Origin of the sequence: Shewanella woodyi ATCC 51908 (assembly GCF_000019525.1) — a bacterium.
In the GTDB taxonomy this organism is placed as follows: domain Bacteria; phylum Pseudomonadota; class Gammaproteobacteria; order Enterobacterales; family Shewanellaceae; genus Shewanella; species Shewanella woodyi.
On record NC_010506.1, the window covers coordinates 4,959,752 to 5,017,422 of the forward strand.

Below are 57,671 nucleotides of genomic sequence, written 5' to 3' on the forward strand. Positions count from 1 at the left end.
ATATCCACACTGCCTAAGTTTGCAATCTATCCCCTCTTAGTCAAGCAATTCTAATCGGTATAGGATGGATACTCGACTATCACTAGACTCTGGTTTATTATGGACGTCTATACGTATAAACATCCAAAATAAAGTTCAGATAAAACCGCATACCAAACTAACTAAAATTGGTATAAAAACAGAGTAAACATCTGAAAGTATAGATTTATAATATAGGCACACGCTTGAGCCTGAGCAATTAAGTCGTTAAAACAGGTAGAATTTATGACCACTGGAACCCTAAGAACCAAAAACATAAAAGCGAAAGGCCAACAACTCGAGCAGCAGCTAAAGCAGCAACTGAGCGATGGGATCCTTATCCTAGATGGCGCCATGGGCACCATGATCCAAGACTGCAAATTCGAAGAGGATGCCTTTCGTGGTGAGCAGTTTAAGGAGTGGCATTGCGATGTTAAGGGCAACAACGACATGTTGGTGCTCACCCAGCCAGATGCGATTAAACAGATCCATAAAGATTACCTACTGGCTGGTGCCGATATTATCGAGACCAACACCTTCAACGCGACTCGTATCGCCATGGCCGATTACGACATGCAGGAGCATTCGGCCTCGATCAACCTTGAGGGTGCTCGCTTAGCCCGCGCCGCTGCCGATGAAGTCGAACAAGAGACTGGCCGAAGCTGTTATGTGGCGGGTGTTCTCGGACCAACCAACCGAACCTGTTCAATCAGTCCCGATGTCAACGACCCTGGCTACCGTAATGTTAGCTTCGATGAATTAGTCGAAGCCTATATTGAGTCTATCAATGCATTAGTCCAAGGCGGCGCCGATATCCTCATGGTGGAAACCATCTTCGATACGCTCAACGCCAAAGCGGCACTGTTTGCTATTGAAACCGTATTTGATGAGCAAGATTTCCGTTTGCCTATCATGATCTCAGGCACCATAACCGATGCCTCAGGCCGTACCCTTACCGGACAAACCACCGAAGCCTTCTACAACTCATTACGTCACGTTAAGCCACTCTCTATCGGCCTTAACTGTGCATTAGGACCAAAAGAGCTGCGTCCATATGTAGAAGAGTTATCAAAAATTTCTGAGTGTTTCGTCTCGGCGCACCCCAATGCGGGGCTGCCAAATGAGTTTGGTGGTTATGATGAAACCCCCAAACAGATGGCCGATATCATTGGCGAGTGGGCCGAGGAGGGCTTCCTCAATATTATCGGTGGCTGTTGTGGTACTACACCCGATCACATCCGCGTCATTCGTGAAGCTGTGATTAAGCACCCGGCGCGTAAACTGCCTGATATTCCAGTGGCTTGTCGTCTCTCAGGCCTTGAGCCTCTGACCATAGATGAGAACTCACTCTTCCTAAACGTAGGTGAGCGTACCAACGTCACTGGCTCTGCCAAGTTTCTGCGCCTGATTAAAACTGGCGAATATGAAGAAGCACTGAGTGTCGCCCGCGATCAAGTGGAAAACGGCGCTCAGATCATCGATATCAATATGGATGAGGGGATGCTCGACGGCGTCGAGGTGATGCACAAATTCCTCAATCTTATCGCTTCAGAGCCAGATATCTCTCGCGTACCGATTATGATCGACTCCTCCAAATGGGAGGTGATCGAAGCCGGTCTTAAATGCATTCAAGGCAAAGGGATCGTTAACTCCATCTCCCTAAAAGAGGGCGAAGAGAAGTTTATTGAGCAAGCCAAACTGGTTAAACGATATGGCGCTGCTGCCATTATCATGGCCTTCGATGAAACAGGCCAAGCGGACACCGAGGCGCGCAAAGTCGAGATCTGTACTCGCGCCTATAACGTCTTAGTCGACAAGGTTGGCTTCCCACCAGAAGATATTATCTTTGACCCCAACATCTTCGCCATCGCCACCGGTATCGAGGAGCATGATAACTACGCCGTCGATTTTATCGAGGCAACCCGCGAGATAAAGCGCACTCTACCCCACGCAATGATCTCGGGCGGTGTCTCCAATGTCTCCTTCTCATTTCGCGGTAATAACCCGGTGCGAGAAGCAATTCACGCCGTGTTCCTCTATCACGCGATTCAAGCTGGCATGGACATGGGTATCGTTAACGCTGGGCAGCTGGCCATTTATGACGATATCGACCCAGAACTCAAAGAGAAAGTTGAAGCCATAGTACAAAACCTCCCCTGCAGCGCAGTGGATAAAAACGGTGAAGCAACCAATAACACCGAACAGCTACTAGAGGTCGCGGAAAAATTCCGTGGCGATGGGGCTCAGGCTGGTAAAAAAGAGGATCTCGAGTGGCGCACTAAACCGGTTAACGAGCGTTTAGCTCACGCACTGGTCAAGGGCATTACCGACTATATCGATGAGGATACCGAAGAGGCGCGTACAGCGGCCACCAGACCACTGGATGTCATTGAAGGTCCGCTGATGGACGGCATGAACATCGTTGGCGATCTCTTTGGCTCCGGCAAGATGTTCCTACCACAGGTGGTAAAATCCGCCCGCGTGATGAAAAAAGCTGTGGCTTACCTCAACCCTTACATCGAGCTTGAAAAGGTCGCCGGTCAATCTAACGGTAAGATCTTAATGGTCACGGTAAAAGGTGACGTACACGATATTGGCAAGAACATTGTTGGCGTGGTACTGGCCTGTAACGGCTATGAGGTGATTGATCTCGGTGTGATGGTCCCTGTAGAGAAAATCATTGAGGTCGCCAAAGCGGAGAATGTCGATATTATCGGGATGTCAGGACTTATCACCCCGAGTCTAGACGAGATGGTGCATAACGTTAAAAGCTTCCATAAAGCGGGCCTCACCATCCCTTCGATTATTGGTGGTGCCACCTGCTCTAAAATTCACACCGCAGTGAAAATAGCCCCACATGCACCAACGGGCGCCATCTATATTGCCGATGCTTCGCGCGCCGTCCCTATGGTTTCTAAGCTCATTAACGATGACACTCGTCAAGCCACCATAGATGAAGCCTATAACGAATATGATGTGATGCGTGAAAAACGCCTGTCACAGGCTAAACGTAAAATGATCACCTCAATCGAAGCTGCCCGTGAAAATCGTTGTCAGCACGACTGGGAGAGCTACACCCCATTTGTGCCTAACCAACTAGGTCGTCAGGTATTCGATGATTATCCACTAGAAGATCTCGTCGATCGCATCGACTGGACACCGTTTTTCCGCAGCTGGGAGCTGCACGGTCACTTCCCTAAGATTTTAGATGATGAAGTCGTGGGTGAAGAGGCACGTAAACTGTTTAGCGACGGTAAGGCCATGCTTAAGAAGATCATCGATGAGAAGTGGCTCACCGCCAAAGGCGTTATCGGTCTGTTCCCTGCAAATACCGTGGGACATGACGACATAGAGCTTTACACTGATGAAAGCCGTAGTGAACTTGAGATGACGACCCATCATCTGCGGATGCAGATTGAACGTGTGGGCAATGACAACTTCTGCCTCGCCGACTTTGTCGCCCCTAAAGACTCTGGCGTAGCCGATTACATGGGTGGCTTTGCAGTTACCGCAGGTCACGGTATCGACGAGCATGTTGAGCGTTTCGAGGCTGACCACGATGACTACAGCGCCATTATGCTCAAGTGTCTGGCAGACCGCTTGGCTGAAGCCTTCGCCGAACGTATGCATGAGCGTGTCCGTAAAGAGTTCTGGGGTTATGCTGCCGATGAGGTACTCGATAACGAAGCGCTTATTCGTGAAAAATACAAAGGGATCCGCCCCGCACCGGGTTACCCAGCTTGTCCCGATCACACCGAGAAAGGCTTGCTATGGGATCTACTAAAACCCGATGAAACTATCGGTCTTAACATCACTGAAAGCTTTGCTATGTTCCCCACCGCCGCAGTATCAGGCTGGTATTTTGCCCATCCTAAATCACGCTACTTTGGTGTGACCAATATTGGACGCGATCAGGTAGAAGATTATGCAGCGCGTAAGGGGATGAGTGTGGAGGAGGTTGAGAGGTGGCTAGCACCAGTGTTGGATTATGATCCGGAGTAATCATAGGTTTACTCTTTTCATGTCCAAACTTCGTTTGGATTAAGGTCGCAGGGTTCCACCCTGCACTGGGCAAGAAGGACTGCTCGTCCTATCCTCCTTGCATCCACCATGACGCCCGGCGAAATCCTTCTGAAAAACGAAGGATTTCCAACGGGGAATTGTTGTAGCTTTAGGCGGGTTTTGGAATCAATAAAGCTATGGCTGTCCTAGCAGGGCGAAGCTCACCCTTCTTCGCTCATGCCTCAAACTAAAGACATGTTATTGACATGTCTTTTGCTCTTCAAGCACCTTGTTGACGACCTAAGCTCTGATCGTTATGGTCTAGAAACCGTAATACAGTTTTATAAATTAAAAGGAAGTAATTTATGAAAAGCACAACCCTTCTTAGACCCCTTAAGTTATGTGCAATTTTAAGTATGATTTTTGTTACTTCAAGTGCTGTGGCAAATGGTTATGTTACTCAGCCGTACAGTGATATGTGTGACTCAACATATGCTATCAATCCAGATTCTTTCGATCGAAAAAGCAAAGATGAGAATCAATTCATATTCTCTGACAGATATTGCATCACCGAAATGGTAGCAAGAAGGGCTGTTGATATATCGACATTACCCACTTTAAAGACTGTGAGGGGAATAGCTAAAAGATACAATAAGGTTTATAGCACGCTAGAAAATACTGATGAGAAAATCACCTTTGTTGACTTGTTTTTACATAGGGCAAGCCAGCAACACCATATTTCGTTAGACCACATTCGCTCCAGCGAAGAGTCGATACAACTCATCATATCCAGTGCGAGTGTCTCGCAAAAGTCAGTGTCCGGTTACAATCTCTCTTTATTTCAAGATGATAATATTGACAGCGAAATATCAAATGCTTACTCAAAACATCTATCAAATATAAGTGATATAACAAGCTCTTCTGATGTCATAGACATGGTGAACTATGTCTTGGAAGCTAGCTCAAAAAAGTCACTTGAGGTTCAGACTCATCAATAACCCCGCTAAGAATGGCTTATGCCAGAGAAGGAGACAATGAAGAATGGTTAGAAATAGATAATACTGAAACAGGTGAAAATGTAGAAGCTTATCATTTCTCACCAAAAGCTGGTTGATAATAAAGCCCTTCTAACACAACGATTAATCACAGGATGAAAAGGCGTTATTTTTGCTTCGCAAACAGACAGGACACCCATATCTTTTCCTCCGTGTACCAACAACATCCTTGTTTAAGAGCCAGTTCAGCTCCAGACTCTGTGGTGAGAATGCTTTTTGTTTTTTTACAAGAAAGAATGGATCCCGGAACAAGCCCGGGATGACGGCAAGTGCCCAGTGTTGCTTTTACTGTAAGCGCCAGCGTTCCTGTAGTCGCAGACTATTCCGTGAGCAGCGCGTTCCGTAGACATTTCTCTTTTCTTAAAGCTCTTAACTCGCAGCAAAGTGTCCTAGCAGTGAGCTTGCGAACGACCTCACAGGCACAAAGTACTGCCCTATCAGGGCGAAGCCCGCTCTTCTCAATTTCAACCACCAAGATAAAGCTATTCACCACAGAGGACACGGAGTGCCACGGAGAAAATCAAAAGCGATAATCTTTTACTCTTTTTTTCTCACAGCGCAGCATTCTGTTATCCGTAAGCGAAGCGTTGCGTCAACCCTGAGCAGCGCGTTCCGTACTCTTCAGCTTTTCCTAGCAGTGAGCCTGCGAACGACCTCGCAGGCACGCAGTGCCGTCCTAGCAGGGCAAAGCCCGTCCTCTGTTTCTCCCCACTATCTTTCATCACAACCAGACGCCTTCATTAACATTATATAGATTAATAGTCTTCTTAATATTATTTAATATAAACAAAATATCTCTATAATCTTATCAACCACACACTTTTAAACTCACAACAAAACAGAACAAATAGAGCTTTTAATCTACTATTAAATATCAAAAACCAGATTTAAAAACCTCCAATGTATATAAGATTGATACGTTACATATATAAAACTTATACGTCATAAGCATCTTTTCATATTTACCTGCTCAAAATTATGTGATCAAGGTCACATTTCAGCACATGGAAATAAAACTTACACAAAAAAAACAAATAAACCAATTAAAAACATAAAGATAATAACATACACCACAAATCAAGAAGATACAGTGCAGACACAAACGAAACGTAGAAACCCAACAAAATGATACGCATGATACAAAACTGTTAACCAAGCAGCGTTTAACCTATAAATTTAAACATATAAAAACCTCTATAAAAACAAATAAAAACCCAAATAATTGACACTATTTAAATAAAAAACCTAACATCACAAAAAACAACAAAGTTAATTATTTAAATAGCAATTAAATATAAAAAAGAGGATTCAATATGATAAGAAATCGTTCGAGATCTACAATGATTACCGGCATCAAAGTAATAAGTTTACTAATTGTAAGTGTTATTAGCTTCCAGTCATACGCATTGACAATTGATGCTAAAGATCTACTGTACGGGCAGATCCCTGCATCAGATGAAGTTGTCACTGTCTATGCAAGTGATGCTAACTGGAAGAGAGAGATATTCCTTCCTATCAAGCCAAAAAATAATACAAAAATTAATGTTTCATCAGATGCGGCTTACCATTTTGATGTAAATGGGGAGATCGTTGGATTTAATGAAATAACGGTCAGCAAAGGCGATCGATACCAATTTGTATATAAAAACAATCTAAGAAGTTGGTTACTTACAACTAACAATTTTACCCCGAATAGTATCGGCCAAACCATTCCAAACAGTAAAAAGTATGTCACTTACACACTTTCAAATGCGAATTGGTATAACACCATATTCTTACCAAGCGAAAAAGGAGATGCTGACAAAATACTCATACGTTCAGTCGCAACCTACGACACTCATTTAAATGCTGACAACCTGCTTCACGGACAAAGTGATCTGCTTATAAAAACTGGTGATAGCTTTATTCTTAATTGGAGCAATAAAGAAAGTAAGTGGGCTGTACAAACTATTGGTTACAAAGCTAAAGCAACCTCAACAATACGCGATATTACTTTTGCAGAGCTATCGATAAACACCTCCACTAAAGGTAATCAACTATACAATAATGGTTATATGCAAAAACCTATTGAGATCAAATATAGAGCCTACCTTTATGGCGATGATATAGATCAAACCCCCATAGAGTTATCAGCCGAAGAGGAAAAATATTACTTAAAAATAGCTCAATTTGGAGAATCAACGCCACAGCCTATATCGTTACTTTATCCACAGATAGATATCTCATCCTCTGTTAATGAGCGATATGAATCCAGCCTTGGTCAAAGTAGTTACCGTGTAGAGCCACGCAGCAACAATTACTTCAAAGCCACCGTTTACATGACTTATAAAGGGCTTTCGGGGACAGATACAAACAATAGCTTAGATCTATGTGTATTCGCGAACCCAGAAAGAACCGATGACTATGGTCCTATTTCAGGCTATCCAAATGATAACTGTAACTCCGCGGCACCAGGAAATAACTATAGGAGAGTCAACGTTATCAAAGGGGAATACAATCGATATGTCGACAGTGGCTATGACACAAACAGTATCAAAATGTCATTTGATGAAGACAAAGTTCTTTGTGTGAATGAGGTCGATTGTCATAACAAATATAGAGTAAGAAATGGCTGGACCCGAGGTGTCAGTTACGCAAAAGAAAATCATTATGTGTTTAGCTCACAAAGGAATAATCATTATTTCAGACCTATCGATGGCGTTAAATCGATAGGAGTGGCTAGAGGATGTGTTTTTGACAGCAAAGGCGATCAAGTTGATGGTATTTGTAACAATGTAAAAAGTAGTAACTGGGATTTAGAAGACTGGTACACGACAGACTTTTTATTTGGCAATACCTCTATGCGTGACTTCTCATATTCAACAAAAGATAAGAACAGTAATAATAGTGGTTTTAGTTCACAAGATACTTGGCGCTTCTATTTAACCGATGTTAATAGAGAGAACTCATTTTCTATTGTGGCAACCAAATCTGTCATCGATTTTTACTCAGGTGATAGTGGTAACTTTGTATTTTGGACAGACGCAGGTCACTGGTCAGGTTCGACTTCAGGAAACAAAGTCGATATCAATCATCAAATAGAAGATAACTACGGCAATCATTTCATATTCAGCGCTAAAGTCATTGGCGAAACGAATATGGGGGCTAATGCGGGTGTCTCTGATCAATACGTATTAACTAAACTCGATAGATCTAGCATAAAAATAATGCCTGTCTACGATTAATCTCCCCACTTAAAAATATAAGGCCGAAAAACGGCCTTTAACTCAATTAGCTTATTGGGAATCCCCATGAAAAATTCAAATAAGAAAGATGCGTTAAATTGCATAAGTAGACGAAACTTTTTAAGTGGTAGCATTTCAATTGCGCTCTTAACAGGAATCTCATTAACCTCGATAAAAAGCATGGCAAAAGCCGTTAACCTCGATTCAAGTTTATTGCTTACCATCATCAAACATGAGCTGTCTGGATTCAATGGTGAACTGCTAGACCCTATTACTGGCAACTATCAGCTTGGCCAAGGTTATCGTTTCTATAACCCTATTTTAATGCGCTTTCAATCACCAGACTCTATGAGCCCCTTTGGTGAAGCAGGCCTTAATGTCTATGCCTATTGCCACGGTGATCCGGTCAATTTCAATGATCCAACGGGTCATTTAGACGGATGGAAAATTGGTTTTGGAATTTTTGCTGTCGTCACAGGCATTATTGGTGCGGTTTTAGCCCCCTTTACCGGTGGAACATCATTTGCTGTAGCTATGGGTGTCGTTAGCGGCGTATTAGGAGCTATTGGAGGCAGCTTAACCATAGCTTCGGCTGCTGTTGAAGATTCAAACCCTACAGCCGCTGCAAATTTAGATATTGCCTCTATTGTATTTTCTGTCGCATCCATTGCTGCTGGGGTTTCCGGCGCACTAAAAGGCACAGTAAGTGGATTTAAATCCCGCTTTAGTACAAGTAACTTTAAAACCACATCGAAATTAAAAATTGGTAAAAGCGCCAAAGCTCGTAATGATAAATTTTTTACCAAAATTAAAGACAATGCTTTTAAAGAAGTCGATGCACGTAGCGGTGCGTTAAGCGTTGAGTCTGCAGATACCGTTATGGCAACTAAGCTAGAGTCTCATGTTGTGGGTCAACGCGATCTCTCCTCAAAGTTTATCTCTATGAAACCAAAGGTACAGTACAAACCCACACGTTTTTTGAATAACACCATGGCTTGGAAAGTTGAAAATGTAGCCAAGACAGGGATGAACTCAGGACATTTTGCTAGGAGCTTTGCTGGGGCACTTGTTAGACAGGGCTTATCTATGTCTTCAGGCAGTTTTTTAGCGGCATCAAAGTTAGTCACAGCAAGAGATAAACTAGACAATATCAACGAAAACAACAATACCGATACACCACAAGCGCCCGGAACGTTTGGACAGATCCAAGCCACCTTCTCTCTCGACACTGACATCGTCAACCGCCAAATACGTAACGGTATTTTCGCCTAAACCTAATAGATATGGAGTGACAAAATGGCTGAACAGGTTTTCACATATGCGAATAACTACAATGGCTTTGCTACAGGTGATGTTAACGAGCGCACTGGGTCTTTTGATTTTTCAATACATCTCGTCAAAATTAATGCGAACAAATTAAAAGGGCCTGAATTAGAGATAAATACAAGCATTGATACCTTTAATCAACAGGATCATGGCTTTGGTCCTGGGCTAAAATTAAGCTTATCAAAAATAGATTTGATTAATCATATTTTCACTAATTCAAGTGGCGTTTCTATTAAATTAGATATTAGAAATACTTTACCTGCTGAGCCCTGTTTAAATGACTTTAAGATTGAATACAACTCAAGAGTAAAAGAGTACAAAGTTAGCTATATAGATGGGCAAAAGGACGTTTTAAAAACTGATGGTCAGGGTAAATTCGCAAATCTAGTGAGAAAAGAAAATGCATTAGGGAATGGGGTTAATTTTAGATGGTCATCAACCAACCAATTAATTGAAATAAAAGACGATTCTGGTTTTATATTTTTAAGCGTAAAAAAAATAGGGGCAGGTGGAGCAAAAGAGGTTGGCCTGCTAGGCGGTAAATACTTTGTGTTCATCAACTCTAATGAAAAACTCACCACGCTTTCTCTACCTTATGAAAACCAAGGCGCTTACCAAAATGCATTAACCTATAAAGTAGTAAAAAAATACGATGGGAAAAGTAACGTTTACTGCATTGATGAGGTGCTTTTACCCGATGAAACAGCCCATAAGCTAGTATATGGTCAATATCTATCACTCCCTGCACGCGCCGGTTTTACATCACTGCCCGTTGTCACTGAGCATTCGCTAATACGCTCAGGACAGACAATCAGGAAGACCACCTTCGACTTCCTGCTAGAGGGTAATCAAGGCAATAATGCTTATGGCCTAGGCGCTTCTGTGCCCTATCAAGCCTATAGCGACACCATGTATAGAATAAAAACTCCCTACTTCTATCGTAGTCAAAAAACCAGTGTCGATCATGAAGGACATTCACTGGTTACAACTCAAAAGTTTGATAAGTTCCATAATATTCGTGAAGCAAAAATCGAGTATAAGAACTGTATAACAACAGAGGAGATAACTTACTTCTCTACAGACAATGGTGATATTTCAAACCAAGATCCAAGATTAAAGTTGATACAGAACCATAAGAAAAAATTTTCAAATAATGGTAACAGTCGCACTGAATCAATTTATTATCAGTTTGATAATTATGGTAATTTACTCAATGAGTATGACCCTGAAGAGGGTGTCTCAATTACTTATGAATATTACAACACCCTTAATGGTGCGATAGATAATGCGATTGAAAAATGCCCTAAGTATGACTTTATTTACTTCCTAAAGTCGCAATCAATAACAGATACTAAAACAGATGAAGCACGTATCGTTTCTCGTCGAAAATATCGTTTACTCCATGATTCGGTTTGTATTGAAGAAGATAAAAATGAATATTCACAAACAAAAGTTAACTACAGCTACTGTCCAACAGGAGGCGATCTTGGCCGAATAAGTGCCATCATATTAGAGAGCAATAACCATCAAAATAGAGAAGAGAGTCATTATGAAATCATTGATAACAGGCTAAAGGTAACGACTACGACATCCTGCTCTAGTGAAGCAAATGACTCCATTAAAAGCTTTACCCTCTTTAATATGATATCTGGTGAGATAGTAGAGAAAAACGAACAAGGAAGATCCGTTCGTTTGGATTATTATTTTGATGGAAGACTCAAGGCTGAAATCACAGCTCCAAACTCAGAATATGAATGCAAAAAAGAGTATATTTACTTCGACTCTCAAAGCAAAATTGAAGAGTTCGATTCTTATGGTAATAAGAAAACGACTCAGTATGACGCACTCGGCCAAGTAAGAGAGGTCTATCTAACCATACCTGGAGTGATAGAGAACTACCTGAATATAAGCAATGAGTTTAATTCGCTGGGACAGCAAGTAACTGAAACTCAATATGATAAAACCTTGCCTTCAAACCTTCAGCTACCCATCGCAGAGCAAACATGGGCACTGACCAAAAAATTTGAATATGATGGCTGGGGAGAGTGTTTCCAAGTCACCTTACCAGATGGTCAAATTCAAATCGATCAATTTGATCCCATAAGCTTGAAACAAGTAACAGGCACTGCAGGCCAACCCTATTCAGTTAACCTACGTGATCCCTTAAAGCGTCAGGTGATCACCGAACAGTTTGATCAAAACAATCAGAAAATGAACGTTGGAAGTACGACGGTTTATGATGGTTTTGGTCGCATCTGCAATAGCGTGAACCACCTTGGTGTCAACCAAGATTTTGGCCATGATGTACTCAATAGGGTGACTTCAACTAGAGTGCATTACCTACATAATGCTGACTTTATCGATTTCACCACATCAAAAATATACTCGCCGTACCATACCAGTATCGACTTTATCGAGTCTGTCTCCCTAGATAACATAAAATTAGGTCAGCGTAACTTTGATGGCTTTGGTCGCTTAATGGATGAAACCATAGGACAAACTCAAACAAGTTATCATTATTCGGCAGGGGCGATACATTTTCATAAAGTAAAATTGTCAAACGGACAAGAAGTCGATACACATTTCAATAGTGAGATTGGCGATTATACTCAATTGGGTTTGAAGCATTACATACCAGATAACTTACGCGGTTCCATCCGTAACGCAGTAAGGGAGGATACTGGCAACCATGTTGATTACGAATATCGATTCGATGGCTTAACCTCAATAGAGAGAAGCCACTCCGATACTCAGCACTATGAGTACACGCTATTTGGCTTTCCAGTTGCTTCTAAATTCAGCGATACAGACTATGAGCTTATCGAATACGATGATTTTCAGAGAGTAAAATCGACCTTCGATGGAAGTAATACAGTTAATTATATGAACTATGACCAATTTTCTCGTGTAACAAAAATCATAGTCACAGGTGCTAACCCTATTGAAATAAACCACGATTACTCAAAATTTCCCTATGAGGTCGTGACAACTAGCACGCAGGAGACAGATCAACTGATTGAAACACGTCAATTTACTGATGACGGTAAAGTTAGAGTAAAGCTCACCAGCCTAAACGGCGATACCTTAACTGAACATTTTGAATATGATCCTATTGGACGTTTATCCTCTTACCAAGCAGATGGCGCCAGAAGTCCTAAAGATCAATATGAAAATACTATAGTAAGTCAGGTGTTTCGTTATGATAATTTGAATAACATTCGCCATGTAACAACCGTTTTTGATGACAGTTCGGTAGATAACTCTGAGCTTATCTATGACATGAATAACCCCACTCAATTAATGCGTATTTCACATACCCATGCCTCATATGAAGATGTAGATTTGAGTCACGCTTATAATGAGTTTGGCAAGCTCACTCAAGATGAGAAAGGCTTACAGTATTCATATGATGAATACGGTGAAATGAGGGCTATTTATGATGAGCATGGCCTATTAATATCATCTTATGAATACGACGCTGTAGGGCGACTGATAAGCCAATCGATTAATAATGAACCTGACTTAGAGTTAATCTATTCAGGTAATAAATTAATAGGTCAAAAACAGGGAGAGTTAAGAGTACAGCACCTACTCGCCGACAATAGACTTATCGGGAAAAAGTTCAGCAGCGCTGAAATTCAACTGGTTTCATCATACCTAACGGACTCAAGTAACACGCCCATTAGCGTCTCAAGAAAAGGCGATATCAACAATACAGAAAACTACCTTTATACCGCTTATGGATATAGGCACCTTCTAGCTCCGCCTTCATAATTGTAGCTTTGTTAGGTTAAATCCCTTGTCTAATGACAAGCAAAAAAGGGCACACTTTGTGCCTTTTATCTTGCCTACAATCTTTTATATCAAAAATAAAAGTGTAATTTCTCTTTTTCCAAAAGCTTCTCGCGTAAATTGCAAATATCAGCAGATCATGTCATCGGGGATATTAAAGTCTGGTTCTGTTGGGTTCTCGTTATGGACAATCTTTGACAGAAGTTCGGTAAATGACTCCGCAAGTAACACCATGTAATCATCGTCCTCGAAAGCCCCCCAAGCTTTTAAATTACTAATAAAATATATTTTTCCGTAATTTGTTTCACTCAAATCCATGATAACTAAATCATTGGATATAGAATCTGCAATGATCAATGTTTCAGGTAGAATACGAGGACTTTGATTTTTGCTATCAGACCACATCTCGGTTCCAATGAGTGCATCATCAGCGGCGGAAAACATACTAAGAAATGACATAGAAACGCCATTTAGGTTTAAATTGACGCGATCATCTTCAATAATCCGCATCCCATAATTTTTCATGAACCATTTATAGTCGCTGGGTAAGCTGGTACCCAAAAAAGCTTCAATATCAAAAAGCTGTTTATCACTGGCGCAATAGATCTCCCTACTCTCTCCCCCCTCCAGATCAAGTGGACTCCATACTATTTGTGCACTGAGCTGATCTATCTTTTCCATGACTTACCTCTATTTCATTCAGGTTGAGCGCTTCTCAGTCTCTTCCTAGCTTGTGAAACTATCAAACCAGCGCCAAAAGCTATCAATGACTGATTAACAAACTAAGGACTAAGTTTGCTAAATAATCTCGTCATCATCGTCAAAATTAAAATCGATCTCCCCAGGGGAGTGGTTGTTCACAATTTTTGAAAATAAGTCGGTAAAAGAGTTTGCAATAAGAACTAACCCTTCAGGATTTTCAGAAAACTTTTGTCGCCACTTAGGGTTGTGATGTTTAAACCAAATGTTGCCATAATGACCAGCAGAGACATCTAAAAGCACTTCATCATGGGAAATCGAACTCGAAATAACCACTAGATTGAAGGAGGTTTGCATCTTGTCCTCCTTCTCTGAGGCCATTTGGGTAAATGTTAATACGTCTATTGCGTCTCTAAACCAGTCTAGAAATGAAAGTGAAACACCGTTAAGTTTGATATTGATTCGTCTGTCATCTATCAAACGTCTGCCCACATTTTTCATAAACCAGAGGTAATCATCGGGAAGTTTTGCTTGTAGAAATCGCTCTATTGCAATGAGCTCTTCATTTGAAGAGAGATAGCTCTCCTTAGTCGCGCCATAATCCGTATCTATGGGCTTCCATTTGATTTTCGCACAGAGTTCTGAGATATCTTTAGACATAGTAACCTTTTAGCTATTACTGTTTGTACTAGTTGGCATTATTGAGTTTTGAGCTGTCAGGGTATTGCCACCATTCTCCCTCTTTCCTGAGTTTGATAACCGCTCCCATCTCTTGCTCTAATCCATCATAAATAACTGGCATTATCAACTCACCATTTGACTTATAGACTCCATATCGATAACGCCAATGATTCTGAGTATCTATACTGATTTGCTGCACGACAATGACATCCAGTAAACGATTTAACCAAAGGGATTGAAACTCTGGTGGAACAACAACCCTCCCATCAAGCTCAACAAGGCCATAATAGCTCAATTGCTTTACCCCATTTGTACCAGATATCGTTACTCGTTGCTGAAGCCATTGAGTATTTTCAAACGGTCTTAAATCATGAAGAGCTGGCGCCATAAGCCAAACATTGTTGTTGGCATCGAAAACCCCCATCTCACTCTGTTCACCTTCTTCTTGTGTCACTAAAAACTTTCCTGCAGACAAGGAGGTAAAATCGCTCCCCTCTATAAGAGGGTTACCATTGAAACTGATTAACACTTTACCGCTTTTTTTGGTGGCGAGAAAAAAGTTATCTATAAACTCAATCTCTTCAAATTTAGGCTCGATAATAACTTTGCTATCAGCGTCCAATACCCCTACGGCTCCCCAAAAGAAGTTGTCAGGATTATTCGTTTTATCAAATACTTTTAGCCAGCCTTTAGGTGTAATTAATGGCTCTATTTTACTGTAACGAAACAGCTGAGGTTTTATGATTGTTGTTAATTGTGGCAGATGTAATTCTGGGATCATGTCACCGATATCCAATAACTGACATTGGTGAATAAACGATAACTGCTCGGCTAATTTCATATATCTAAAATGGACATCTTCAGATGCCGACAATATTAATTCAACCCCTTTAGCCTCCACTAAGCAATAACTAAAATATTGAGTTGGGTTACTCATGTTTTGCAGGGTGAGACGATTAACTTTGCTCTTATCTTGATTCTCTCCAATAAAGGCTACACTCCAACCATCCTCTTGAGCAGTATCAGCAAAGTATTCAAGAGTACCTAACTCTGTTTCAGCATAGATTTTCAACGGAATTTTAGATTGTTTAGTATCCACTGGCTTCCAATTCTGAGTATCGGCACTGAGTAATGCTCTACCATTCAAATAGCTAGGAATAGTGTCAGAGAGTGCCTTGGCTAGCCAAGGTTCGGTGGTTATTGGCATATTGGCTAACGTTGTCTTGATATCAAGTGGAGTCACAAACCGACTTTGATACCCTTGGTATACATGCTTTGGAATAAAAGAGGAGAGCACCTCATAAGAAATATTCGCTTGGTTAAGATCTTCAACATCAAATAGGGTCGCTTTACCCAGTACATGCTCCTTTCCCGTATAATAATGGGTCAGAATATGCAAAGCCCCACCAGACTGGTATAGCATGCCATGGGCATCTTCTCGTATCACGAGTGCACCTGAATCTACAATGCCTTGCCGCCAGCGTGAGTAATTGAAATCTTCTCTAGGTGCCTGACTAATCACGATATCAAGACTGAATGGGTTAATTGTCCAAACTTTATCTTTATCGAGATCGATAAATAATTGATCAACTCTCCAAACATAATAGCCTGAACTCCAAGATGACAATTCACCGGTTACAGGTAAGTCTAACGAGAGATTTTCATACAAAGGGACTGTAATAGTTTGCACTAATTGGGCTTCCTTAGCCTGTGAAGACAGTGATACCAATAGTAGATTGAGCAATAAAACTTGCAGCAACATAGATAATCTAAAATCAACAACATCAATATTCATACAGTCCCTTGAACAACGAAACTAATAGCCAACAATCCGATACCCACTTTGCCAGATTAACCTTTACTGCGAAGACATTCTGTACTGGCAAATGTAAATAGTTGCCCTGGCAATTTAGGAGAGATGACAAAATATTTAATCTCACCCACCCCTTGCCAAAACTCAGCACCTTGAGGGTTATCATTCATCGTAGGTGGGCACAGATTATTCATTTTCTTGCTATACGCCGACTCAAGTTCATCCACTTGAGCAAAATAGTTCTCAATATTTGAACGATTACTTTGAATCATTTGATACATATTTTCGAAGGTATTTATCTCATTATTGGTTATTTTGACTGTTGCGTAATAGCTGCCGTCAATATTCTCAACATCTTTAAGTTGATAGCCCTCCTTGCTGGCCGCTTTAGTGAGATAATTTTCTATCTTAGACTGAGTGGCATCGCCACAAGCACTTAATGCCAACACACAGCCACTTATCAAAAAATACTTCTTAATCATTAGTTCACCCTTAAATGGCTCCCTGCCAATACCTGGCTACCTCAATGGCAGCACAAGTCTACTAGGAAGGTATAATACTAAACATCATTTACTGACATTCAATTGAGATACAATATTAGACTGCAATAAAAGTAAGCGCTTTCATTCTTAAACAGCTTTAACTGTTATAAAGATGTTACCCAAAAAACGCAATAGCGTAATATAACCACATTTACCTTAAAATCGGTTTATTTACCTACCCAAAGCCAATTCGACCATATAAAAGATAGGGGGTCTCCTCCTAGCTTTCTGAAACTTGTTTCACTCAAGTCCTGCGCTCTAGCTGTGAGCCAGCTAACATTCTCACAGGTGCGAAATGCCCCCCAAGCAGAGCAAGGTGATTCCTATCAACTTCAAAAGCTTTCCGCTGAGCGTTAAATACTGATATTGTGTTTACTTTTTATGGCACATGGAATGTAGGCCAAACCGATGGAATCGATAACTCAAGTCACTAATACCCCAGAAAATCACAGTACAACACCTGTACGTAACGCAAATATTGATGCAATTCGTGGACTCGCAGTACTGGGGATCTTGTTTATGAACATCTATTACTTTGGCAACGCCGTTTCTGGTTACGCCAGCCATGAGATCTCCCCATTTCATGACACCTTAGTGGAACTATTTAGTAATTTTTTTCTTGAAGGGCGCTTTATCAGCCTATTTGCAATGTTATTTGGTGTTGGCTTAGCGGTTCAGTTCAATCGGTATTCTAAACAGAATATTGACGCCTATAAGCAGATAAAATCACGATTGAAGTGGCTATTAGTTTTTGGCGCCGTGCATGGGATTGTTATCTGGTCTGGTGACGTGCTGTTTGCTTACGGGCTCAGTGGTTTTTTAGCCCTTTGTTATCTGAAACTTGATAACGATAAACTAATAAAAAAATCACTGCTGTTTATTGCCATCTCTGTGTTTACTTTTACTCTTTTTAGTATCTTCTCTCCCGAAGAACGATTTATTCGAGGGTCTGAGCTATTTGAAGAGGAGTACTTAATATGGTTCAGCACTTACTCTGAACAACTATTGATGCAACTTTTTGTTTTTATTACTTTGTTATTTTTTATTCCGTTAACACTAATGTGGTTTTCAACAGGCTTGATGCTGCTTGGCGTGGCACTTTATCGTAAGGGCATTTTCCAGCAAGGATTTAGCAAGCGGCATCTTATCTGGTTTGCTTTGGCGAGTATCTTTTTCTCTACTCTAGATAGCCTACTCTCCTTTTCTGAAAATCCAATATTACATACCTTATCGGGCGTCATCGTACTGCTCAGTGCAATTCCGATGGCGCTAATTTACATGCATCTGCTGATAAAAATATGCCAAAATCGCTCAACAGTGTTAGCACCACTACAAAAGGTTGGTCGACTTGCCTTCAGCCTATACATATTGCAATCAATTTGCGGAGTATTGCTGTTTCGTCACTTTGAGCCAACTCTGGTAAACACACTAGATAGACCTGACTATATGCTAATAGCTATTGGCTACTCAATTCTGCAGCTTATTCTGGCCACCATATACTTTAACTATTTCAATCAAGGGCCATTAGAGAAACTGTGGAGAGGACTAGCAAAAGCTAAACCAAATGCTGCTCAAGAAAACGATCAACTGCTAAATCAAAGGAGATGATAAGATTAATAAAAAGATATCAAAATCCTATTCACATTACCTATCAAACATAGCTGATACAAAAGTACCCGCTAAGCTTGCGGTGAAGGTTAACGCTATCTTGAAGGAGGGGTAAGCGACTTAAACCTTCAGATCTGTAAAGATGGTTTTTATTTCAATTATGTGAACTGTGCAACTAGGTTTCAGCGCACACTTGTACACATAATAAGTTCTCGCTATATGATCAACTTTTGACAACCGGAGCTTGTAATGAAAACTCGTGACTATCCACTCTCGCAGCTTAAAGAGTCTCTATGTACGCAGTGCAGTCAAAAGATCGACTCCAGTTTAGTTACCTGCCCCGAATGCCATGCAACCCAGGGATTAGAAGCCCTGGCAGGCGTCGATCCAAACATACATATCAAGAACCAAAAGCTCGCAATTTGGTTTAGCTTTTTGCTGGGAGGACTGGGAATACACAGGTTCTATTTGGGTCAATATATGAAGGGCAGCTTATACCTAGTCTTTAGTTGGACTTTAGTCCCTGTACTCGTCGGCTGGGTTGACGCAATCCGAACTCTGAATATGAGCCCCTTTAACTTTGCTCAGCGCTACTCAAGAAAAGTAGAGCGTCATTATATTTGATGTTAGTGCCCAAATTTTAAATTAGGCACAGGAGTGTGTGAATATATCTTGTGCCTCTTTCTGAATTAATAATAAAATCACTTATAATAAGTATAAACATTAACCTCATTAATAAATCACACTATCATTGATAGTATTAAATTCAAATTTCAGTTAATGCCACTTTAATTTCTTTGGTATCTAGACCAAATACCCTCTTATTTCCAATAACAATAATTGGGTAGCCACTTGCACCCAATTGACTATACAATTTAAATACACTCTCATCTTTTTCGGGGTTTACTTCCTTATAACTAATACCTTCATTATTGAAAAACTCTCGAGCTCTTTCACATACAGGACACCAATCTGTTCCATACATTATGACTTTCTTATCAGTTCCTTCAAAATGATGATTATAATTCCCTATAAGCACAACTTCAGGTTCAGATAGTTTATTATAAGCAAGCACAACCCCATAACCTGCTGATGTTCCCATTAAAAATAAAAATGTGTACACAAGTAAGGTTTTAATCAAAGATTTCACTTGAAATTCCATATATATAATTTAGTTATTAATTATAAATCTAAGCTACATTAAGCAGGTTCTGCAAACAATACAGGTATTTAAAACATTAACACAAATAATACTTTAGACTTACCAGTGATAGGTTACCATTAAGACATTAGCGCTATTGACTATATTATTTACAGATATGATATTAATAGCATGCTCAAATATCTCTTGAGCCAAAATTTAGTTTAACCATAGAGGTTAAACTTATAAATAAACAACTAATTATAAATCAGGCTAATTATGAAAACTAAAATATTAATGTTATCTTTTGCACTGTCACTTGGGATCTCAACTGGAGCATCAGCTATTTCACCATGCTTAGCTCAATTCATGGCATGTGTTGAGCGAGATGCTGGTGTAAACGAAAGAGCTTGTGAAGCAGAATACAAGAGTTGCGAAGGTATTTAATCTTATTGGAGGTCTACCTTATAGACCTCCTAATTAAATAATAGAATAGATAACGATATCTTTCCCTATTAACGCAGTCATTTTACCCAATATTTTACCTCACAAAATACATTACTGCTTATGGTATTCCTCAAAATCTGATGCGATATCTTTCATCTCCTGCATCTGTAATTCACGTTGCTTTTTAGAAAGCTGCATAAGCTTATTTTCCAACTCAATAATCTGTTTCTCATCTACAGCTGTTAAATCCTCTTTATCTTCAAGCTGTAATATCTTCTCATTTATCAGATCCATCTCATCAAGGAGCTTTTCTGAGGGCATTTGTACCTCTCCTTCTCTCTCCCAAGTATCCAATTGCGCTGCAGATAAACCTGTTGCACTGGGAACCTCTCTGCTCATACATGCGTCAAGCTCTGAACCATCGCCTTGCATGTTATGGTTTTTCAAGCAGCGGGTTAAAGCAGCTCTAAAACCTTTCTCTAAGCGGGTTTCAGATACACCTGTCGCAGAAGATAAACTCTTAAACTCTCCCATACGCTTCATTTGAGTTACTGAAAATTCGACCATCTTATCCACTTCATTGGCAATTGAAGAGAAGCTAAGCGATGCTAACAGCAACAAAGGTAATACGTTCACTTTCATAAATTAATCCTTTAATTCCTAGGTATGTTACAAACCAACTTACATTAACCATACCTAAAGTAAGAGTAAAAGTCTGTACCTCCAACAGAGGGAAAAACTGACGAAAGAGGTGAAATACTAAGAGTACAAAACTGGCTTGAAACGGGAAGCTTTGATCTAGAATCTGTGCAAAAAATAGAGTAGATATTTAACGAATAGTTTCCCTCACCCATACTTTTTAATCATCAAATTAAAGGTAGGTAATTGCTCCCTTTAAAATGCCTATCTATTTTTATCTTGTTTCTTGTCATCCTCTATCCGCTCGAGCTCTTCAACTTTTGCGATGGCTGCATCAATCTGATTGAGTCCACCACCGCTTGCACGCGACATTACACCTTCATTAGAGGACGCTGTAATTACTGCTGCAGCCTACTAACAGTAAAAAAACCATCTTTCTATATAAAAGGGAGTTATTGCGTTAAGCATCACTTTCGCTCGCCAATAGACTTTCAATTCATAAAAGTCTATTGCGTCTTTAAATAGGGTGAAATCATAAATTTATGTCTAAACTCAAATGACTAAATGCATCTCTATACAGAATGTGTTCGTTGCAAGATTTATAACAAACAGAAATTGAATTTATGGTTTTTTATCTCGTAAATAGTTGCAAACGCAGAGGATTATCAATAGATTATTTCAAGCCTGTAATCCCTTCTCACTCAACCCTAAACCTAGTGGATAAGATCTACTTGCAAAAAAAGGATTAAAAGATGAGTTACAAGACACGAGTATTATGCGCGACAGCGATGCTTCTACCATTTTTGACAACAGCCACTTCGGCTAAAAGTGCTGATCACAGCGTTTCAGATCAAGTGATCGAAAAACAGAGAGCCGCACTGGCCGCCAATACAAAAGGTAAAGGTTACGGCCCTCAGTCACCACGTGACATTGATACCATCCAAGGTAATAACAAACGAGTATTTGCTCAGGCTCCTGTCTTCTCACAAATGAATCTATGCAACATTCATTTCCACAAAAATGCAGAGCATAAAGGTGGTGAATTCACTAAGTATGCAGGTAATGGCGATGGCCACGGCTACCACAGTGGTTACCAATACTCAGGTAAATTATCCAAAGCTGAGCTAGCCCCACTTAAACATAAAGTCGGTGCAAGTAAACATGGTAGCCTGTATCCAGGAGATACCATTGAAGTCCACTATGTGCACTCAACAGCCCAAGTCTCACCGGGAGCAACCTTAGGCGCCTGCCTTAGCGATGCCAATAAAAACCCTCAACTCAGAGTGGAAACTCAGGTCTATGTGTTAGTCAACGATGCCAAGGCTAGTAACTTTATAACACTCACTGAGTTAGGCATGAAGAACGGATTAAATCAGGCTCTCAATATTCCAAGCAATACCGGAACGCCTGTGCAATATACAGGATCAACAACAGGGCCAGGCTATAACGAAAAAGCCTCGCCGCTTCAGGTGAGCTGGAGTGTTCGTCCTCAGGTGATGAAGGTCAATATTAATAGTGTAGGTAAGTGGCTGGAATCGAATGCTTTCGATGAAGATCATGCCCATGGCGTGAGAAATCTAGTGACGAATCCAGATCTTCTCTCCGCTGCTCACTAGTAGTGGCATAGGAGATAGCTAGAAGATGCTTAATAGTATCAAGGTGGCTTTCACAATGGCCACCTTGATAAATCAACAGTCAGGTATTACACCTCTTTTCCACTAGAGGGATGTAGATACTGACGCCCCAACAGCACAAGTAAAATCCCACCTAACACGGCAAGTGATGAGATAACCAACCGTATCGTAATCGCTTCACTGGAAAATATCACACCACCAATTGCGGCAATAATAGGCACAAGCAGCTGCAACGCAGCCGCTTGCATAACCGACAGCCCCCTCAAAGCAAAATACCATAATGCATAGCCAACACCGGATGCGATGGCACCGGACAAGACAGCAAAGATGATCCCAGCTTGAGTCAAGCTGGCAGATTGGATTGTAAGTAGAAGTAAAATGGCAATAAAAGGTAAGGTTCTAATGAAGTTATAGGTGGTGTCTAAGATGGGGTCTTTACAACCTCTCCCCTTTACCGTGTACAAACCCCAAGCTACGCCAGAGAGTGTCATCAAAATAAACCCTGTCATTGATGGTGTACTCAAAGTCGGCAGAACGAGATACACAAATCCACTAAAGGCGATAACCACTCCTGTCCATTCAAAATAGTGCAAGCGATTACCAGAGAGTAGGCTTATCAAGATCATGGTAAGCTGCACCGCACCAAACAGGATCAAGGCGCCCATTCCGGTATCTAGGGAGATATATGCATATGAAAAAGTCACGCCGTAGAGGAACAACATAAAACCCGCTAGCCAAGAGCCTCGACCAGTACTCCTTTTTTGCTCTTTATAGGGTGATTGCTGTTTTATGAGCCTAGTCAGCAACAAAATAAACACCAATACTAAACTGCCAGATAGAAACCGAATGATGGTAAAACTCGCGGCATCTATAGCTCCGTCACCTAAAGCTAAACGACATAAAACAGAGTTCCCAGCAAATGCCAGTAGCGCGAAGGTAGTGGCCAAGATAACCTTTAACTGAGTTGGACTCTTCATTACAAGCTCCACCACAAACCCCTTCGGATAACTGGACTTAAGCCTTTAACGACAACGGAGATCACTCTTTAAGCTCTGTCGTCACTTTTAGTTTACTGTGCAGTGTTTTGTGAACCGGACACTTTTCGGAGATAGTTAACAAGCTTTGTCTCTGCTCCTCGGTGAGCGCACCAACTAACTCTATCTCTCGGCTTAAGGTATCGAGTTGAGTATTACCAGTCTCACAATCTTCACAGTCTTTGATATAAGTTCGGGAGTGAGAAAGATCTATCTTAATATCTTCCAGAGGCCACTTTTTTCGATCTGCATACATACGCATGGTCATCGATGTGCAGGCTCCAAGAGCAGCAAGTAGATGCTCATAGGGATCTGGACCTAAGTTTTTACCCCCCACTTTTAATGGCTCATCGGCGAGCCAAACATGGCTATCACTGATAATGGTCTGAGTAAATTTATGATCTTTCTCCTCCACTCTTAAGTGCCCTTCTGTCACTTTATGAGCACGCTTAGCTGCTATGGAAAAATCCAGATAGCGGCCACTCCAACTGGCAACCACACTCGCGACATAATCAGCATCAGCTTTACTAGTCAACAGGTGGTCGGCAGTGTCTAAACTCACAAAGCTTTTTGGGTGTTTAGCTTGGGTATAGATCTTCTCAGCCTGAGCGATTGAGACCGCATCATCAACGGGAGAGTGCATCACTAAAAGGGCTTTTTTATCCAAAGAGAAAGCCTGTTTAGCATGATGATCCAGATCCTCCAGAAAGTGCTTTTTAATGGTAAATTGTCGTGGACCTAAATTCACAGCGGCTAAGCCTTGTGAATTGATCTCATCAATCGCACTGGAAAAATTATGCACCACATGCTCTGCGTTTGCGGGAGCCGCTATTGTCACTACCGCCTTACACTCAGGAATATCATTAGCAATAGCAAGCACTGCTGAGCCACCTAAACTATGGCCGATAAGCAGCTGAGGCGCATCGTATTGTTCTCTTAAAAAGTCAGCAGCAGCCTTGAGGTCGTCAAGATTGGATGAAAAGTTAGTATTGGCAAAGTCGCCATCACTGTTACCCAGTCCAGTAAAATCAAACCTCAACACAGCAATCCCTTTTTGCACCAAAGCGCGGGAAATTCTTGAGGCTGCAGCAATATCCTTACCACAGGTAAAGCAGTGAGCAAATAAGGCGTAAGCACCAACCTCTCCCTCCGGACGTTCTAGCAAACCAGCTAAGGTGATACCGTTACTTGGAAACTCAATTTTCTCTTTCATTTAAACAACCTCAGGTAAGGGTTTTATAGGGAGATTTATGGCAAATAATTAAACTGTGCAACAGGGCTCAAGATATAGACCCGAGCAAAGAGGAAAAGCTTTCCAACTCCAATATAATACAGGCTACCTCAAACTGCTGAGATAATCAGACGTGCATCACATTTCCTGATTAACTAGGAGATAAGTCTGTCGACAAAAAAAGCGATTCGAATTATTTTATCAAAAGACAATACTCACAAAAAATTCAGGTAAATAGCCGGGTAATAAAGCCCACAAAACAGCACTTCAACACCAACAATTCGCGCACAACTGAAAAATGTAACTTAACAAACAACCCCTATCGGATCCTCAGGTAGCGGGGCTTTTCTGTGTGCGCTCTCAACAGCTTTGCAGTTGTTACGGAACGTAAAATGAAAAAACACTTTGAACTTATCGATAAGCCAACCTTTTTTGGGGCTTTAATACTGCTTTTTTCGGTTGTGATCCCCTTGCTTATATTTCCAGCAGAGGGTGCACATTGGATTGCTGTAGCTAAAACTTTTATGACAGATAAGCTAGGTTTTGCTTATCTTGGCCTAGGGTTAGCGGCATTCTTCTTTATGATATATATCATCTTCTCCGATATAGGCCAGATAAAACTTGGGGATCCTGATGAAGCCCCTGAATTCGCTCTCGCCTCTTGGGCAGCGATGCTATTTTGTGGTGGTATCGGTGCAAGTATCCTCTATTGGGGAACGATTGAATGGGCCTACTACTACCAAAATCCCCCTTTCCAGTTGGAAGCTGGTAGCGAGGAAGCTGTCCGCTGGGCAGCAACCTACGGCCTATTCCATTGGGGACCGATTGCTTGGTGTATCTATATGATCCCAGCAATCCCGATTGCCTATTTCTTCTATGTTCGTAAGCAGCCTGTTCTTAAAGTTTCTGCTGCACTTATGCCTGTTATCGGTGAAGCAAACAGCTTTGGCAAACTCGGTAAAGTTATCGACATTCTATTTATCTTTGGTCTATTGGGGGGAGCTGCAACCACACTAGGTTTAGCTGCACCTTTGATCAATGAAGGGATAAGTTATCTGTTCGGCATCCCCACATCCACAGGCAGCCAGATTGGCGTACTCTTACTTTGTACGGCCATATTTGCTTACTCATCCTATAAAGGGATGGACGAAGGGATTAAAGTTCTAAGTAACATAAACTTCTGGGGCGCGTTAGGCCTACTGGCTTTTGTTCTTGTCTGCGGTCCTACCATCTTTATGTTAGAGACAGGTTTAGACTCTATTGGTCGCATGCTATCTAACTTTTTTGTTATGGCGACTTGGGCAGAACCTTTTGGTGGTTTAGGAACCTTTGCTGATACTCACTTCCCTCAAGATTGGACCATATTCTATTGGGCTTGGTGGTTGGTATTTGCACCGAGTATGGGCCTGTTTGTTGCGCGTATCTCTCGCGGAAGAACCATTAAACAGATGGTATCTGGAGCCGTATTCTTTGGCTCGCTAGGTTGTGCAATGTACTTTATGATCTTAGGTAACTACGGATTATCACTGCAGTTATCGGGTCAGCTCGATGTGGTCGGCATACTGAACTCAGAAGGGGCAACCCGCGCTATCTTCTCTATCTTAGAGCAGCTACCGTTTAGCACCTTGATCATCGCTCTATTTACCTTGCTATGTATCATCTTCACTGCAACCACTTTCGACTCTATCTCCTATATTCTGGCGTCGGTGGTACAGACAAATGTCACTGAAGACCCAATGCGTTGGAACCGACTTTTCTGGGCCTTTACCCTTTCGTTTATGCCTTCAGTTCTGATGTTTATGGGTGGCTTAGCCACACTACAAACCGCTGCGATTGTAGGAGGGTTACCCCTACTTGTTATCGCGATCATGTTGATGATCTCAGGCGTTAAAGCAGCCATGTTAGATCTGAGCCATCAGGATGATTATGTGGATCCAGTGATCAATATCTCTGATCTACCAGAGGTCGATCCTTGGAGTAAAGAGGGCCAAGCCCTTGCTCGTTTTGAGCTGTTACGAGATAACGCTATTGAGGCTGCTAACTTAGAGCGCGAAGCCATAGATGCTATCTGGTTGCTAAAGAAACAACTACGCAGGGAAGCTCTATCTCGTGGTGAGTCGAGCTTAGAGCTTGGCAATGCTCCGGATGAGATCATTACAGAGTTACGCCAACTCACTGAGGATGCGATGAAAGCCAAAGAGCGCAAGCTAGAAGCTTCAGAACAAGCTCAAGCAGCTAGAAGCTCTTTTAACGAGCTTATGCGTGACAAGGAGGAGGGTGAACTCTCGTTGGCCCAAGAGGAAGCTAAAGCCGCGATTCAAGCAAGATTGAATACACCAGGCTAATCCGTTAATAGGTTAAACCTAACCAGTAACACCTAGCTTATGCCCGTAGTAATCTCTTCTGCGGGCATATTATCCCCTCCGCAAAACCGCTATTTGGTAAAGTCCTCACAAACTCACTTTATATAAAAGCCTATATTAAATACTAAAGGTCAATATAAACAAATAAATGTAAGTATTCAGGTCTACTTCGACAAGCTCTCAATTGTGCGCTCCTGTGTCCTTATTCGAATTTGAGAAAATTGCTCGATAAACTCCAAGCTAGTTTGCTCTGACAGTAGAGAAGGGTTAAATACACCATCAGGAAAAAAACCATCAACAATATTCATATGTCTATCGATATCCAACACAGCTCCCATACTCCAAGCTCTAAACTGCTGATTATCAACTTCTCTCTTGTTAATAACCGTTATTGAGTGGTGCCTTGAGTCTTTAGATATTTTTTGAAAAAGAGCATCAATAACAGCAGACTCTCCCTCAATACACTGTAAAAAGTAGTAGGAATTAGCGCAAAGAAAACCAGTGACAGATAGCGCTCTATTGTTTATTTGTGCCTTTTCAACCAGAGCCTTAATCTCCATCACACTCAAGCCTTCACTTACTGAACTCGAATAAATAAGTTGGACAATCGGCATATATTGTTTTCCTTCTCTCATTTCTACTCCTAGCTATCAGTATGATTGAGCACTTAACTAATGGCCTAAAAATTTATGTTTTAAAAAAGGTAAATATAAGCACAGACACTAGAGAGAGATGCTCTCGCACCTCAATTTGATCCTAACAGTAAATAGATCAGTATATATAACAACAATAAAGCAAAATAAGTTATCCTAACTTCGCATTTAAAACCGTTACCTAAAAATGCCGAATTTAGCACAAGGAATGAAGCTGTAATGATCGCACCCGAACAGTTAGTTCAACTCTCAGGTATCACTAAGACCTTTGTCGATGGTGACCAACGCCATACAGTGTTGAACAGGCTAGATCTCACGCTTTCTCAGGGAGAAACCATAGCGCTAACTGGCGCCAGCGGCAGTGGTAAAAGCACCCTGCTTAATCTCATCGCAGGGTTCGAGAGAGATGATGCTCACTCTGCAGTCACAAATTCTACCTCTTTGACTGCCTACTCAAGCGATACAAGCAGCGGTACACTCACCCTACTCGGTCAAGATACCACCCGTTGGAAAGACAGGGATTGGAGCCAATTTCGCCAAACCTCTTTGGGTGTTGTTTTTCAGCAGTTTAATCTACTCACGCCACTCAATGTCAAAGATAACATCGCCTTTCCCCTCAGGCTCAATGGTCAAGATTGGAACCCTTGGTGCACGCATCTGGCTAACACTTTAGGCCTAAATGAACTATTAAACCGTCATGTAGAGAGCTTATCTGGTGGACAACAGCAACGAGTAGCAATCGCGCGAGCTCTAGCCCACAAACCACCACTCATTTTGGCCGATGAGCCCACCGGAAACCTAGATCAAACAGCTAGTATGGAGGTAATGCGACTCCTATGTGAACTGGCTGGTGAGCATAAAACCTCAATTTTAATGGTGACCCACAGCCTAGAGTGCGCCAATTTTATGCTTCGAAGGTGGCACTTGGACAGAGGCAAGATCCATGAGTAAAACAGCAAAAAATACAGCAGCGAGTTTATTATGCGAGCTCATTAATCGATGAATAACTTCTGGCTGAGCCTCACTGTTTTTATCAGTCACTACCGTCAAGCCCCACTCCAAGCTGGCGCGATCACTATCGGCATCATATTGGCTGTAATGCTACTCACAGGTGTGCGGGCCACCAATGAAAACGCAATTAAAAGCTATAGCTCTGTCACAGAGCTATTAAGCCAACAAGCTAAATGGAACATCACCCCAAGCCTAGGTAAGAAACACTTAGATGAGTCACTCTATTTCGACATTCGCGCAGCTGGATTTAACCAGAGTCTGCCAGTCATTGAAGGGGTTGCCACCAGTACAGATAACAGACGATGGCGAATACAGGGAAGTGATTTAATCGCTGCATTAAGTTCAACCTTGAGCAACAGTGATAACAGCAGCCAAACCAACTCAGAGAACAGTCACAGCCAACCCGCTCTTTTCTCCACAGCTATCCCACTTGGGAAACTGCTATCGGGTACTCCTATCGTTATCATGAGCCAATCGATGGCTAAACAGTTCGATAAAGAGCCTAAATTCTCGCTCTCTGGCATAGAGCTTGAGATAGTCGCTCTCGATGATAGTAGTCAATTAGGTTCGAGTATCTTAATGGATATCTCTTTAGCGCAGAAGATACTCAAGCAGACGGGGCAGCTAAGCTATATCGCGCTATTTAGTGATGTCTCAAACCAGAGAGTTCAGCTTGAAACCCTGCTCGGCAAACGCGGCAACCTGATTGAAAGTGATAACGGTGATAGTCTCACCGCCCTAACTGAGAGTTTTCATTTGAACCTAACAGCCATGAGTTTACTGGCTTTTGTTGTGGGATTATTTATCGCTTATAACGGAGTTAGGTACAGCTTACTCAAGAGGCAACGATTGCTCACTCAGCTGCAACAGCTAGGGGTAAATAAAGCTGCCTTGATGTCTGCATTGCTCACAGAACTGGCTATCTTAGTACTATTGGGGTCTATAGCAGGCTTTATCTTAGGTCTTCAGCTAAGTCACTGGTTACAACCTATGGTTTCAGTCACCCTTGAGCAGCTCTATGGCGCTAAAATTCTACCTGGAAACTGGCAGTGGTCCTGGCTGTTTCAAGCATTTGCTTTAACCCTTTTCGCTGCACTTGCAGCATGTAGCTCACTCCTACTCCAATTAACCCGCCAAGCTTTATCGGGAAGCTCTAACCATTTTACCCAGATAAGCAATACGGCTAAGGTACAAAAATATCAGCTATTCACGGCGCTTTTTCTAGGCACAATCGCTTGTATACTCCTGCCTTTAAGTCAAGATTATCGCTATACCATGGCGCTGCTCGGGCTCGTTATCATCGCCATTCCACTAGCATTGCCTACCTCTTTAACCATCATGGTTAACCTACTGCTTACGTGTATCAATAAACTCCAGCAAAAGATTGGGTTTAAAGGGTTACTGCATTATCAGATAGCGGAAACTAAAGAGTTAATCGCGCCGCTCTCTCTGGCCATGATGGCAATGCTGCTTGCACTCACCGCCAATATTTCAATGAATACCTTAGTAGGAAGTTTCGAAACGACCCTCAAGCAGTGGTTAGAATCACGTTTACATGCTGAACTCTATATCAGACCCGCCGCCGATCAGATGCTAGAGGTGGAAAGCTTCTTAGCTAAACAAGCTGGTGTCGATGCCGTTTATAAACAGTGGTACCTAAGGAGCCAACATGAGAAGCTACCTATTAACTTAGTCACCCGTGATGAAGTCTCTTTAAGGGAAACCACAGTACTAAAATCATCCCTCAAAAGTCTCTGGCCTGAACTGCAAAGAGGTACACAGGTGATGATAAGTGAGCCTCTGGCCATCAAGCTCCAGATTAACTTAGGTGACGAATTAACCTTAGCTGCGATCCCAAGTAAGCGTTTTACTGTTGGCGGCATATTCTATGACTATGGCAATCCTTATGGTGAGATTATTACCTCACCTAAGGTATGGAAAGAGCAGGATTTTCCAGCTACCCCCTTAAGTTTGGCGGTGGGTTATCAAGGTAAAACAGATAGATTAAAACAGGCTTTACAGGAACAGTTTTCCATCCCTGATGCGATGATCTACAGTCAAGAGAAGATAAAGCAGCAAGCGATTATCATGTTTAAAAAAACCTTCTCTATTACTCAGGTACTCAATACATTAACTCTTCTTGTCGCGGCTATCGGTCTCTTTAGCGCCTGCTTTATGCTAACTCAAGCCAGAATGGCGCCTATGGCTCGTCTATACACATTGGGAGTTAGCAGGGTACAACTCACCCAGATGGTGTTCATTCAGATGGGGATCATTGTCTTGTTTACCTGCTTTGTCGCACTGCCGACCGGTGCGATATTAGGCTATCTGTTGATCTATAAGGTCACTTTGCAAGCATTTGGTTGGAGCATCGCCATGGAGTGGGACTGGTTAGCCTACGGCAAAGTGGTAGCCCTTGCACTTGTCGCAAGCTTATTTGCTGTTGCGCTGCCTCTGTATCAGCAGACTAAAAAGCCACTTATCTCCAGCTTACAAAGTGAGGTTTTATAATGGCGATTGTTCAGATACAGATAACTCGAAAAAATATCACCGCAATCATCTTAGCTCTAACCATAAGCTTTATGCTATTTGCCTGCTCTAAAGCGCAAAACACAGAGCAAGCCGTTTCAATGGGTAAGCTAATGGGTCACTCTCAAGAGGGAGCAGGTCAAACCTATACTCCAGTCGAGAAAAGCCGAGCTATCTCTTTTCCTCAAGACCATTTAGCTCACAATGACTTTCGTCAAGAGTGGTGGTATTTAACCGCTAATTTAGAGACTGAGCAGGGGAAAAAACTTGGCCTACAGTGGACCCAATTTCGAATCGCGCTAACGCCTGAAGAGCTCTTCTCTGCCTCAGATGAGAAGACAGAAAATGAACAGTCTGAGAAAAACAGCTGGGTAAGCAAACAGCTCTATATGACTCATGCTGCTGTCACCACACAAGAGCAACATTTCGCCGAAGAGAGGTGGTCCAGACAGCACCCAATGCTTGCGGATGTATCAACAGCGCCACTTACCATAAAAATCGATAACTGGCGCTGGATAGGCACAGGCGACGAGCTGTTTCCTGCCTCACTCGCAGTAGATGGCGACCAGTTTAGTTATCAATTATCTTTAAACGCTAATGCTCCCTACCAGTTACAAGGTGAACAAGGTTATAGCATTAAAAGTGCAGATGGCTCAGTGGCTTCACACTACTATAGCCAGCCTTTTATTCAGGTCTCAGGTCAAGTCACCCTTCAGGGTGAATCCCATCAAGTGACAGGAGAGGCCTGGCTAGACAGAGAGTGGAGTTCACAGTTTTTAAATAAAGATCAAGCAGGCTGGGACTGGTTTGCACTCAGGCTAGATGATGGATCTACCTTGATGCTGTTTCAACTTAGGGGAGAGCCAGACAGTGAAACTAGTTTCTACAGTGGTCGACGTATGTTTGCCGATGGCAGTGGCCGCAACATTGGGTCTGATGAGATAGCAATAGAGGTGCTAGACTGGCATCAGATAGACACTAGCCGCTATCCAATATCATGGAAAATTAATATCCCTTCGGAGAGTATTCAACTCACAACCCAGGCCTTGAATCCAGATGCAAAAATACCTCTAAGCATCAGTTATTGGGAGGGGCCAGTGGTGATATCTGGCAGTCATCAAGGTGAAGGCTATATGGAACTAACGGGATACTAACTTTAGGTTCTAGCAGACTCAGGCTTAAACATATCTGACTTAAATTAACACCAGTCAATCCCACTACCTCTAAATGATAATAACTATCATATTTCATGGGGATAACAACTCTCCTATCTAACGAACAAAAATCGTTCACTAAATAAGCTTTTTATGAACTAATCTATCAATTAATCAAAGTGTTCTAGCCGATATAAACAATAAAGGTCAAAATGTGAACTCCATCACGCACAAAATATTGATCTTGATCGACTAATACCTCAGATACCCCTTACTAGGTATACCCACAAAATATGTAAGGTCTAGACTCGATAGTAACTTAGATAGGTAGCGCTCCTAAAACTAATCCCAACTGCTGCCTGTCACTTCTACGTCGAGGTAAAACAGAGATGAGTCAGGAATATCATGTTACCAGTCTGGTCGTACACGCAGCACCCGCTGAAGTTTCACAAGTAGAAGCCAAGATACGCTCACTCGATGGTGCGGATATTCATGCCGTGACCTACGAAGGTAAGTTTGTGATCACCTTAGAGGGCAAGACACAAAAATCTATCTTAGATAACGTCGAAGCGATAAATGCCTTTGAAGGGGTTCTCAACAGCAGCCTGGTCTATCACCAAGTGGAGCCTATAGCAGAGTAAACCCTGAAGTAACAAGCTGAAAAGCAATAATAAGATCTAATACTAACATCAATAAATTTAAGCAAGAAAACAGAAGAGTGAGGAACACCATGAGCATTAGCCGTCGCGAGTTTCTAAAAGCCAACGCTGCCGTTGCCGCTGCAACCACAGTTGGTGTGACTCTGCCAGTGAGGATAGTTGAAGCCGCTGAGCAGAAAGATAACATCAAGTGGGATAAAGCCCCCTGCCGTTTTTGTGGCGTAGGCTGTAGCGTTTTGGTAGGCACTAATAATGGCAAAGTCGTTGCCACAAAAGGTGACCCACAGAGCCCAGTTAATAAAGGCCTTAATTGCATTAAAGGCTACTTCCTATCGAAAATCATGTATGGAAAGGATCGTCTAACAACGCCACTTCTACGTATGACCGATGGAAAGTACGATAAGGAGGGTGAGTTTACCCCAATCAGCTGGGATAGCGCCTTTGATATCATGGCTGAGAAGTGGAAACACACTCTAAAAGCTAAAGGGCCAACCGCAGTCGGTATGTTTGGCTCTGGTCAGTGGACTGTGTGGGAGGGCTATGCGGCCTCTAAACTGCACAAGGCGGGTTTCCTCACCAACAATATCGACCCTAATGCTCGTCACTGTATGGCATCTGCGGTAGGTGGCTTTATGCGCACCTTTGGCATTGATGAGCCGATGGGCTGTTATGATGACTTAGAAGCCGCTGACCACTTCGTGTTGTGGGGCGCCAACATGGCAGAGATGCACCCAATTCTATGGGCTCGCCTGTCAGATCGCCGCTTAAGCAGTCCAACGAGTCGCGTTCACGTACTCTCTACTTTTGAAAACCGTAGTTTCGATCTCGCCGATAACGCCATGGTTTTCCGCCCTCAATCAGACCTAGTGATCCTTAACTACATCGCAAACTACATTATCCAAAACGATGCAGTTAACCAAGAGTTTGTTAACAAGCACACTAAATTTGCACTAGGCACCACTGATATCGGTTATGGCCTTCGTCCTGAGCACCCATTAGAGCAGAAAGCGAAGAATCCAGGTAATGGAAAGTCGGCGCCAATAAGCTTCGATGAATATGCAAAATTTGTCAGCACTTATACCCTTGAGTACGCGGCCAAGATGAGTGGCGTAGAACCTGAAAAACTCGAAGAGATGGCCAAAGCTTATGCCGATCCATCCATCAAGGTAATGAGTTTGTGGACCATGGGCATCAACCAACATACACGTGGTGTTTGGGCAAATAATATGCTCTACAATATCCACTTATTAACGGGTAAGATCGCCACACCGGGTAACAGTCCATTCTCGCTAACAGGCCAGCCATCAGCTTGCGGAACCGCACGTGAAGTGGGTACCTTCGCTCATCGTCTGCCAGCAGATATGGTCGTGAAAAACCCTAAACACAGAGCACTATCAGAAAAGTTGTGGCAACTTCCTGAAGGCACCATACCACCAAAACCTGGCTACCATGCCGTGCTTCAGAGCCGTATGCTCAAAGATGGCAAACTTAACTGCTACTGGACCATGTGTACCAACAATATGCAGGCAGGTCCTAACATTAACGATGAAATTTACCCTGGATTCCGTAACCCAGAGAACTTTATTGTCGTGTCAGACCCCTACCCAACTGTCACTGCAATGGCTGCAGATCTTATTCTACCTACGGCAATGTGGGTGGAGAAAGAGGGCGCATACGGTAATGCCGAGCGTCGTACTCAGATGTGGCATCAACAGGTGAAAGCTCCGCAAGGGGCTAAGTCAGATCTGTGGCAGCTGGTTGAGTTCTCAAAGCGCTTCAAGGTTGCAGAAGTTTGGCCTGCTGAGTTAATCGCTAAGAAGCCTGAGTATGCCGATAAGACACTCTTTGACGTGCTATTTGCTAACGGCGAGGTCAATAAGTTCCCAACATCGGACTGTAAGGGTGAGTTAAACGAAGAGTCTGATCACTTTGGCTTCTACCTGCAAAAAGGTCTGTATGAGGAGTACGCTCAGTTTACTCGTGGTCATAAGCATGACCTTGCAGATTTCGATACCTACCATGAAACTCGCGGCCTACGTTGGCCAGTGGTGGATGGCAAAGAGACACTGCGCCGCTTCTCGAAAGGCGATCCCTACCTCAAGGCAGGTGAAGAGTTTAACTTCTACGGTAAACCGGATGGCAAAGCGGTGATTTTCGCACTGCCATTTGAACCAGCAGCAGAGGAGCCAAACGAAGAGTTTGACCTATGGATGTCAACAGGCCGAGTACTCGAACACTGGCATACAGGCTCTATGACAGCCCGAGTACCTGAGTTATATCGCGCTTACCCTGACGCCCAAATCTTTCTCCACCCAGAAGATGCCAAGGCCCGAGGCCTAAAGCGTGGAGATGAAGTCATCGTAGCCTCGCCTCGCGGTGAAGTGAAAACACGGGTCGAGACTAAAGGTCGAAACAAGCCACCGAGAGGCGTGGTATTTGTGCCATTCTTCGATGCTCGCCAGTTGGTGAATAAGCTTTTACTAGACGCGACGGATCCGCTCTCGAAAGAGACAGATTTTAAGAAGTGCCCCGTCAAAGTAATGAAAGCCTAATGTGCCTAAATAGCGGAGAACAAACGATGAAGAAATTATTCACTGCAGCGGCGCTTATCATGGCGCTGGGTGCTTGCTCTGGTCAGCAAACCAATACACAAGCTGATCCGGTCAATATTAACTCTCTAGGAAAGTCTGAGATCACAGAGGTGCGCGCCGCCGATGCGATGCCTCTCTATCCCAAACGCGGTAAGTCAATTGAGCGAGATTTTGTCCACCAGCCCCCTATGATCCCCCATAAGGCGGATTATAAGATCACCATGAAGAAAAATGGCTGTATGTCATGTCATAGCTGGGATAAAGCTGAGAAGCGTAAGGCAACGCCTATCGATATCTCACATGTTAAAGATGAGAAAGGCAGTCTGAACAATCAATATTACTCATGCTCTCAATGCCATGCTCCTATGGCTGAGAACAAGCAACCACTGGTCGAGAACACTTTTTCGAATAACTAGATGCTAGAGTAAACTGTTAATATAAAACCACCTTTTCAGGTGGTTTTATATTTTCCCGACTCTAGGCTAACAATCTTAACTACTAACATCTCCTAAAAAATAACTACTCTTTTTAAGATTAAAACCACTCTTTTTTGCTCATTTTTAAATCAAGCCTTCTGATATGTTAAATAAAACACAAGGAAGCATCAAATGAGCAACAATCAAAAAACTGAACAAAACAAAGAGCAGCTGACCGATGATGTTATACGCCTTGGTGTCGATGTTGGCGGAACCAACACCGACGCGGTATTAATTTGTGGCCATCACGTACTCGCCAGTACTAAACAAACAACCACAGACAATATTTATCAAGGAATTGAAAGTGCTGTAACAGAAGTGCTGCAACAAGCGGGTCTGAGTAGTGACAAAATTGATTTCTGTATGATAGGCACCACCCAGTTTACCAATGCGTTTGTCCAACGCCGTGAACTCAATGGAGTTGCGATTATACGGCTCGGATCACCCACAGCCAAAGCATTGCCCCCTCTAACGGGGTGGCCTCAATCCATGCTCGACAGTTTCGAACAGCAAGTTTTCATGTTTCCTGGTGGCCATCACTTCAATGGTGCGGTGAACAGCGAATTTAGCGAGGCATCCCTAGACACTGTTATTGACAGTATTTTAACCAATTCACTCACATCAGTGGCTATTAGCTCTATTTTCTCACCTGTTAATCAAGAGTTTGAGCTAAGAGCAAAACAATACTTGCAGACACATTGCCCAAATATTTCAGTAAGCATGTCACATGAAATTGGCCGAGTCGGTATTATTGAACGTGAGAACTCCACCATTATGAATGCCAGTTTAGCGAAATTAGCAGAACGTGTTGTCGACGCTTTTGAAACCTCGCTGACTAAACTCAATATCAAGGCTCCGCTCTATATTACCCAAAACGACGGAACCTTGATGACTGCTAATGCAGTGCGTCAATTCCCAGTGATGACATTCGCATCAGGCCCCACAAACTCTATGCGAGGCGCTGCATTTCTCAGTGGACAGCAAGAGGCCATTGTTGCTGATATTGGAGGTACTACAACAGATATAGGCATGTTGATACAAGGGTTTCCACGAGAGTCGAGTATGCATGTCGATATTGGTGGAGTGCGAACCAACTTTCGCATGCCTGATATTATCGCTATCGGGCTGGGAGGTGGCAGTATCTGTGACCCAGTAAAAGGCACTGTTGGCCCACAATCTGTAGGCTACCTACTAAAAGAGAAAGCTATTAGTTTTGGTGGAGATATATTAACCGCCACTGACTGCGCATTAACACGAGATCCAACCTTTATTCATGAGGCTAAACCTGAGCTCGTAAGATTAAAAGCGGCTCAACTTACGCCTATTAACCAAGCCATAAATCGGCTTATCTCCCAAGGTATCGACGAGATAAAAACCAGCCGAGTTAAAGTGCCACTGATCTTAGTCGGTGGCGGCCATATTTTAGTCCATGAAACCCCTTCCGGTATCTCAAAAATCATCCGACCACAGTATGCCGAAGTCGCGAACGCTATCGGTGCCAGCATCGGCATGGTCAGTGGTGATATCGATCAAATCTTCGATTATGACGAGCTCAATCGTAATGAGAGCCTACAACAGGCCAAAGATTTGGCCACTGAAGCAGCCATAGTCGCTGGGGCAATTCCTGACACTGTATCAATACTTGATATACAGGAGATGCCGCTAAGCTACATCAAAGGTCAAGCTACTCGAATTCGTATTCGTGCCACTGGCCAACTATTTTTAACTAGCCAGAGGGCATGCTCATGAACCTAACGCTCAATAATTTGGAAGATTATGCCCGTGGCGCTGCTTTACTCGGTGCAGGTGGTGGTGGCGATCCCTATATTGGCCGCTTACTTGCTGAAGAAGCAATTAAAACCTATGGCGCACCGCGTATTATTTCAGCCCAAGAACTCGATGATGACGCCGTCATTATCTCAGTAGCAATGATTGGTGCACCGACAGTTTTGATTGAAAAGGCCTGCTCTGGCGATGATATCGACCTGCTGATTAAGGCGATGGAAAAACGTCTAGGTAAACCCATAGATGCCTTAATGCCGATAGAGATTGGTGGTGTTAACTCTTGTTTGCCTTTGGTTGCAGCAGCACGAACTGGCCTCCCCTTAGTGAACTGCGATGGCATGGGCCGAGCCTTTCCAGGTTTAGAGATGGTGACGTTCAATGTATATGGCTGTGCAATTTCGCCTGTTGTCATGACAGATGAACACAACAATCAAGTTGTCATCGATACCAACAGCGCCGCCAAAGCTGAAAAGTTTGCTCGTAGCGTTGTCGGTGAGATGGGATTAAGCGCCATGCTCTCCTGTTATCCCCTTAACGGTAAGCAACTTAAAAAATGGGGAGTGCACGGCACCATGACCCTCGCTCTGGAGTTAGGTCAAGCCATACGTTTGGGTCGTCGCGACGATAATGCTGTGCACTCTTTACTGTCAGCCCTTAATCAAACGAGTTATTACGCCCCTGCAAGAGCCCTACTCACGGGAAAAGTTATCGATATTGAACGGGTCACAAGGGACGGATTCTCTTTCGGCCACTGTGTAGTGCAGTCGTTTGATGGAGAGCATGAGATCAATTTGAGCTTTCAAAATGAATTTCTAAGCGCTAAGAGCCAAGACAAGTTTCTCGCCACTGTACCCGACATTATAGCAGTCGTTGATAGTGAAAATGCAGAACCTATCACGGCTGAAACCATCAGGTTTGGCCAACGAGTTTGTGTTATCGCCACCAGTGTCCCTGAGCTAATGCGTACACCGCAAGCTCTAGCAGTTTTTGGCCCTCGCTGCTTTGGTTTAGACACTGACTATTTGCCGGTACCGACGAAATAATAGATTTAAAATGGAGAGATAAAATGAAAACAATATACTACCCCATACTTTTTAGCATAAGCATGATGCCTATTGGTATGCTTTGGGCGAACGCTGAAGAAACAGAAGAAAACATAGACATTCAAGGTATTGAGGTCATTCAAGTTACAGCCCGTAAACGCACTGAGTCACTGCAAGAGATCCCCGATGCAGTCACCGCCTTCAGTGAGTCAGATATCGAATCTGCCCGCATTGAACAAGTTAACGATTTCATCAATCTAACACCCAATGTGATCTTCCGAAAAACCTTCAGAGCAGGAGCCTCATTTATCACCATGAGAGGAATTACCGGTACCCAACAAGGTTTACCACCTGTTACCTACGTGGTTGATGGAGTTCAGGTCGGATCTGCTGATTTCATCAACCAAGATATGGGAGAGATTGAACGTATTGAAGTACTGCGTGGTCCACAAGGCGCCCTTTATGGTGCAGGAGCTATGGCTGGTGCCATCAATGTGATCACAAAAGCCCCCACAGAGGAACTTTCTGGAAAAATAAAAGCTCAGTATGCAGAGGGTAATGACAAGAGCGTCAGTGGCTATATAAGCGGTGGCGTTAGTGAGAACATCTTTGGCTTAGTCTCTGTTGGTGCCCGAAAATCTGATGGATTGATTGACTCATCGACTGGTGAGGATCTCGACTTTAATGATACCAAACGGATTAAAACCCGCTGGCAGTATCTTGGTGATGAATTTAGCGCCGATCTTAGATTAGGCTACGCCAGCTATGAACAGGGAGCAGTGATGCAAGATCTATTGGCAAAAGGAGAAGAGTTTGTTGATGCTCAAAAAACCGATCTAGATGACTTTTCAGGTTCAGGACCAGAACGAAGCTTTATAGGGAAAGAGAACCAAATATTTAAAGACGCCTCAATCAAGCTTGATTATGACTTCGATAATATGACATTCACTTGGATTAGCTCCTACCAAGACGCAGAGCAAGATCTAATTGGCGATCTTGATTGGAGCTCAGCTAACATATTCTTGCAAGATTTAGTCGATAACTTCGATGTCACTAGCCATGAAGTAAAACTGACTTCAAACAATGATTCCGATCTACGCTGGCTTGCAGGGGCTTACTATCAAAAACGTAATGGTCTCAATCAACTACGTATCCGACTTGAGCCAACTGTAGGTGTTATCGGAGATTCAATATTCGATCAAGTCGATGTCAAAGAGGACACCATCAAAGCTGTATTTGCACAACTTAACTATGATATTACTGATAAATTAGAGCTGACGTTAGCCGGGCGTTATGATCAGGTTGATTACCAAAGCACTCGTTTTAAAACACCTGAACAACAGGAGATAGTCCCACTTCCAGATGCTAATGGCCAGCTACAAGATACCTTAACGGAGTCTGACAGTTCTTTCCAACCAAAGGTTTCTCTCTCCTATGATATTAACAGTGATAGCATGATCTACGCGACCTATGCAAAAGGCTTTAGACCTGGGTTTTATAACTCAGGTAATCTTACAAAAGCCGAAACAACCCAAAATTTTGAAGTGGGCGGAAAATCAACCTGGTGGAACAATCGTGTTCAAATAAATGGTGCAATTTTCTACATTGATTACTCCGAACAGCAGTTATCCTTCATCATTGCGACTCCCCCATTTAGGCAAACCTCAAATATAGACCAAACAGAGATCCGCGGTTTGGAACTAGAAACGGTTGTCATGTTAAGCGAAGATCTTAGATTTAATGCTGCATGGGGTTATACCGACTCAAAAGTAAAAGACACAGGGCAAAGGGCACCAGCTACCCCGAAGTATACTTTGAACCTTGGGCTCAACTATCAAAAAGAGCTAGGCAGAGATTGGCTTTTAAATACCCGTTTAGATTATCGAGCACAAGGAGATTTTTTTCTTGGAACAACGCAACAACCTTTGGAGGTTGGTGCTAAACAGTTCGTCAACCTGAGTGCTGCATTGGAATGGCAAGATTGGCGATTTACACTCTACGGAGAAAACATCACCGATGAGTACAGCACAACCAACGCCTCTTATGTTAATGGGTTACTGGGTACCGTAACAGGCATTATTCGAGCTTATACTCCTGGCCGTCAAATTGGTGCATCTGTCGAATATAAATTCTAAAAGACCTTTGCTTTATCAAAAACAAGGATGTTTTTCCCTTTCTGGAAGCTAATATTGATTGCCATTATGCTTCCAGCTTTTTATTCTTCAGGCAGGTTTTCTGCCAACACAGCCACAGCCAACTTGCGGCTCTTAACTCCAAGTTTTCGATAAACATTTTTCAAATGAAACTTTACTGTTTGTTCTGAAATATCCAGCTCAATTGCTATCTCTTTATTTCTACGTTGCTGAGAAACAAGGGCCATAATTGCCGATTCTTTAATAGATAGTAATCGACTTCCCTCCTCCTTTTTAGGCTCTAGAATCAAACGCGTTCTATTATGCCTATTCAATATTTCGGTCACTCTATCTTTAGAGATCCAACTCCGTAGCTGCCAAATCAATTGCAGAAATCCGCTATCTTCGACAATGGCTATCTCTTGGGACAATTTAGTTTCATCATCTCGATTAATCGCTAACATCAAACGACATTGACACGCTAATAAGGTATGTTTTTGTGACTCTGAAAAGAGCAGCGCTTGTTCTAATCGTTTATTCGACAGGCTGCCTAACAACATCTCTAACTCAAGGTGTAGTTGCTGCAAGCGCCAAGGTAAAGAACTAGGCTGTTTTGGCAATGGAGAGATGTATGCAGCAAATTTATCTTCTATCTGTGACTGACTGACTAATGCTAAACGCGCTAGATAATTCAGCAGTATATCTAAATGAGCTAAGCGATGTTTTTGACTATGCTCTCCTGCCAACCTTAACCACTGTACCAATGATTCCGGCTTATTATGATGTAATGCGGTTTTAGCGGCTAGAGCATAAACAGCAGCATAAAGGTCAAACCAAGCTTCACTATGATTTACTTCACGTACTAATTTATCCATCACAGTTAATGAAGGGATCAGCCCCTTATAAAAAGCCAATTCACGCTTTACAGCAAACATAGCAACTCGAATGCTCTTATCTTGACTAAATAAACGCTGAACTCGACTTGAAACCCTTGTTAAATATCTTGAGCTAGACTCCGCATCCATCTTCAACATGGAGATATGAGATTGGTGAATATCCAGAAATGCTTCACCATAATCTGCATCTAACTCCTTTTGATAATAAGCTCGAGTAGCCAATAAATACTGCTCAGCCTCTTCAACTCCTCCCTGCTGGATTGCAATTAAAAGCAGAATATTATTGATAAGAGCACCAGCAAAAGCACTAAGTCCATCATGGTTAGGTAGATGTTCACCTTTAAGTATTACTGGACTATCACCCTGCAAACGAATGAAAAACTCTCGCTGGTTTTGACTTAAATTTAACCCTTCATAAAGACATACAAACGCGTCAGCCACTGACCAATCAAATGAATCTTGATGATAGTGACGATTGATCAGCTTTCTGGCTTTATCAACCTCACCTCGCTTTAAACTTACAATACAAGCAAGCCACGCGACCTCATCAAAGGCAAACCACTCTTGAGTGGAAAATTGCTGCAATATGAGCTCTAAATTCCCTAAACCGTGACGGATCCACTGCAGTAGTCCTCCTTGTTGCCTCAGCAAAGACACAGCGAGCTTCACCTCACCACAGGCCATCATAAGGCCAATAGCATTAACAATATCACCTTGTGAAGTATATCGTTTTGCCAGTGCCTGATAGGCGAGTAGAGACGCAGTGGTATCCTCTCTAAGACAGAGTTTTTGCAACGGTTCTCGTACAACAGGCAATAAAGTCCATTCGGTTTCTGACTTTACATGTAAACCTGAGAATGAGCGTTCAAGTAGTTCACTTATTAACAACTGTTCAGGCTCTATGAAAAGTCGCTTAGGTAACTGAGAGTTAATACAGAGTAAACGAACATTGGAGCTATCTTGCTCGCTTAACCCCTCTAAGATCTCCTGCAAGAGCAGTTGCCCCAAAATAGGATGCAGCACTAAGTGCTGGTGAAGTTCAGCTATGGAGCAAGAGGAGGGAGATAGTGATATAGCAAGATTCACTAAAAAAGGATGCCCCAGTGTCATACTAAAAATTTGAGAGGGGGGGATCAGGCTATCTGAAGAGGTGATAGAGACAATATCACTATAGGACAAAGCCAGTTTTTCAGATCCTAATAACGTACACGTTTGTAATAGGTGAGCAGGTAAACGATTGAAAGAATTTATACCACGACCAGCAAGAACCAAACGACACGATTTTGAGATAAGCAAAACAAAAACTTCTTGCCAGTGTGCTGATTCGACTAGATCCCAGTCGTCAAGGTATACAGTGGTATCGGGGGTCACTTCCTCTAGGATTGATTCAACTTGCCTTTGCCACTGCTCATCTGCGCCATTAATGTAATAGCTTAGCGACGAGCTATTATCTTGATGTTGCAATATCAAGGTCGTTTTTCCAAACCCCACAGGCGCTACCAATAGAGCTGTATTCTCTGAAGATTTCAGCAATGCATCCTCAAGTAACTTTGCTCTTAAAATAACACTGTTCTGGCTCATCATTACCCGGTTCAAAGAAGGTGTCTAAATATATAATTAAACACTAATGGTCAGTCTAAAGTCAGTCAACTCCAGATAAAAATAGCTATAAACCCAGACTGTAAAAATTATTCATTACGTCGAATGTGGCATTCATATTTGACAAAGAATAATAATTTATCAACTAACTGGATTAATTCGACATTTAATATAAAACCACCTTTCAGGTGGCTTTATATTAAGACACCTTGATGATTATCACTTGCAACCTAAGCTCTCAAACTCTTCTGTCGACATATACTCTGTAGTTGGCAGATAATCTCCCATTACGGCGTATTCATCGCCTGGCGTTGAAGTATTTTGAATAGCTTGGTGAAAATCCTCTTTCGGCAGCATATTTCTGACAATAAGCAGCGCCTCATTCAAGCGGTTCTCTCCTCCCTCAATCACACGCCCAAATCCATCACCTTGCTCAGTCCAAGGCAGGTAGTTATGCCCGCATTCATTAGTCGCATTAATCGGTTTATCGGCTAATAGACTCGTCACAACAGTGAAGTAACCATCCTCATCCACCGTTAACTCCTCATCAAACAGACAAGCGGTAACAGCCTGAGAGTAATACTCATTTTGGCATATAGACCAGTATCTTAACTGAGAGTCACTCTCATCATAAGTTGGCACTGATATTAACGTTTTAGGAATAGAGGGGAGCTTTCCTCTCGTCACTGCCACCGCACCAAAATCATTATTCAGAAATGTACTGACATATTGATTATCGGCATTGGCATAGAAGGTCACCTGCCGCTCAGGCATACCGTCACAGCGACCTAAGAAGGCGCATTGAAAACCAAATGTGCCATTATAAGCCGCTCTCCAAACAGCAGGGTTCTGGGCAGGTTCTACCGCTGGGTTAGCCCTTACCTGCTGATAAGTTTGTGCAGGAACTAGAGGAATAGATAAGTTATCAGCATCAACCTGCAGAGCACTACACGCTTGCTCACCCACGAGCACCTCTCCTGATTCAAGGGTCAATTCAACAGCAGGAAGCGGGACATCTCCAAGCCCATCACGGCCCTCATCGGTGACATAGATGCGATAAAGAAGTACCGATTTATCACCTGCTCCAACATAATCATAGAGAGTATTTGGGGCCTCCTCTCCATCAGGCTCACCTTGGGCTATCTCAATGGTGAAATCTCTTGGGCTAAGTTGACGCTCAGCTCCCTGCAGATAAGGATTAAATGATCCAAGATCTGGCACTATGTTCTGATCGGTTAAAGATGATGCCGGAGAGGTATCTAGGCGATAACTGTTTAGCGACATGTACCTAGCATGGGGATATTGGCCATTGAGTGTCAACTTAGCACCACTAGGCAGTTTGTAGCCCGCATGCCAGTAGTTAGCACCAGTATCTGGGTAAGCAAAGTTACGATCGGGATGATCAATATTGTAAGGCCCAACCCAAAAGCATGGACTCGGTGTCACCTCCTTTTGAACCACCTCTTGAGTGTCATCATCACAACCACTAAGCAGCACTGCAGACAAAGAAGCGCAGATAACAGCAAGTGTGAAGCGCTTTCCTCCTAACCAATTTAAGCTATTCATATCCATACACCCTTCCCCATCTATTTATCATTTTTATTAAGCTTGCCGCCTGCAGGTACGATTAAATCAGCACTTTGTTAAAACTATCTGAGCGGGTTTGAGATCAAGCCTGTTTATTTGTAACCTAGCTTATCTAGGAGTGAATTAATGGTTACATCGGGACAGATTTATGACTTTAGAAGACAAGTTAACAGTACCGACTGAGGCAACCACCCTATCTTCTTGGGCTCTTGCCATCTGCCGAACCATAGACAGTTACGGCGTCGAAAGTGGCGAATTACTGCAGCAAGTTGGTATTAACCCCACACTACTTCAAGACCCCAATGCTCGCATACCAACAAAGCTCGTCACACAACTTTGGCAACTGGCAGTGGTGACGACCGGAGATGAATCCATAGGACTAAAGGTGGCTAATTTTGTTCAGCCAACCAGTTTTAATGCTTTAAGCTTTTCGCTGCTAGTCAGTGAGTCACTACTTGATGCTTGGGAGCGGGTAAAACGCTACTATGAGATCATCAGCAATGTGCTAGAGATGAAAATCGAGAGAGGCGAAAAAGAGTCCGCACTCTGCTTTATTCGTTTACCCGAAAAACACTATGCCGATGAGGCGATAGATGCCTTTATGGCAACAAACCTCTCTATATCGCGACAGATAAGTCATGGGCAACTGCAACCAAGTAAGCTCGAACTTGAGCGAGCCACTCCCATAAACCTTAGCCCCTTTCACTCGCTGTTTCTCTGTCCAATCGAATTCAATTCTGATGGTAATCGTATCTACTTTACCAATGAAGCACTTAACATCCCATTTCCCTCAGCTAATAGGGCGCTAGCACTGAAAAATGATCTTGCCGTTGAGGAGTACCTAGCTCAGCTCTCGGCTCAATCCTTCAGCAGCAAGGTTGCTAAAGAGATAGTTATCGCCATGAGCCTAGGTAACCCAGAGCGAGAAAGCATAGCTAAAACATTCCATATGAGCAGTCGAAACCTCCAGAGAAAGCTAAAACATGAGCAGACCAGCTTCAGTGAACTGTTAGATTCCATCCGTAAGGATCTTGCATTGAAATACATACTCAATTCTGAAGTTGCAATTATTGAGATATCTTTTCGATTAGGCTTCAAAGACCCAAGTAATTTTACCCGTGCATTTAAACGCTGGTACCAGAAATCTCCCCTCCAATACCGTAAACAGAAATAACTTTTAGTCTCTACGCCATAAGGTGTTTATTTAATAACCACCTCGTTCAACAATCGATATTATGACTATTGCTATCTCATCGAATTAAGGTAATTTGATTAAAACGCCAATTAAGGAGCCTTATATGAAACAAGGTAAGCACGATCCGCAACTGTTAAAACTCGCGATGGAGATTGGTGTAGGCTATGCAAAGAAGAGAGGATTCGCCGACTTCGACAAGGGGATCTCACCTAAAGATAAGGTAGAGTGCATCTACCGTTTACTAGTGACAGATAAGCTTATTCAACCTCTGGCAAAAGATAAAGAAGATGGGCCAAATATGAAACATAAACTGATTTTATGGATCACTCGTCAACTGCCCGCGGATCATGAGCTACTAAACTAATAACTAAATATAAAATGGGAGTGAATTGCCATAGTTCTTCGATATAGCACCACTCCTTCAACGCTTAATGCTTAGAGCTTTTATCGAGTTTTGTTAGCTTAAATTTTGAGCCGACAACTCTGGCTGATAGATACTGTACTGGTTCCTTCCTGCTTGTTTTGACTGATACATGGCTAGATCTGCTACCGTCAATAAACGCTCTAAATCACGACCATGTTGAGGGTAGACTGAGATACCAACACTGGCTCCCATCTCTATTGTCACATCATCAGATAAAGAGAAGTTTTGGCTCATTGTCATAACCAGTTTTTCCCCCAAAGACGCTATTGCAGCTTCGCCCCTATCCTCAAGTCGGCTTGTGTCAAAATAGCAGCCAACAACAAACTCATCGCCTCCCCAGCGAATGCAGATATCATCATTTCTAAATACAGACATTAACCGCTTACCAACCTCAACTAGCACCGAATCTCCCGCTTCATGGCCATGGATATCATTAACGGCTTTAAACTTATCCAGATCGATATTCAGAATCACAGCCATCTCACTGTTCTCACTTGCTCTATTGAACAAAGACCTCAATAACCGCTCACCAGCACGTCTATTTTTCAAATGAGTTAGTGCATCATGATCGGCCTCAAAGCGTGTACTCACCTCTCTCTCCGTTCGCTCTGTCACATCATACATTAAGACTTCGATGATCAGCCCACTCTCCTTATCGCAGTCCATCACTTTTGAAAATAAGCAGTGTACCCAACAGTCACGACTATCGGCCTGAGTTTTCAACTTTAAATCCAGAGCAACTGTGTCCAAATTATTGTCATGTCTGATTTTTAAAAGAAACGCCTCCAACTGCTCTTGATTATGAAACCAATCAGTTAGCTTTAAGCCTATCGCATCTGAAATTGAGTGGGTTTTTAAAAGAATACTCTGAAAGGCTGGATTGGCAGTAACGAGCAAGTTGTTGCCATCGATTAAACAGATCCCCGCACTTGCCTGTTCAAAGATCAGCCTAAACTTCTTCTCCAACACCTCTGTTTTCTCCCTCATATCTCGCTCTGACTCAATTGAGCTATTCAATGAAGAGATAAGTCGGTTTATCCCTTTAGCAAGACTGCCAATCTCATCACCGTGATGGAATCTAGGAACCTTAATCTCTATATCTTTTCCTGGCTCTACCTCTTCAAATTTATCGGTGATCTCATTAAGTGGGGAGGTTAAAGTTTGATGTACAATAAGAGAAACAAGCAGGGCTGTTGTGACCGTTAACAAAGCTAGCATCTGAGCTTGATTCACCGCTGAGCCTTTAGCGTTATAGTTAATATACACCTCATCGGCTAACAGCCTTAACTCACCTATCTGCTCTGCCTCGTTAAAGGGGTGAAATAGCTTAATCTGCTCAACATGGTCTAAATTTAAGAGTGACCCAGAACCTGAGTCCAGAGAAAAACCTGCAACACTCACCAGCTCAACAGCAGCAACAAGATCATTCATCGCCAAACCAGTGAGAATCTCTTTAGCCAACTCCTGATCTTGGACATAAACAGCAATTGTCGCTGTCTTCTCGACCGTTTTGACTAGCTGATGAATGTCTGCTCTGGCTCGCTCTTGAATTCTAGCCACTTCACCAAAATAAAAGGCGAAGGAGCTTAAAGCTGCGATAATTGCAGCTCCTACAGCAATAGCTGCTGCCACTTTAAAATAGAGCTTGCGGCTAAAACGTCTCAAAGCGGTAAACCACCTTCAAACCTTCTGTTAAGTCTTGACTGGAGATATAACCAATCGCCAAGTCTGTTTGCTGGATCTGTGTAATTAATGCCTCTGGTGAATCCGCTTCCTCAGGAGGAACACTTCTGCCAGAGAAGAGTAGTCGTGCCCAATAAGCATTCACCTGTGCCTCAGTTCTATTCACCAGCAATTTATAAAATTGTCCTTTGGTTTTTGACTTAGATGCTAGATCAAATACTCTAGCTTTATCACCATTTGGAAAGGTGACATAACGGCCCATAAAGAGATCCACCACTTCACCCTTTGTGAGGGATTCAACCCGACTCCCCTCACTGACCACAACCAGTAGCTCTTCAGCTACCACAGTAGGCAATAAGCAGATCAGAGTGAGTAACACCATTAAGAGTTTCATAGGCTAAAAATAAAGCTGAAGTTGAGTGAAAAGAGATTGATGTTTTCATCCTGAAGTTGCGGCATTGAATTGGGTTTAGTCCATAAGACATTACCCGCCATATCAACCTTTGTATGATCCCATTGAAACTTCAGGCTAGTGTTAGGGTACAGATCCCATCTGACACCTAAACTGTAAGTTCTTTGTTCACCTCTTACCGCATTCACAGCAAACTGTGAACCTTGATATAATCCATTGATCTGACCAACGACTTCAGGGGGAAGCAGCTGCGTAGGAACCTGAGGCGATTTAAACGATATAGGGTCATCAACGTTATTTAAGTAGGAAGCTACAGAGTAAAAAGTAAGATTATCAAAACGATACCCAACACTTAAATAACCAGTATAGTAAGGTGGAACAATTCCCCAATCAGATTCAGTTAAACTAAACTCAGACTGAACAACCCATCTATCGCTGTCATATTGCAAACCTAATGCATAATATTGAATTCCTTTTTTAGGCCCATCTAATACATTAGAGATGCTAGCAGCATCAGGCCAAAGCTGAGGTGGCAGCGCTCTGAGCCCCTCCACAAGATTTTGAGTGACAAAATCAACCTCATCAACTTCAGCATCGGTTATCGCTAACCTAAATAACCATGGAGCCTGAGTAAATATCGAACTAAAAACGACAACATTCTTAAGATCAATTTCAAATTGATTGGCGTTTGCGCTCAGTACCGAGTGAGACCGACCATAAGCTAACTTATTCTCCCACACGCCATCGCCCAAATTAGCAACATAGCTGACGTCAACACCATCAATTTTAGCTATTGAGGTAGAGAGCTCATAAAATTCAGTAATAGGCCTAGCCCATAGATAGGCATAACCTACATTTCTATATTCTGAGAGCATATAAAGATCAGAGCTAGTCCGCCCAACCCTTAATGCCCAGTTACGACTCGGTCGATAACGCAGAAACAGCAACTCCAGACTATCTATCGCTTCACTGCTTATTCTATCTTTAATAACCACTTGAGCCACGGCATCAAAACGCTTAGGAAGCCTTGCGTTGAGTTGTAAACCTATCAGGGAGTCGGCATTAAATGAGTAGGTATTACTGGCAGGTTTTACAGTTAATTCACTATGGAATTTAAGCGCATCACTACTGTTATGCACCACTCCTAATGTCCCGAAACCGCTAAAAGTCAGGTCGAACTCAGACTCTTCAGCTTGGAGTGAATGAATAGATGTTAGAGATAACGCCAGAGATAAAGAGAGTATCCATCCCCTAGCTAACCATACCTTTGCAATATAAGATTTGATATTCATCCCCTACTTTCATTCACTCAAGATCTGCAACACTCAAATTCAAACTTTCACCACCTCTATTAAACGTAGAACATCTACCTCTAAATCAGCAATGTATGAAGCTAAATAGTTTAATGCTGATTGGTATAAAAGCTCATTGGGATTATTCACAGGGTAAACTGGGGAAGCTGAAAACAAAAAAGCAGCGATGAGAAGGTATCTCAACCGCTGCTTCCATTTAGTCAGCTTTTACTATTTAAGCTGTCTCTTTTTTCCAGCCCAATCTTTTCTCAATTGAGTCGATCATCGCTGAAGCAACGTCGATCCCCGTTGCAGTCTCGATGCCTTCAAGTCCAGGTGAAGAGTTAATCTCTAGCAACAAAGGACCTTTACTTGAGCGGATGATATCAACACCGGCAACTTCTAACCCCATGGTTTTAGCTGCTTTAATCGCAAGCTTTCTCTCCTCAGGAGAGATCTGAACCAATGAAGCTGTGCCACCTTGATGGATATTAGCTCTAAACTCACCCGGCGCCGCAGTACGCTCAATCGACGCAACAATTTTGCCATCGATAACAAAACAGCGTAAATCTTTACCTTGTGCTTCCTTAATAAACTCCTGAACCAACAGGTTAGCCTTCAGAGATTTAAATGCATTGATCACACTCTCTGCCGCTTTTCGGGTTTCAGCAAGCACAACACCTTTACCTTGAGTTCCCTCAAGCAGCTTAACAATCAGCGGAGCCCCACCAACCATATCAATCAGATCGGTTGTGTCCGCTGGTGAGTTTGCAAAACCGCTAGTTGGGATATCTAAGTTATTCTTCTGCAATAACTGCAGAGAAAACAGCTTATCTCTAGAGCGAGTGATCGCTTCAGAGGTGTTCAATGCCATCACACCTAAACTCTCAAAGTGACGAGTTAGTGCGCAGCCGTAAAACGTCATACTTGGACGAATACGTGGAATAACAGCATCAAGATCATTTAAGATCCGACCATCACGGTAGTGCACCTCAGGTTGAGATGCATCTAACTTCATATAGCACTGCTTTACATTAAGGAAGTACATTTCGTGGCCACGTTGCTGGCCAGCTTCAATAATGCGCTGGTTACTGTATAAGTTTGGATTACTTGCCAGTAATCCTATTTTAAGACCACTTCGAGGAACCTCTACATGGCCATATAGCTCTTTAGCTTCATCGTCGCTCATCTCACCTAAACAGCAAGTGCTCGAAGGATCGACTAAGATCTTACTGCCCATAGCTTCACGACCCAGCAACATGCGATAGCCCATGTTGGCACGGTTAGTCAAAGTCAGCTCAATCTCCCAACTCTGCTCACCAAGTTGTAGCTGTTCGCGTACAACATAGCGCTTTTCTGTTTCGCCATTTGAACTCTTGATCACACGACGATCGATAAGTTTTGACTCACACAGTAGGGCAACTTTACGGCCACCCTGTAGAGGGTGAACTTCGTAACTCACCCAAGTGCCATCTTCGCGCTTAGAGGTTGAGATATTGATTGCGTGGATAGATGATGTTTTAGCTCCGGAATCGACACGGGCCTTAATCGCTTTAATACCTAAACCAGGTAAAGCGCACCACTCTTCACTACCGACAATGATTTTATTACTCATATTTTTTGCTACATGAATAGATTAATTAAAACGAGAAAGTACACCTGTTTTCTATTTTTACAAAGATATTATTTCTAATATATTTAAACCCACTATTTTCATATAGTTAGCCAATTAAACATACCTAAAAATCTAGCTTACTCATTACTTTTTCTATTGCTGACACTTTTTTTTGCTCTAAAAACGACCAATTTCATCAACTACAGACAAAAAAATACCTATCAAAGTGATAGGTATTTTTATTAGTTAATACTTAAGTTGCAGCTAATTTAACCAAAGTTAAGCCCGCTAAACTATGCCAACTTAAGCTTAAGCATCAACAGGCGATACAACAAACAACAGATCACCTTGTGAGACTTGCTGACCATTGCTGTTTAGCACTCGTTCGATGCGATATTTCTTATCTTCAGGATAAAGCACAGCATCTTTACGGTTATAACCAGCTAGGTTCAATTGAGAGAACATCTTCATCGCTTCGGTCAGCGCTAAAGTCTGATCCGCAGTGACAATGTCACCCTCTTTAACAAAATCAGCTTCACCAGGCGCAGGAGAGGTGTAGAAGATACCTGCACCTTGTGCCATCACTTTAAGCTCATTACTCTCACCAACACGCAGTGATGCAGTATCAACACCCACAGTTTCTGCCGCCGCTTCCATCTCTGCAATCAGTTCAGGAATATCCAGCTCAGCCATCAAACGAGGTAGGTAGTTAGTGTCATACACACCTTCGTTGAATGTACCGTCTTTTAAGATACGGGTCAGTAGTGGGATATTGGTTGCAATGCCCTTAATAACCACACTGTTGGCTAAGTAGTCATGCAGCTTAGTGATCACATCTTCACGGCTTTCACCACGACAGATTATCTGCGCGATTAAGCTATCGTAGTATGGTGATACCTCTTTACCTTCGCCAGCAATAGAGATGATCTCGATATCATCACGCTCTGGCATCTGGTACTCAGTGATCAAACCAGGATGTGGTAGCAGCTGTAAAATACCATTGCTATCCAGTGCCGCTTTCTCAGCCGTCACACGCACTTCAATCGCATAGCCTTTATCTTGTGGCTCTAAGTCTTCAATTGAACGACCGGCAGCGATATCAAAACCAGCACTTACGATGTCGATGCAAGAGGTCGCTTCAGTTACTGGATGTTCAACCTGTAGTCGAGTGTTCATCTCCATAAAGTAGACTTCATTCGCGTCTAAGTTATAGATGAATTCAACAGTACCAGCACCCATGTAATCAGTCGCGTTACCTAGTGCACGAGTATATTCAAGTACCTTCTCTTTCAGCTCTTCAGGCAACATAGTCGAGCCTGACTCTTCAACAACCTTCTGGTTATTACGCTGAACTGAACAGTCACGAATACCCAATACCTTAGTGTTACCAAACTGGTCACGAAGCAACTGAACTTCGATGTGACGCAGTGAAGTGACATATTTTTCAAGGTAGAGATCACCATTACCAAATGCTGCTGCAGCTTCGGTAGAGGTCTGTTGGAACAGGCTTATCATGTCACCTGGGCGTTCAACAACCTGAATACCTTTACCGCCACCACCTTGTACCGCTTTAAGCAGTACAGGATAACCAATCTCATTGGCCACATTTACCGCTTGCTCAGCATTAGTCAGGATACCGTGACTACCAGGAACAACTGGAACACCATTCGCTTGAGAGGTCTTAATTGCGTTCGATTTGTTACCCATGGTCGTCATCGAGTGAACACTTGGTCCAACGAAGTTAACACCATTGTTAACACACAAGGCAGCAAACTGCGGGCTCTCAGAGAGGAATCCAATACCTGGGTGAAGTGCATCTACATTCTCATATTCAGCAACTTTAAGTACTGAGTATGCGTTTAGGTAACTCTCATCTGAAGTGTTACCACCGATACAAACAAGCTTATCGTGATCTTTAAGCATATCGGCAGGTACCGAGGTCATATCAGGATCCGATGCAACCAGTACGACATTGATGTCGTTGTCGTGTGCCTTACGGATAAGTTTAACCGCAGTACAACCACGAGCATGAACCAGAACCTTATTGATAGGCTTCATTAGCTGACGAGGATCGTCTTGGACAATCTCTTCATCGGCCACCAACATCTCAGGCACTAAGGTTGATAGCGCTTTGGTGATCACCTCTTCAATCTTAGCCGTTGGTTTAGGCATAAGCGGATCAATTCCCGCTAGCTGCTCATCAATGGTGTCACTAAACGGGTTAGTAACCAGCGCATTCATCGCACCTGGCACTTTTGACAAATAGTTAGACAGAGTCGCTGTCGATGGCAGGTACGCAGGAACAACCATTTGACCAGCAAACGGCATGTTAGTACCAGACAGGTAGTAAGTTTGCACAAGTGGGTGAGTCACAAAACTCGCCTGAGCACCACCAGTACAGTCACCATAACCAAACATCAGAACTGGAAGCTCATTGTCACGAATAAAGCGTGTGATACGATCGTTAACCACAGCCATAGAGAACAGTGCCGCAGCGCCCTCTTTCGTCTGCATACCGCCAGAGCTAATAAAACAGATAACAGGTAGCTTACGCTTAGCACACTCAATTAGCAGTGCAGAGAACTTCTCGGCACTGGCCATATCAAATGCACCCGCCTGGAATGCAGTGTTTGATACCGCAACACCGACTTTCATCTGCTGACCATCTTGCTCAAAATCAGCCATACCTGTGATAAGACCACAAGGACGGATACCTTTATCGAGTGCATCTTCGATAGAGAGTCTAAAACCTGGGAAGTTAAGCAAGTTGGCAGACATCTTGTCGCCATTAAACTCTTCGAAGTCGGTGAAGAACTTGTTGGTGATATTTTCCCAACTCATCTTACCGCTGCGCTTCTCATCACGTAGCACTTTCTGGATCAACAGATCCTGATAGCCCATGGTGAGACGGTTCCAGAAATCTTTACGACGACCGATACGCACAGGGTTGATTGCACCTGTGTACTCATTGTCTTCGCTTTCACTGTCGAAATACTCAGGCAGTAAGCGCTCAAAGAAGTAGGTCAAGATAACGAACAGACTGTCATTTAACTGAGGGAAACCAACACTCTTCCACTGCTCAGTTTTAGTTAGCAGCTCAGCACGGTTTGACTGAGACATAAAGAACTTCAGCCACTTGTAGAACTTACCTTTATCGTTAGCCGTATCTTGAGTCGAAATCGCACGGTCAATAGAGTCATGAAGCAAGTTATCGACAGATGCACGAGACAAGCTCTTAGACATCATTGCTTCCTTAGCGATTGACGCTAGGTTACCCACAACATTGTCATAAAGTGCGTTAAAGATAAGGATGTTGTAACACTGCCAGATAAAGTCTTCACGAAGCTCATCGTGAATAACCACATCAAGTACAGTCAGCTGGTTCAGCTCAGGCCAATCGGCTTGAGTGACTTCTGGTGGCAAGGTTTCAAGGTACTGAATAAGCCCTTTAAAGTTGTTCTCAGCGTTGCCTTTCCAGCGGTGGTATAAAGACCAACCGATGTTAAATAACAGCGCCTTACGTGCTTTTTTGTAGTTCTCTTTTGGTTCACCCAAAATCAAACGAGTTAGCATATTACGCTCTGTAGAAACCTCATCACGCTTAGCGGTGAAGTTGCCCCACAGCTTATTTAGCTCTTCATCGTAAACCAGTTTATCTGGGCTTGATAACCAAGACTGAAAGACACGATCTTGCTCCTGCTGAATACGAGCCAGCAGATCACCTTCAGGTACGCTGACCTTAGACAGACGACCATACTGTTCTTGAGAGATAGAGTGAATACGGCTACGTAGCGTCAGGTAACGCAAGTAACGATATGCACTACCAAACAGGTTAAGGTGCATAGTCGGGTTATTCGCTACAGCCAGCTCAGCATGATCCTCTAGCGCCGCTAGGTTTTTAGAGGGACTTAGGAAGCGGCTTAGACTGCGGTCATAGTGTTCACGCAGGTCGTCAGACTCACGCACAAACTGAATAGCAGCCTGCTCAACAGCTTCAACACTGCTAATGATTGCACGACGTAGATTATGTTGACGCTCATCTTTATCAGATGGAGAGAAATCGATGATGCCGTCGATACAACCAGATGTGTATAGCTCTTCAGGTGATACACCAACAGATTTTGCACACTCCTGCCAAGAGAGGTTGTACTTACGAGCAATGCTCTGCAAACCCTGTGGCTGAATGGTGTTGAAGATACCATCACGCAATGAAAGTAGAATGTTAGCTGCTGCTAATGGGATAGCGCCACCTGAGTAACCAGCACCAATCACGATACCGACTGTCGGTACGTCAACGTTAGCACTTTCAGCAATCGCTTTAGAGATGCTGTGCGCTTGGTTCTGGCTATTGGCAATCTCACCAGCATCCGCACCGGGGGTGTCGATAAGGTAGATAATTGGCATCGCCAATTCAGCATACTGACGGATAGCCTTACAAGCTGCGAGGTGGTGCTCTGGCAACCAAGCGCCATTACCCGTTGTACGCTCTTGGGCGATAAAGCCTAAGCGGCGGGTACGCGTTCCGAAATTAAGTTCAATTTCAGCACTGTAAAATGGACCCATATGGGTTTCGGCAATCAACTTGCCTTTTAGGTCAGCAATGACGCGCTTAGCGCCAAGGCGGCTCTTATCCAATGTAGGTTGGATCACGCGAGCGACATAACCATCTACATCTAGCTGCTCCAGTTCTTTAAGATTTGACTGGATAGCTTCGTCATCTAAGAGACCTTTAATCTCTTCAGATAAACTCTGTTTACTGTGCTCAGGAAACAGTGAAAAGTCTTGTGACAGGTGCTCAGCTTTCAGAAAAAGCGGATCGGCTGATTGAGCTTGAGTCATGTTTGTGGGCTTATTGTTGCTGGTCATCAATTGATCCTCTGCTTAGCCTCTAAAATTTTTAGCTAATAAATATAACTTTGTTAAGGTGTCAAATACCATTAAACTAGCTTAGACGCTTTGTTCCATATTTGAGACAGTGACTAAAATATGCCAGATCTTAACGGTATGATGCTGTTTGCAGCGGTTGTTAGAGCCAAAGGCTTCTCTCAAGCCGCCCGTGAAATTGGCATGCCAAAATCAACCATAAGTCGTAAGGTTGCTCAATTAGAGGAGCAACTTGGAGTCAGATTACTGCAGCGAGACACTCGAAATTTGAGTCTCACTCAGGTGGGTGCACTCTTTTTTCAGCACTGTACTAGCATCAGTGATGAGATTGAAGCAGCTAAGGCCACCATTGAAAATACCCATAATGATGTATCTGGGTCATTAAGAGTCGCGATCCCTGTCTCATTCAGTCAGGAGCTGATTGCCAACTTGTGCAGTAGTTTTATGCGTCTTTACCCAAATATCGAATTAGATGTGCAGTTTACTGACAGAGAGGTGGGGCTGGTAGGTGAAGGTTACGACATTGCGATTAAGTATGGGCCGCTGCAATCATCCGATCTGGTGGCGCGCTTACTTCTGGAGCGACAGCCTATTTTGGTCGCCAGTCCAGGTTACCTTAAAGCCAACGGCACACCTGCAACACCACAGGAGTTGATGGAGCATAGCGGGATCTTATTGGGTACTTCTCGCTCGGCACCTATCTGGCCTCTAGGTAAAGGCGCTAGAAAAACCATGGTCAGCTTTAAGCGTAAAGTCAGGGTCAATAGTGCAGTCATGGTCAAGCAGTTAGTTCTGGATGATT

The 57,671-nt window shown here is 42.8% G+C and carries 39 protein-coding genes and 1 pseudogene (2 of these 40 running past the window's edge); 22 read left to right on the plus strand and 18 right to left on the minus strand.

The genetic code is table 11. From position 1 onward, the window contains the following. A protein-coding gene (locus SWOO_RS20965; RefSeq protein WP_229377257.1) for a histidine phosphatase family protein crosses the window boundary here: on the minus strand, positions 1-8 show its 5' portion. It extends 730 nt beyond the left edge of the window; the window shows 8 of its 738 coding nt (coding positions 1-8); its start codon is at positions 6-8; its stop codon lies off the left edge, out of view. A gap of 256 nt (positions 9-264) precedes the next feature. On the opposite strand from SWOO_RS20965, the gene metH reads away from it, so the two are divergent. From metH to SWOO_RS20990, 5 genes are all read left to right on the plus strand, one after another. Continuing rightward, a complete protein-coding gene (gene metH / locus SWOO_RS20970) occupies positions 265-4,020 on the plus strand; it encodes a methionine synthase (RefSeq protein ID WP_012326673.1) in 3,756 nt (1,251 codons plus the stop codon). A gap of 365 nt (positions 4,021-4,385) precedes the next feature. Further along, a complete protein-coding gene (locus SWOO_RS20975; RefSeq protein WP_012326674.1) occupies positions 4,386-5,018 on the plus strand; it encodes a hypothetical protein in 633 nt (210 codons plus the stop codon). A 1,370-nt stretch (positions 5,019-6,388) separates the two neighbouring features. Continuing rightward, complete coding sequence (locus SWOO_RS20980) at positions 6,389-8,299, plus strand: hypothetical protein (RefSeq protein WP_012326675.1); 1,911 nt, start codon at positions 6,389-6,391, stop codon at positions 8,297-8,299. Between the two features lie 66 nt (positions 8,300-8,365). Beyond that, on the plus strand, positions 8,366-9,571 hold the full coding sequence (locus SWOO_RS25635; RefSeq protein ID WP_012326676.1) for an RHS repeat-associated core domain-containing protein: 1,206 nt from the start codon (positions 8,366-8,368) through the stop codon (positions 9,569-9,571). A 24-nt stretch (positions 9,572-9,595) separates the two neighbouring features. Continuing rightward, entirely contained in the window at positions 9,596-13,399 is a 3,804-nt protein-coding gene (locus SWOO_RS20990; RefSeq protein ID WP_012326677.1) for an RHS repeat domain-containing protein, read from the plus strand. A gap of 147 nt (positions 13,400-13,546) precedes the next feature. Here SWOO_RS20990 and SWOO_RS20995 read toward each other — a convergent pair whose 3' ends face one another. The 4 genes from SWOO_RS20995 to SWOO_RS21010 form a co-directional block, all read right to left on the minus strand. After that, positions 13,547-14,098, minus strand: coding sequence for an SMI1/KNR4 family protein (locus tag SWOO_RS20995; RefSeq protein WP_012326678.1), 552 nt, complete (start codon positions 14,096-14,098; stop codon positions 13,547-13,549). Between the two features lie 117 nt (positions 14,099-14,215). Then, positions 14,216-14,776 (minus strand): SMI1/KNR4 family protein, encoded by a 561-nt coding sequence (locus tag SWOO_RS21000; RefSeq protein ID WP_012326679.1) that lies wholly within the window; start codon positions 14,774-14,776, stop codon positions 14,216-14,218. A 28-nt stretch (positions 14,777-14,804) separates the two neighbouring features. Further along, positions 14,805-16,592: a WG repeat-containing protein gene (locus SWOO_RS21005; RefSeq protein ID WP_012326680.1), complete on the minus strand. Its 1,788-nt coding sequence runs from the start codon at positions 16,590-16,592 to the stop codon at positions 14,805-14,807. Positions 16,593-16,648: 56 nt separating this feature from the next. Next, the gene (locus SWOO_RS21010) at positions 16,649-17,092 is read right to left on the minus strand and encodes a hypothetical protein (protein ID WP_012326681.1); all 444 of its coding nucleotides are present in this window, start codon (positions 17,090-17,092) and stop codon (positions 16,649-16,651) included. A 468-nt stretch (positions 17,093-17,560) separates the two neighbouring features. On the opposite strand from SWOO_RS21010, the gene SWOO_RS21015 reads away from it, so the two are divergent. Further along, complete coding sequence (locus tag SWOO_RS21015) at positions 17,561-18,760, plus strand: DUF418 domain-containing protein (protein ID WP_012326682.1); 1,200 nt, start codon at positions 17,561-17,563, stop codon at positions 18,758-18,760. Between the two features lie 249 nt (positions 18,761-19,009). Beyond that, entirely contained in the window at positions 19,010-19,384 is a 375-nt protein-coding gene (locus tag SWOO_RS21020; protein ID WP_012326683.1) for a TM2 domain-containing protein, read from the plus strand. 142 nt (positions 19,385-19,526) lie between these two features. Here SWOO_RS21020 and SWOO_RS21025 read toward each other — a convergent pair whose 3' ends face one another. Next, entirely contained in the window at positions 19,527-19,910 is a 384-nt protein-coding gene (locus SWOO_RS21025; protein WP_012326684.1) for a glutaredoxin family protein, read from the minus strand. Between the two features lie 270 nt (positions 19,911-20,180). Here SWOO_RS21025 and SWOO_RS26125 point away from each other — a divergent pair, with 270 nt between their 5' ends. Further along, a complete protein-coding gene (locus SWOO_RS26125) occupies positions 20,181-20,348 on the plus strand; it encodes a hypothetical protein (RefSeq protein ID WP_195742826.1) in 168 nt (55 codons plus the stop codon). A 111-nt stretch (positions 20,349-20,459) separates the two neighbouring features. Here SWOO_RS26125 and SWOO_RS21030 read toward each other — a convergent pair whose 3' ends face one another. Beyond that, complete coding sequence (locus tag SWOO_RS21030; RefSeq protein ID WP_012326685.1) at positions 20,460-20,990, minus strand: hypothetical protein; 531 nt, start codon at positions 20,988-20,990, stop codon at positions 20,460-20,462. 749 nt (positions 20,991-21,739) lie between these two features. Between SWOO_RS21030 and SWOO_RS21035 the strand changes: the two genes are divergently transcribed. Then, positions 21,740-22,603, plus strand: coding sequence for a delta-class carbonic anhydrase (locus tag SWOO_RS21035; RefSeq protein ID WP_012326686.1), 864 nt, complete (start codon positions 21,740-21,742; stop codon positions 22,601-22,603). Between the two features lie 86 nt (positions 22,604-22,689). On the opposite strand, the gene SWOO_RS21040 is transcribed toward SWOO_RS21035, so the two are convergent. Both SWOO_RS21040 and SWOO_RS21045 read right to left on the minus strand, forming a co-directional pair. Then, positions 22,690-23,598 (minus strand): DMT family transporter, encoded by a 909-nt coding sequence (locus SWOO_RS21040; RefSeq protein WP_012326687.1) that lies wholly within the window; start codon positions 23,596-23,598, stop codon positions 22,690-22,692. Positions 23,599-23,659: 61 nt separating this feature from the next. Then, the gene (locus tag SWOO_RS21045; protein ID WP_012326688.1) at positions 23,660-24,868 is read right to left on the minus strand and encodes a bifunctional alpha/beta hydrolase/OsmC family protein; all 1,209 of its coding nucleotides are present in this window, start codon (positions 24,866-24,868) and stop codon (positions 23,660-23,662) included. 410 nt (positions 24,869-25,278) lie between these two features. On the opposite strand from SWOO_RS21045, the gene SWOO_RS21050 reads away from it, so the two are divergent. Beyond that, entirely contained in the window at positions 25,279-27,231 is a 1,953-nt protein-coding gene (locus tag SWOO_RS21050; RefSeq protein WP_012326689.1) for a BCCT family transporter, read from the plus strand. A 182-nt stretch (positions 27,232-27,413) separates the two neighbouring features. Here the strand turns inward: SWOO_RS21050 and SWOO_RS21055 are convergent, their stop codons facing one another. Further along, on the minus strand, positions 27,414-27,884 hold the full coding sequence (locus SWOO_RS21055; protein WP_012326690.1) for a BLUF domain-containing protein: 471 nt from the start codon (positions 27,882-27,884) through the stop codon (positions 27,414-27,416). 237 nt (positions 27,885-28,121) lie between these two features. On the opposite strand from SWOO_RS21055, the gene SWOO_RS21060 reads away from it, so the two are divergent. From SWOO_RS21060 to SWOO_RS21100, 9 genes are all read left to right on the plus strand, one after another. Then, a complete protein-coding gene (locus tag SWOO_RS21060) occupies positions 28,122-28,853 on the plus strand; it encodes an ABC transporter ATP-binding protein (RefSeq protein ID WP_012326691.1) in 732 nt (243 codons plus the stop codon). 48 nt (positions 28,854-28,901) lie between these two features. Continuing rightward, positions 28,902-31,424, plus strand: a complete 2,523-nt coding sequence (locus SWOO_RS21065) for an ABC transporter permease (RefSeq protein ID WP_012326692.1) — start codon at positions 28,902-28,904, stop codon at positions 31,422-31,424. Further along, on the plus strand, positions 31,424-32,596 hold the full coding sequence (locus SWOO_RS21070; RefSeq protein ID WP_012326693.1) for a lipocalin-like domain-containing protein: 1,173 nt from the start codon (positions 31,424-31,426) through the stop codon (positions 32,594-32,596). Before SWOO_RS21065 ends, SWOO_RS21070 begins: the two co-directional genes overlap by 1 nt. A gap of 389 nt (positions 32,597-32,985) precedes the next feature. After that, positions 32,986-33,237 carry a chaperone NapD gene (locus SWOO_RS21075; RefSeq protein WP_012326694.1) on the plus strand — a complete coding sequence of 84 codons (252 nt, stop codon included), beginning with the start codon at positions 32,986-32,988 and terminating at the stop codon, positions 33,235-33,237. Positions 33,238-33,326: 89 nt separating this feature from the next. Next, on the plus strand, positions 33,327-35,807 hold the full coding sequence (gene napA, locus SWOO_RS21080) for a nitrate reductase catalytic subunit NapA (protein ID WP_012326695.1): 2,481 nt from the start codon (positions 33,327-33,329) through the stop codon (positions 35,805-35,807). 26 nt (positions 35,808-35,833) lie between these two features. Further along, positions 35,834-36,262, plus strand: a complete 429-nt coding sequence (locus SWOO_RS21085) for a nitrate reductase cytochrome c-type subunit (protein ID WP_012326696.1) — start codon at positions 35,834-35,836, stop codon at positions 36,260-36,262. A 192-nt stretch (positions 36,263-36,454) separates the two neighbouring features. Next, positions 36,455-38,071: a hydantoinase/oxoprolinase family protein gene (locus SWOO_RS21090; RefSeq protein WP_012326697.1), complete on the plus strand. Its 1,617-nt coding sequence runs from the start codon at positions 36,455-36,457 to the stop codon at positions 38,069-38,071. Then, positions 38,068-39,150 (plus strand): DUF917 domain-containing protein, encoded by a 1,083-nt coding sequence (locus SWOO_RS21095; protein ID WP_012326698.1) that lies wholly within the window; start codon positions 38,068-38,070, stop codon positions 39,148-39,150. Before SWOO_RS21090 ends, SWOO_RS21095 begins: the two co-directional genes overlap by 4 nt. A gap of 23 nt (positions 39,151-39,173) precedes the next feature. Further along, positions 39,174-41,285, plus strand: a complete 2,112-nt coding sequence (locus SWOO_RS21100; RefSeq protein ID WP_012326699.1) for a TonB-dependent receptor — start codon at positions 39,174-39,176, stop codon at positions 41,283-41,285. Positions 41,286-41,365: 80 nt separating this feature from the next. On the opposite strand, the gene SWOO_RS21105 is transcribed toward SWOO_RS21100, so the two are convergent. Both SWOO_RS21105 and SWOO_RS21110 read right to left on the minus strand, forming a co-directional pair. Then, on the minus strand, positions 41,366-43,762 hold the full coding sequence (locus SWOO_RS21105; RefSeq protein ID WP_041417820.1) for a helix-turn-helix transcriptional regulator: 2,397 nt from the start codon (positions 43,760-43,762) through the stop codon (positions 41,366-41,368). Between the two features lie 234 nt (positions 43,763-43,996). Continuing rightward, on the minus strand, positions 43,997-45,343 hold the full coding sequence (locus SWOO_RS21110) for a hypothetical protein (protein WP_229377258.1): 1,347 nt from the start codon (positions 45,341-45,343) through the stop codon (positions 43,997-43,999). Positions 45,344-45,512: 169 nt separating this feature from the next. Between SWOO_RS21110 and SWOO_RS21115 the strand changes: the two genes are divergently transcribed. Together SWOO_RS21115 and SWOO_RS21120 are read left to right on the plus strand one after the other, a co-directional pair. Further along, complete coding sequence (locus tag SWOO_RS21115) at positions 45,513-46,538, plus strand: AraC family transcriptional regulator (RefSeq protein ID WP_012326702.1); 1,026 nt, start codon at positions 45,513-45,515, stop codon at positions 46,536-46,538. A gap of 124 nt (positions 46,539-46,662) precedes the next feature. After that, on the plus strand, positions 46,663-46,923 hold the full coding sequence (locus tag SWOO_RS21120) for a DUF5062 family protein (protein WP_012326703.1): 261 nt from the start codon (positions 46,663-46,665) through the stop codon (positions 46,921-46,923). A 93-nt stretch (positions 46,924-47,016) separates the two neighbouring features. Here the strand turns inward: SWOO_RS21120 and SWOO_RS21125 are convergent, their stop codons facing one another. From SWOO_RS21125 to SWOO_RS21145, 6 genes and pseudogenes are all read right to left on the minus strand, one after another. Continuing rightward, positions 47,017-48,648 carry a GGDEF domain-containing protein gene (locus SWOO_RS21125; protein ID WP_012326704.1) on the minus strand — a complete coding sequence of 544 codons (1,632 nt, stop codon included), beginning with the start codon at positions 48,646-48,648 and terminating at the stop codon, positions 47,017-47,019. Further along, positions 48,635-49,048, minus strand: a complete 414-nt coding sequence (locus SWOO_RS21130) for a hypothetical protein (RefSeq protein ID WP_229377259.1) — start codon at positions 49,046-49,048, stop codon at positions 48,635-48,637. The genes SWOO_RS21125 and SWOO_RS21130 overlap by 14 nt, the downstream gene beginning before the upstream one ends. A gap of 8 nt (positions 49,049-49,056) precedes the next feature. Continuing rightward, positions 49,057-50,370 carry a hypothetical protein gene (locus SWOO_RS21135; RefSeq protein ID WP_012326706.1) on the minus strand — a complete coding sequence of 438 codons (1,314 nt, stop codon included), beginning with the start codon at positions 50,368-50,370 and terminating at the stop codon, positions 49,057-49,059. 235 nt (positions 50,371-50,605) lie between these two features. Continuing rightward, positions 50,606-51,559 carry a 30S ribosomal protein S6--L-glutamate ligase gene (gene rimK, locus SWOO_RS21140; RefSeq protein ID WP_229377448.1) on the minus strand — a complete coding sequence of 318 codons (954 nt, stop codon included), beginning with the start codon at positions 51,557-51,559 and terminating at the stop codon, positions 50,606-50,608. 27 nt (positions 51,560-51,586) lie between these two features. Then, positions 51,587-51,985 (minus strand): annotated as a pseudogene (locus SWOO_RS26325) (ATP-dependent zinc protease family protein); the annotation flags it as partial. Between the two features lie 309 nt (positions 51,986-52,294). Then, positions 52,295-56,851: an ATP-binding protein gene (locus tag SWOO_RS21145; RefSeq protein WP_012326708.1), complete on the minus strand. Its 4,557-nt coding sequence runs from the start codon at positions 56,849-56,851 to the stop codon at positions 52,295-52,297. A gap of 120 nt (positions 56,852-56,971) precedes the next feature. Between SWOO_RS21145 and SWOO_RS21150 the strand changes: the two genes are divergently transcribed. Then, a protein-coding gene (locus tag SWOO_RS21150; RefSeq protein ID WP_012326709.1) for a LysR family transcriptional regulator crosses the window boundary here: on the plus strand, positions 56,972-57,671 show its 5' portion. It continues 212 nt past the right edge of the window; 700 of the gene's 912 nt are visible here — the first part of the coding sequence; the start codon lies at positions 56,972-56,974; its stop codon lies off the right edge, out of view.

Bases quoted from the DNA above. Each gene is read 5' to 3' on its own strand.
- rimK (WP_229377448.1), bottom strand. From the start codon at position 51,559: ATGAGCGACGATGAAGCTAAAGAGCTATATGGCCATGTAGAGGTTCCT.
- SWOO_RS21135 (WP_012326706.1), bottom strand. From the start codon at position 50,370: ATGAATATCAAATCTTATATTGCAAAGGTATGGTTAGCTAGGGGATGG.
- SWOO_RS21110 (WP_229377258.1), bottom strand. From the start codon at position 45,343: ATGAATAGCTTAAATTGGTTAGGAGGAAAGCGCTTCACACTTGCTGTT.
- SWOO_RS21030 (WP_012326685.1), bottom strand. From the start codon at position 20,990: ATGAAAGTGAACGTATTACCTTTGTTGCTGTTAGCATCGCTTAGCTTC.
- SWOO_RS21095 (WP_012326698.1), top strand. From the start codon at position 38,068: ATGAACCTAACGCTCAATAATTTGGAAGATTATGCCCGTGGCGCTGCT.
- SWOO_RS25635 (WP_012326676.1), top strand. From the start codon at position 8,366: ATGAAAAATTCAAATAAGAAAGATGCGTTAAATTGCATAAGTAGACGA.
- napA (WP_012326695.1), top strand. From the start codon at position 33,327: ATGAGCATTAGCCGTCGCGAGTTTCTAAAAGCCAACGCTGCCGTTGCC.
- SWOO_RS26125 (WP_195742826.1), top strand. From the start codon at position 20,181: ATGAAAACTAAAATATTAATGTTATCTTTTGCACTGTCACTTGGGATC.
- SWOO_RS20975 (WP_012326674.1), top strand. From the start codon at position 4,386: ATGAAAAGCACAACCCTTCTTAGACCCCTTAAGTTATGTGCAATTTTA.
- SWOO_RS21120 (WP_012326703.1), top strand. From the start codon at position 46,663: ATGAAACAAGGTAAGCACGATCCGCAACTGTTAAAACTCGCGATGGAG.
- SWOO_RS21145 (WP_012326708.1), bottom strand. From the start codon at position 56,851: ATGACCAGCAACAATAAGCCCACAAACATGACTCAAGCTCAATCAGCC.
- SWOO_RS21010 (WP_012326681.1), bottom strand. From the start codon at position 17,092: ATGATTAAGAAGTATTTTTTGATAAGTGGCTGTGTGTTGGCATTAAGT.
- SWOO_RS21065 (WP_012326692.1), top strand. From the start codon at position 28,902: ATGAATAACTTCTGGCTGAGCCTCACTGTTTTTATCAGTCACTACCGT.
- SWOO_RS21115 (WP_012326702.1), top strand. From the start codon at position 45,513: ATGACTTTAGAAGACAAGTTAACAGTACCGACTGAGGCAACCACCCTA.
- SWOO_RS21005 (WP_012326680.1), bottom strand. From the start codon at position 16,592: ATGAATATTGATGTTGTTGATTTTAGATTATCTATGTTGCTGCAAGTT.
- SWOO_RS21015 (WP_012326682.1), top strand. From the start codon at position 17,561: ATGGAATCGATAACTCAAGTCACTAATACCCCAGAAAATCACAGTACA.
- SWOO_RS21045 (WP_012326688.1), bottom strand. From the start codon at position 24,868: ATGAAAGAGAAAATTGAGTTTCCAAGTAACGGTATCACCTTAGCTGGT.
- SWOO_RS21050 (WP_012326689.1), top strand. From the start codon at position 25,279: ATGAAAAAACACTTTGAACTTATCGATAAGCCAACCTTTTTTGGGGCT.
- SWOO_RS21085 (WP_012326696.1), top strand. From the start codon at position 35,834: ATGAAGAAATTATTCACTGCAGCGGCGCTTATCATGGCGCTGGGTGCT.
- metH (WP_012326673.1), top strand. From the start codon at position 265: ATGACCACTGGAACCCTAAGAACCAAAAACATAAAAGCGAAAGGCCAA.
- SWOO_RS21060 (WP_012326691.1), top strand. From the start codon at position 28,122: ATGATCGCACCCGAACAGTTAGTTCAACTCTCAGGTATCACTAAGACC.
- SWOO_RS21100 (WP_012326699.1), top strand. From the start codon at position 39,174: ATGAAAACAATATACTACCCCATACTTTTTAGCATAAGCATGATGCCT.
- SWOO_RS21000 (WP_012326679.1), bottom strand. From the start codon at position 14,776: ATGTCTAAAGATATCTCAGAACTCTGTGCGAAAATCAAATGGAAGCCC.
- SWOO_RS21090 (WP_012326697.1), top strand. From the start codon at position 36,455: ATGAGCAACAATCAAAAAACTGAACAAAACAAAGAGCAGCTGACCGAT.
- SWOO_RS21070 (WP_012326693.1), top strand. From the start codon at position 31,424: ATGGCGATTGTTCAGATACAGATAACTCGAAAAAATATCACCGCAATC.
- SWOO_RS21020 (WP_012326683.1), top strand. From the start codon at position 19,010: ATGAAAACTCGTGACTATCCACTCTCGCAGCTTAAAGAGTCTCTATGT.
- SWOO_RS20995 (WP_012326678.1), bottom strand. From the start codon at position 14,098: ATGGAAAAGATAGATCAGCTCAGTGCACAAATAGTATGGAGTCCACTT.
- SWOO_RS21075 (WP_012326694.1), top strand. From the start codon at position 32,986: ATGAGTCAGGAATATCATGTTACCAGTCTGGTCGTACACGCAGCACCC.
- SWOO_RS20990 (WP_012326677.1), top strand. From the start codon at position 9,596: ATGGCTGAACAGGTTTTCACATATGCGAATAACTACAATGGCTTTGCT.
- SWOO_RS21055 (WP_012326690.1), bottom strand. From the start codon at position 27,884: ATGAGAGAAGGAAAACAATATATGCCGATTGTCCAACTTATTTATTCG.
- SWOO_RS21040 (WP_012326687.1), bottom strand. From the start codon at position 23,598: ATGAAGAGTCCAACTCAGTTAAAGGTTATCTTGGCCACTACCTTCGCG.
- SWOO_RS21130 (WP_229377259.1), bottom strand. From the start codon at position 49,048: ATGGTGTTACTCACTCTGATCTGCTTATTGCCTACTGTGGTAGCTGAA.
- SWOO_RS21035 (WP_012326686.1), top strand. From the start codon at position 21,740: ATGAGTTACAAGACACGAGTATTATGCGCGACAGCGATGCTTCTACCA.
- SWOO_RS20980 (WP_012326675.1), top strand. From the start codon at position 6,389: ATGATAAGAAATCGTTCGAGATCTACAATGATTACCGGCATCAAAGTA.
- SWOO_RS21105 (WP_041417820.1), bottom strand. From the start codon at position 43,762: ATGATGAGCCAGAACAGTGTTATTTTAAGAGCAAAGTTACTTGAGGAT.